This is a genomic window from Caulobacter sp. DWP3-1-3b2, assembly GCF_049896325.1.
Taxonomy (GTDB): Bacteria; Pseudomonadota; Alphaproteobacteria; order Caulobacterales; family Caulobacteraceae; genus Caulobacter.
The window spans coordinates 1-55,332 of the sequence record NZ_JAFCUB010000015.1 but is presented as its reverse complement, the minus strand read 5'-3'; the positions used below and the strand labels follow the sequence as shown (position 1 = coordinate 55,332).

55 protein-coding genes (1 of these 55 only partly in view) are annotated in these 55,332 nt (G+C 64.8%); 23 read left to right on the top strand and 32 right to left on the bottom strand.

What is annotated here, in order from left to right; genetic code table 11:
- The 5 genes from ACP7AG_RS11760 to ACP7AG_RS11740 form a co-directional block, all read right to left on the bottom strand.
- Positions 1-192: the start of a hypothetical protein gene (locus ACP7AG_RS11760; RefSeq protein ID WP_426030957.1), read on the bottom strand. 1,359 nt of this gene lie to the left of the window's left edge; only the first 192 of its 1,551 coding nucleotides appear in the window; the start codon lies at positions 190-192; its stop codon lies beyond the left edge, outside the window.
- The gene (locus ACP7AG_RS11755) at positions 189-911 is read right to left on the bottom strand and encodes an ABC transporter ATP-binding protein (protein WP_426030977.1); all 723 of its coding nucleotides are present in this window, start codon (positions 909-911) and stop codon (positions 189-191) included. The genes ACP7AG_RS11760 and ACP7AG_RS11755 overlap by 4 nt, the downstream gene beginning before the upstream one ends.
- A gap of 368 nt (positions 912-1,279) precedes the next feature.
- On the bottom strand, positions 1,280-1,756 hold the full coding sequence (locus ACP7AG_RS11750) for an SRPBCC family protein (protein ID WP_426030955.1): 477 nt from the start codon (positions 1,754-1,756) through the stop codon (positions 1,280-1,282).
- Entirely contained in the window at positions 1,749-2,099 is a 351-nt protein-coding gene (locus ACP7AG_RS11745) for an ArsR/SmtB family transcription factor (protein WP_426014780.1), read from the bottom strand. The genes ACP7AG_RS11750 and ACP7AG_RS11745 overlap by 8 nt, the downstream gene beginning before the upstream one ends.
- Positions 2,100-2,227: 128 nt before the next feature.
- Positions 2,228-4,105: an ATP-binding protein gene (locus tag ACP7AG_RS11740; RefSeq protein ID WP_426030953.1), complete on the bottom strand. Its 1,878-nt coding sequence runs from the start codon at positions 4,103-4,105 to the stop codon at positions 2,228-2,230.
- A gap of 184 nt (positions 4,106-4,289) precedes the next feature.
- On the opposite strand from ACP7AG_RS11740, the gene ACP7AG_RS11735 reads away from it, so the two are divergent.
- The 5 genes from ACP7AG_RS11735 (at position 4,290) to ACP7AG_RS11715 (ending at position 9,520) form a co-directional block, all read left to right on the top strand.
- On the top strand, positions 4,290-7,220 hold the full coding sequence (locus ACP7AG_RS11735; RefSeq protein WP_426030951.1) for a M16 family metallopeptidase: 2,931 nt from the start codon (positions 4,290-4,292) through the stop codon (positions 7,218-7,220).
- 356 nt (positions 7,221-7,576) lie between these two features.
- Complete coding sequence (locus ACP7AG_RS11730) at positions 7,577-7,936, top strand: LysR family transcriptional regulator (protein WP_426030949.1); 360 nt, start codon at positions 7,577-7,579, stop codon at positions 7,934-7,936.
- A 12-nt stretch (positions 7,937-7,948) separates the two neighbouring features.
- The gene (locus ACP7AG_RS11725) at positions 7,949-8,536 is read left to right on the top strand and encodes a LysR substrate-binding domain-containing protein (protein WP_426030948.1); all 588 of its coding nucleotides are present in this window, start codon (positions 7,949-7,951) and stop codon (positions 8,534-8,536) included.
- Positions 8,537-8,586: 50 nt separating this feature from the next.
- The gene (locus tag ACP7AG_RS11720) at positions 8,587-8,796 is read left to right on the top strand and encodes a DUF3126 family protein (RefSeq protein WP_426014792.1); all 210 of its coding nucleotides are present in this window, start codon (positions 8,587-8,589) and stop codon (positions 8,794-8,796) included.
- A gap of 40 nt (positions 8,797-8,836) precedes the next feature.
- The gene (locus ACP7AG_RS11715; protein WP_426030947.1) at positions 8,837-9,520 is read left to right on the top strand and encodes a GNAT family N-acetyltransferase; all 684 of its coding nucleotides are present in this window, start codon (positions 8,837-8,839) and stop codon (positions 9,518-9,520) included.
- A gap of 62 nt (positions 9,521-9,582) precedes the next feature.
- Here ACP7AG_RS11715 and ACP7AG_RS11710 read toward each other — a convergent pair whose 3' ends face one another.
- Both ACP7AG_RS11710 and ACP7AG_RS11705 read right to left on the bottom strand, forming a co-directional pair.
- Positions 9,583-11,571 (bottom strand): OPT family oligopeptide transporter, encoded by a 1,989-nt coding sequence (locus tag ACP7AG_RS11710; protein ID WP_426030946.1) that lies wholly within the window; start codon positions 11,569-11,571, stop codon positions 9,583-9,585.
- A gap of 127 nt (positions 11,572-11,698) precedes the next feature.
- Positions 11,699-12,481 (bottom strand): PhoH family protein, encoded by a 783-nt coding sequence (locus ACP7AG_RS11705; RefSeq protein WP_426014796.1) that lies wholly within the window; start codon positions 12,479-12,481, stop codon positions 11,699-11,701.
- A 316-nt stretch (positions 12,482-12,797) separates the two neighbouring features.
- On the opposite strand from ACP7AG_RS11705, the gene ACP7AG_RS11700 reads away from it, so the two are divergent.
- The 3 genes from ACP7AG_RS11700 (at position 12,798) to ACP7AG_RS11690 (ending at position 16,232) form a co-directional block, all read left to right on the top strand.
- The gene (locus tag ACP7AG_RS11700; RefSeq protein WP_426014798.1) at positions 12,798-13,328 is read left to right on the top strand and encodes a gamma carbonic anhydrase family protein; all 531 of its coding nucleotides are present in this window, start codon (positions 12,798-12,800) and stop codon (positions 13,326-13,328) included.
- Between the two features lie 239 nt (positions 13,329-13,567).
- Positions 13,568-15,232 (top strand): choline dehydrogenase, encoded by a 1,665-nt coding sequence (locus tag ACP7AG_RS11695; protein ID WP_426014800.1) that lies wholly within the window; start codon positions 13,568-13,570, stop codon positions 15,230-15,232.
- A gap of 58 nt (positions 15,233-15,290) precedes the next feature.
- Positions 15,291-16,232, top strand: a complete 942-nt coding sequence (locus tag ACP7AG_RS11690; protein ID WP_426030945.1) for an aldo/keto reductase — start codon at positions 15,291-15,293, stop codon at positions 16,230-16,232.
- 116 nt (positions 16,233-16,348) lie between these two features.
- Here ACP7AG_RS11690 and ACP7AG_RS11685 read toward each other — a convergent pair whose 3' ends face one another.
- Entirely contained in the window at positions 16,349-16,897 is a 549-nt protein-coding gene (locus tag ACP7AG_RS11685; protein WP_426014804.1) for a PAS domain-containing protein, read from the bottom strand.
- 184 nt (positions 16,898-17,081) lie between these two features.
- Here ACP7AG_RS11685 and ACP7AG_RS11680 point away from each other — a divergent pair, with 184 nt between their 5' ends.
- Positions 17,082-18,056 (top strand): hypothetical protein, encoded by a 975-nt coding sequence (locus ACP7AG_RS11680; RefSeq protein ID WP_426030944.1) that lies wholly within the window; start codon positions 17,082-17,084, stop codon positions 18,054-18,056.
- 184 nt (positions 18,057-18,240) lie between these two features.
- Here ACP7AG_RS11680 and cysE read toward each other — a convergent pair whose 3' ends face one another.
- Positions 18,241-19,071 (bottom strand): serine O-acetyltransferase, encoded by an 831-nt coding sequence (gene cysE, locus ACP7AG_RS11675; protein ID WP_426030943.1) that lies wholly within the window; start codon positions 19,069-19,071, stop codon positions 18,241-18,243.
- Positions 19,072-19,155: 84 nt separating this feature from the next.
- Positions 19,156-19,764: an NUDIX domain-containing protein gene (locus ACP7AG_RS11670; RefSeq protein ID WP_426030942.1), complete on the bottom strand. Its 609-nt coding sequence runs from the start codon at positions 19,762-19,764 to the stop codon at positions 19,156-19,158.
- A 73-nt stretch (positions 19,765-19,837) separates the two neighbouring features.
- On the opposite strand from ACP7AG_RS11670, the gene ACP7AG_RS11665 reads away from it, so the two are divergent.
- Positions 19,838-20,455, top strand: coding sequence for a nitroreductase family protein (locus ACP7AG_RS11665; protein WP_426030941.1), 618 nt, complete (start codon positions 19,838-19,840; stop codon positions 20,453-20,455).
- Positions 20,456-20,658: 203 nt separating this feature from the next.
- Entirely contained in the window at positions 20,659-23,472 is a 2,814-nt protein-coding gene (locus ACP7AG_RS11660; RefSeq protein WP_426030940.1) for a Plug domain-containing protein, read from the top strand.
- Between the two features lie 67 nt (positions 23,473-23,539).
- On the opposite strand, the gene queF is transcribed toward ACP7AG_RS11660, so the two are convergent.
- A complete protein-coding gene (gene queF, locus ACP7AG_RS11655) occupies positions 23,540-23,995 on the bottom strand; it encodes a preQ(1) synthase (RefSeq protein ID WP_426030939.1) in 456 nt (151 codons plus the stop codon).
- Positions 23,996-24,064: 69 nt separating this feature from the next.
- Here queF and ACP7AG_RS11650 point away from each other — a divergent pair, with 69 nt between their 5' ends.
- The gene (locus ACP7AG_RS11650) at positions 24,065-24,889 is read left to right on the top strand and encodes an SDR family NAD(P)-dependent oxidoreductase (RefSeq protein WP_426030938.1); all 825 of its coding nucleotides are present in this window, start codon (positions 24,065-24,067) and stop codon (positions 24,887-24,889) included.
- Between the two features lie 256 nt (positions 24,890-25,145).
- Entirely contained in the window at positions 25,146-25,862 is a 717-nt protein-coding gene (locus ACP7AG_RS11645; RefSeq protein ID WP_426014818.1) for a TorF family putative porin, read from the top strand.
- Between the two features lie 63 nt (positions 25,863-25,925).
- Here ACP7AG_RS11645 and ACP7AG_RS11640 read toward each other — a convergent pair whose 3' ends face one another.
- The 4 genes from ACP7AG_RS11640 to ACP7AG_RS11625 all read right to left on the bottom strand — a co-directional run bounded on the left by ACP7AG_RS11640 (position 25,926) and on the right by ACP7AG_RS11625 (position 31,534).
- A complete protein-coding gene (locus tag ACP7AG_RS11640; RefSeq protein ID WP_426030937.1) occupies positions 25,926-27,197 on the bottom strand; it encodes a CynX/NimT family MFS transporter in 1,272 nt (423 codons plus the stop codon).
- Positions 27,197-29,602 (bottom strand): TonB-dependent siderophore receptor, encoded by a 2,406-nt coding sequence (locus ACP7AG_RS11635; protein ID WP_426030936.1) that lies wholly within the window; start codon positions 29,600-29,602, stop codon positions 27,197-27,199. Before ACP7AG_RS11635 ends, ACP7AG_RS11640 begins: the two co-directional genes overlap by 1 nt.
- 145 nt (positions 29,603-29,747) lie before the next feature.
- Positions 29,748-30,479, bottom strand: coding sequence for a GntR family transcriptional regulator (locus ACP7AG_RS11630; protein WP_426014962.1), 732 nt, complete (start codon positions 30,477-30,479; stop codon positions 29,748-29,750).
- A 245-nt stretch (positions 30,480-30,724) separates the two neighbouring features.
- Positions 30,725-31,534, bottom strand: coding sequence for a MetQ/NlpA family ABC transporter substrate-binding protein (locus tag ACP7AG_RS11625; protein ID WP_426014825.1), 810 nt, complete (start codon positions 31,532-31,534; stop codon positions 30,725-30,727).
- A 162-nt stretch (positions 31,535-31,696) separates the two neighbouring features.
- On the opposite strand from ACP7AG_RS11625, the gene ACP7AG_RS11620 reads away from it, so the two are divergent.
- The gene (locus ACP7AG_RS11620) at positions 31,697-31,945 is read left to right on the top strand and encodes a hypothetical protein (RefSeq protein ID WP_426014828.1); all 249 of its coding nucleotides are present in this window, start codon (positions 31,697-31,699) and stop codon (positions 31,943-31,945) included.
- A 1-nt stretch (position 31,946) separates the two neighbouring features.
- Here ACP7AG_RS11620 and ACP7AG_RS11615 read toward each other — a convergent pair whose 3' ends face one another.
- The 3 genes from ACP7AG_RS11615 to ACP7AG_RS11605 are packed head-to-tail and all read right to left on the bottom strand — an operon-like array spanning position 31,947 to position 34,043.
- Positions 31,947-32,312, bottom strand: coding sequence for a hypothetical protein (locus tag ACP7AG_RS11615; RefSeq protein ID WP_426014830.1), 366 nt, complete (start codon positions 32,310-32,312; stop codon positions 31,947-31,949).
- A gap of 55 nt (positions 32,313-32,367) precedes the next feature.
- Positions 32,368-33,051 (bottom strand): methionine ABC transporter permease, encoded by a 684-nt coding sequence (locus tag ACP7AG_RS11610; RefSeq protein WP_426014832.1) that lies wholly within the window; start codon positions 33,049-33,051, stop codon positions 32,368-32,370.
- Positions 33,048-34,043 carry a methionine ABC transporter ATP-binding protein gene (locus ACP7AG_RS11605; protein ID WP_426030935.1) on the bottom strand — a complete coding sequence of 332 codons (996 nt, stop codon included), beginning with the start codon at positions 34,041-34,043 and terminating at the stop codon, positions 33,048-33,050. Before ACP7AG_RS11605 ends, ACP7AG_RS11610 begins: the two co-directional genes overlap by 4 nt.
- Before the next feature lie 359 nt (positions 34,044-34,402).
- Here ACP7AG_RS11605 and ACP7AG_RS11600 point away from each other — a divergent pair, with 359 nt between their 5' ends.
- Together ACP7AG_RS11600 and ACP7AG_RS11595 are read left to right on the top strand one after the other, a co-directional pair.
- Positions 34,403-35,716 (top strand): tyrosine-type recombinase/integrase, encoded by a 1,314-nt coding sequence (locus ACP7AG_RS11600; protein ID WP_426030934.1) that lies wholly within the window; start codon positions 34,403-34,405, stop codon positions 35,714-35,716.
- A gap of 339 nt (positions 35,717-36,055) precedes the next feature.
- The gene (locus ACP7AG_RS11595; protein ID WP_426030933.1) at positions 36,056-37,411 is read left to right on the top strand and encodes a hypothetical protein; all 1,356 of its coding nucleotides are present in this window, start codon (positions 36,056-36,058) and stop codon (positions 37,409-37,411) included.
- A 6-nt stretch (positions 37,412-37,417) separates the two neighbouring features.
- On the opposite strand, the gene ACP7AG_RS11590 is transcribed toward ACP7AG_RS11595, so the two are convergent.
- Positions 37,418-37,555, bottom strand: a complete 138-nt coding sequence (locus ACP7AG_RS11590; RefSeq protein WP_426030932.1) for a hypothetical protein — start codon at positions 37,553-37,555, stop codon at positions 37,418-37,420.
- Between the two features lie 573 nt (positions 37,556-38,128).
- On the opposite strand from ACP7AG_RS11590, the gene ACP7AG_RS11585 reads away from it, so the two are divergent.
- Positions 38,129-38,710 (top strand): hypothetical protein, encoded by a 582-nt coding sequence (locus ACP7AG_RS11585; RefSeq protein WP_426030931.1) that lies wholly within the window; start codon positions 38,129-38,131, stop codon positions 38,708-38,710.
- On the opposite strand, the gene ACP7AG_RS11580 is transcribed toward ACP7AG_RS11585, so the two are convergent.
- Complete coding sequence (locus tag ACP7AG_RS11580; protein WP_426030930.1) at positions 38,703-39,023, bottom strand: hypothetical protein; 321 nt, start codon at positions 39,021-39,023, stop codon at positions 38,703-38,705. The two genes, ACP7AG_RS11585 and ACP7AG_RS11580, sit on opposite strands and share 8 nt — an antisense overlap.
- A 258-nt stretch (positions 39,024-39,281) precedes the next feature.
- Between ACP7AG_RS11580 and ACP7AG_RS11575 the strand changes: the two genes are divergently transcribed.
- Positions 39,282-39,869 carry a tyrosine-type recombinase/integrase gene (locus ACP7AG_RS11575; RefSeq protein WP_426030929.1) on the top strand — a complete coding sequence of 196 codons (588 nt, stop codon included), beginning with the start codon at positions 39,282-39,284 and terminating at the stop codon, positions 39,867-39,869.
- A 68-nt stretch (positions 39,870-39,937) separates the two neighbouring features.
- Here the strand turns inward: ACP7AG_RS11575 and ACP7AG_RS11570 are convergent, their stop codons facing one another.
- The 9 genes from ACP7AG_RS11570 to mobQ all read right to left on the bottom strand — a co-directional run bounded on the left by ACP7AG_RS11570 (position 39,938) and on the right by mobQ (position 45,884).
- The gene (locus tag ACP7AG_RS11570; RefSeq protein ID WP_426030928.1) at positions 39,938-40,156 is read right to left on the bottom strand and encodes a hypothetical protein; all 219 of its coding nucleotides are present in this window, start codon (positions 40,154-40,156) and stop codon (positions 39,938-39,940) included.
- 68 nt (positions 40,157-40,224) lie between these two features.
- Positions 40,225-40,581, bottom strand: a complete 357-nt coding sequence (locus ACP7AG_RS11565) for a hypothetical protein (protein ID WP_426030927.1) — start codon at positions 40,579-40,581, stop codon at positions 40,225-40,227.
- Positions 40,574-41,131 (bottom strand): hypothetical protein, encoded by a 558-nt coding sequence (locus tag ACP7AG_RS11560; RefSeq protein WP_426030926.1) that lies wholly within the window; start codon positions 41,129-41,131, stop codon positions 40,574-40,576. Before ACP7AG_RS11560 ends, ACP7AG_RS11565 begins: the two co-directional genes overlap by 8 nt.
- Positions 41,128-42,723 carry a type IV secretory system conjugative DNA transfer family protein gene (locus ACP7AG_RS11555; RefSeq protein ID WP_426030925.1) on the bottom strand — a complete coding sequence of 532 codons (1,596 nt, stop codon included), beginning with the start codon at positions 42,721-42,723 and terminating at the stop codon, positions 41,128-41,130. Before ACP7AG_RS11555 ends, ACP7AG_RS11560 begins: the two co-directional genes overlap by 4 nt.
- A 133-nt stretch (positions 42,724-42,856) precedes the next feature.
- The gene (locus ACP7AG_RS11550; RefSeq protein WP_426030924.1) at positions 42,857-43,063 is read right to left on the bottom strand and encodes a hypothetical protein; all 207 of its coding nucleotides are present in this window, start codon (positions 43,061-43,063) and stop codon (positions 42,857-42,859) included.
- An 11-nt stretch (positions 43,064-43,074) separates the two neighbouring features.
- Positions 43,075-43,275, bottom strand: coding sequence for a hypothetical protein (locus tag ACP7AG_RS11545; protein ID WP_426030923.1), 201 nt, complete (start codon positions 43,273-43,275; stop codon positions 43,075-43,077).
- Between the two features lie 91 nt (positions 43,276-43,366).
- Positions 43,367-44,341 (bottom strand): hypothetical protein, encoded by a 975-nt coding sequence (locus tag ACP7AG_RS11540; protein ID WP_426030922.1) that lies wholly within the window; start codon positions 44,339-44,341, stop codon positions 43,367-43,369.
- Positions 44,342-44,425: 84 nt separating this feature from the next.
- Complete coding sequence (locus tag ACP7AG_RS11535; RefSeq protein ID WP_426030921.1) at positions 44,426-44,908, bottom strand: hypothetical protein; 483 nt, start codon at positions 44,906-44,908, stop codon at positions 44,426-44,428.
- Positions 44,898-45,884: a MobQ family relaxase gene (gene mobQ / locus ACP7AG_RS11530; protein ID WP_426030920.1), complete on the bottom strand. Its 987-nt coding sequence runs from the start codon at positions 45,882-45,884 to the stop codon at positions 44,898-44,900. Before mobQ ends, ACP7AG_RS11535 begins: the two co-directional genes overlap by 11 nt.
- A gap of 533 nt (positions 45,885-46,417) precedes the next feature.
- Between mobQ and ACP7AG_RS11525 the strand changes: the two genes are divergently transcribed.
- On the top strand, positions 46,418-46,747 hold the full coding sequence (locus tag ACP7AG_RS11525; RefSeq protein ID WP_426030919.1) for a hypothetical protein: 330 nt from the start codon (positions 46,418-46,420) through the stop codon (positions 46,745-46,747).
- A 64-nt stretch (positions 46,748-46,811) separates the two neighbouring features.
- Here ACP7AG_RS11525 and ACP7AG_RS11520 read toward each other — a convergent pair whose 3' ends face one another.
- Positions 46,812-48,590, bottom strand: coding sequence for an ATP-dependent helicase (locus ACP7AG_RS11520; protein ID WP_426030918.1), 1,779 nt, complete (start codon positions 48,588-48,590; stop codon positions 46,812-46,814).
- Complete coding sequence (locus tag ACP7AG_RS11515) at positions 48,572-50,356, bottom strand: ATP-dependent nuclease (RefSeq protein ID WP_426030917.1); 1,785 nt, start codon at positions 50,354-50,356, stop codon at positions 48,572-48,574. Before ACP7AG_RS11515 ends, ACP7AG_RS11520 begins: the two co-directional genes overlap by 19 nt.
- A 239-nt stretch (positions 50,357-50,595) precedes the next feature.
- Here ACP7AG_RS11515 and ACP7AG_RS11510 point away from each other — a divergent pair, with 239 nt between their 5' ends.
- Complete coding sequence (locus ACP7AG_RS11510; protein ID WP_426030916.1) at positions 50,596-51,207, top strand: hypothetical protein; 612 nt, start codon at positions 50,596-50,598, stop codon at positions 51,205-51,207.
- A gap of 610 nt (positions 51,208-51,817) precedes the next feature.
- On the opposite strand, the gene ACP7AG_RS11505 is transcribed toward ACP7AG_RS11510, so the two are convergent.
- On the bottom strand, positions 51,818-52,594 hold the full coding sequence (locus ACP7AG_RS11505; RefSeq protein ID WP_426014836.1) for a competence/damage-inducible protein A: 777 nt from the start codon (positions 52,592-52,594) through the stop codon (positions 51,818-51,820).
- 50 nt (positions 52,595-52,644) lie between these two features.
- On the opposite strand from ACP7AG_RS11505, the gene sfsA reads away from it, so the two are divergent.
- The 3 genes from sfsA (at position 52,645) to radC (ending at position 55,103) form a co-directional block, all read left to right on the top strand.
- Positions 52,645-53,358, top strand: coding sequence for a DNA/RNA nuclease SfsA (sfsA, locus tag ACP7AG_RS11500; RefSeq protein WP_426014838.1), 714 nt, complete (start codon positions 52,645-52,647; stop codon positions 53,356-53,358).
- Positions 53,359-53,370: 12 nt separating this feature from the next.
- Positions 53,371-54,201 (top strand): type I methionyl aminopeptidase, encoded by an 831-nt coding sequence (map, locus tag ACP7AG_RS11495; protein ID WP_426014840.1) that lies wholly within the window; start codon positions 53,371-53,373, stop codon positions 54,199-54,201.
- 167 nt (positions 54,202-54,368) lie between these two features.
- Positions 54,369-55,103: a RadC family protein gene (radC, locus tag ACP7AG_RS11490; protein WP_426014842.1), complete on the top strand. Its 735-nt coding sequence runs from the start codon at positions 54,369-54,371 to the stop codon at positions 55,101-55,103.
- The last annotated feature ends 229 nt before the right edge of the window (positions 55,104-55,332 follow it).

Here is a 55,332-nt window from a genome sequence, read left to right as displayed (position 1 = left end):
GATCGGGATGTCGTGGCCGTGCAGCCCCAGGGCGATGAGCACGCCGCCGGCGATCATCATGGCGCCGATGATCGTCAGGCCGATCAGGCCCCGCGCGCCCTTGCCGGCCCGCCCGCCCCGGAAACTTCGCCAGTAGAGACGCATCTCGTGGGCCAGCAGCCAGAGGATCGAACCCGGCGCCGCCAGGCTCACGCCACGGCCTCGCCAGATACGGGGGCGGGGGTCGCTGTAAGCTGCAGGAACACGTCCTCCAGGGTGGAGCCGTGCTTGCCGCCGCCCGCCCCCATCCCTCCGACCTGGGCGCGCAGGGCGTCCAGCGTGCCCTCGGCCAGCAGACGGCCGCCGGCGATGATGCCGATGCGGTCGGCCATGCGCTCGGCGACCTCGAGAATGTGGGTGGTGAGGATCACCGTGCCGCCGGCGTCGACGCGCTCCTGCAGCATGTCCTTGACCAGGCGGGCGGCGGCGGCGTCGAGGCCGGTCAGGGGCTCGTCGAGGATCAGCAGTTTGGGATCATGGATCAGGGCGCCGGCCAGGGCCACCTTCTGCTTCATGCCGCGCGAAAAGCCCTCGCAGCGCCGCCGCGCCTCGGACTCCAGGCCCAGCTTGGAGAGCAGCGCTTCGGCCCGAGCCTTGGCGGCCTTGGGTTCGACGTTCCACAGGCCGGCCACGAACTCCAGATATTCCAGCGGCGTCAGCTTGTCATAGATCATCGCCTCGTCGGGCGCCCAGGCGGTGATCGCCTTGGCGCCAGCCGGGTCGGCCTTGGCGTCGACGCCGAAGATGCTGATCTCGCCCTTGTCGGGCTTGGTCAGGCCCGCGACCATCCGCAGGGTGGTGGTCTTGCCCGCGCCGTTTGGCCCCAGCAGGGCGTAGAGCTCGCCGGCGTGGACCGTCAGGTCCAGGTCCATCACCGCCGGCTTGGCGAAGGTCTTGTCCAAGCCGCGGACGATCAAGGCTTCGGTCACGGACGGGTCCTTTGGGACGGTGGAGCTGGGGCATGTGAACGTGTTTGGGCCCCCTGTTCAAGGTCCTACCCCATGGGGTAGGACTTCATGCGGGTTGCCGCTGAAGGTGTGAAAAAGGGTCGCGGAGCGGCGGACATCGTCCGGCGTTTGTGAGTTCAACACCGTTTCGACGAAGCCGATCGCTCCGCGCCATTGTTTTCCGCTCGCGTCCGGTAGGCGGTCCTTTGAAGGCCTAGCCGGAAGCCGGTTCGCCCAGCCTGCCCTGTTCAACCGCTAAGGCGCGGCCAATCCAGCCGGAGAACTCCTGACCGTCACGCGCTCTCGCTCAAGGTGGCCAGCAACGTGTCCAACTGCTCGAACTGCTCGGGCATCCCGTCTGCCATCCCGACGAAGGCCTCGTCGAGCGCTTCCTTCGACGGATAGAGCTCGTGCAGGACCAACAGCGTCTGGCCCTCCCTTTCCTCGAAGGTCACCGTGGTGACGGCGGCGTCCTGGCTTTCGTCATTGGTCCAGACCAAGCGCGAGGGCGGCGTCACCTCAAGGTATTTGCCGAAGAACGCGAAGGACGATGCGGCGTCCTGGCCAAACTCGAGACGGTACTGACCCCCGACGCGGACATCCATTTCGCAGGACAGCAGAGGCGCGCCCGACGATTTGGGAGCCCACCACAGCTTCATCAACTCGGGCTTGGTCCACGCCTCGTACACGATGCGCGCCGGACCGTTGAATATACGCGTGACAACGAGCTCGCGCTCGGACTTCCGTTCGATCGTCGTGCGGTTACTCATCGCGTTTCTCCCTGACTTTCAAATCCTCGACAACCCTGTCCAACGTGTCGAAGCGTGAGGCCCAGACTTGACGGTAGCTTTCGATCCATGCCGCCTCAGCCTCGAGCCCGCGTAGGCCGAGCTTGCAGGTCCGCACGCGTCCGACCTTCTCCGTCGTGACGAACCCCGCATGCTCCAGGACGCCGACATGCTTCCTCATGCCCGTGAGGGTCATGTGGAACCTGTCGGCGAGCTCCGTGATCGAGGCGTCCGAACGGCCGAGCTGCTCGAGAACGCCACGTCGGGTGATGTCCGAGAGGGCGGCGAACGAGGCGTCGAGGCGAGATGTTGAATAGTGAACCATATGGTTCAGCGTATAGCGCTCGGATTTTTGGCATGCAAGGGGCGGTCGAACGCGCCGGAGTTATCAGCCCTCGCGCCCGCTGGGACCGCGCAAGGCTCGGCCGGGAAGGGGGCGCCGCGACGAGGACCCTACCCCCGTCTCGTCCCACCCCATCGCGCCACCTTCTCCAGTAACTCTCCCACCGCGATCGGCTTGCCGACATGGTCGTCCATGCCGGCGGCGCGGTAAGTCTCGATCTGCCCCGCCAGGACATTGGCGCTCAGCGCGATGATCGGCACACGGGCGGCGGAGCCCTGTAGGGCGCGGATGGCGCGGGTGGCGCTGACGCCGTCCTGGATCGGCATCTGCACGTCCATCAGCACGAGGTCGTAGCCGCCGCGCGCCGCCGCCGCGACCACCTCGACGCCATTGGTCGCCAGATCGACCTGATGGCCCACCGAACACAGGATCGCGCTGACCAATTCGCGATTGGCCTCATTGTCGTCGGCCAGCAGCACCCGCGCCCCAGCGGTCGGGACGGTGGCTGGCGAGATCGGCGCGGTTTCCGGCGCCGATGCCACGGGCAGCGGCAGGACGCACCAGAACCGCGAACCCGCTCCGAGGTCGCTCTTGACCCCGACCTCGCCGCCCATGGCCTCGGCCAGCCGTTTGGTGATCGACAGGCCGAGCCCCGTACCGCCGAACCGCCGGGTGACCGAGGCGTCGGCCTGGATGAAGCGATCGAACACGTGATCGATCATGTCGGGCGCCAGGCCGATGCCGGTGTCCGTGACCGAGAACTCGATCCGGGCCGCGCCATCCGCCTCTGGCCCGAGGCGGCGCGCCGACAGGGTTACGCCGCCGTCCCTCGTGAACTTGACAGCATTGCCCAGCAGGTTGAGCAGAATCTGGCGCAAGCGCTCGGGATCACCGACCACGAAGGCCGCCACGTCGGCGTCAATCCGCTTGGTCAGGCTCAGGCTCTTGGCCGAGGCCTGGGCCTCGATGATCCCCAGCGCCTGGTCCAGCAGCGGTTCCAAGGCGAACGGGCGCGAATCCAGCTCGACGCCGCCGGCCTCCAGCTTCGATAGGTCCAGCACGTCGTTCAGCGTCGACATCAACGCCTGGCCGGCGGCGTCGATGCGGTCGAGATGGCGGGTCTGGCCGGCGTCCAGCGGCGTGGCGCGCAGCAGGCCCGCGAAGCCGATGACGCTGGTCAGGGGCGTGCGCAACTCGTGACTCATATTGGCCAGGAATTCCTCCTGGGCGTGGGCGGCGGCCTCGGCGCGGCTTCGGGCCTGCGCCAGTTCGCGTGCGGTTTCGACCTGGTCGCTCGTGTCGATCTGGTTGACCAGCACCCCGACCGCGCCGGTCACCGGATCGACGGCCCGGCGCGCGGTCAGCCCGTGCCACTGCTCGCCGGCCGAGGTCACGACGCGACAGGCCGGCACGGTGATTTCACCGGCCAAGGCCTCGCCCCAGATGCGCTCGGCCTCGGCAGGATCGGCGAATGCCTGGTGGAAGACTTTTTGATCAGGAAAGCAGGCCATCCGGCTGGGATTGGCGAACAGGCGCCGGCCCTTGCCGTCGAACAGCCCGACCAGCACCGGCGTGTGTCGCAGCGCCTCGGCAGCGCGCTGCTCGTCCGGGCTGATCGCCAGCGAGGTCGCCTCGAACAGCATCGCCTCGCTGCCGTCGGCCAGGGTGATGGCCGAGATCGTGGCCGAGACCGAGGTCGGAACGCCCAGGGGATAGAAGGTCCAGTGCTCGGTGACCGCCTCGCCCCGGGCGATCTTCTGGTGGATGGTCTCCATCCGTGTGCGCACCGCCGGCGACTGGTCGGAAAAGTCACGCGCCAGCAGGGCGTCGAGGTCGACCGCCCCCCACAGGGTCACGGCGGCGGGGTTGGCGTAGACCTTGCGCTTGCGCAAGTCGTCGAACACCCAGACCGGCCGGCGCAGGCGCTCGAAGCTCGCTGTGTCGAACGGCAGGCAGGCGGGCGCGGACGGTCGGGGCGACGGCGACATCAAGGGGCTTCCAAACAGAGCACTCCATTAACGCATCAATTGCGGCATTCGGCGTGCATTCACACGGACCTAATGTCGCACGCGCGAAACGATGGAGGGAGACAGGGTGGCGCCGACGCCTTGCTTGCGCCACGGGCTGCGGCCAAGGTGCCGCTATGTCATCGCTCTACTTCCAAGGTCGCTCATGATCCGCGTTCCGCGCCTGGCGCTTGTTGTCTCCGCCGGGCTCAGCCTCGCCGCCTGCGCGACCCTTTTGCCTTCGAAGCCCCTCGGCGACCGCCCCGCCGATAGGGCGACGCCCGCCAAGTCATCCAAAACGCCGGTCGCGGCGCTAGGCGCCTCGACCGCTCCCACCCTGGCTTCGGTCAAGCCGGGCCAGTGGCCGCAGGCGGTGTCCGACGTCGCGCCCGACCCGCGCATCCGCTTTGGCGTGCTGAGCAACGGCATGCGCTACGCGATCCAGAAGAACGCCACCCCGCCCGGTCAGGCCGCCCTGCGCCTGTGGTTCGACGCCGGCTCGATCGACGAGACCGACGAGCAGCAGGGCCTGGCCCACTTCCTCGAACACATGGCGTTCAATGGCAGCAAGAACGTGCCGGAAGGCGACATGGTCAAGATCCTCGAGCGCCACGGCCTGTCGTTCGGCGCCGACACCAACGCCCAGACCGGCATCGGCGAGACCAGCTATCAGCTCGACCTGCCCAAAACCGACGACGATACGGTCGATAGCGCCATGATGCTGCTGCGCGAGGCGGCCGGCGCCCTGACTATCGCCCCCGACGCCGTCGATCGCGAGCGTGGCGTGGTGCTGTCGGAGGAACGCACCCGCGACAGCCCGTCCTATCGCGTCTTCACCAACGGCTTCTCGTTCCAGATGGAGGGCCAGCGGCCGCCGCTGCGTCTGCCGATCGGCAAGACCGAGATCCTGCGCGCCGCCCCTGCCCAGCGCATCCGCGACTTCTACGAGGCCTGGTACCGGCCCGAGAACGCGGTGGTCGTGGCGGTGGGCGACTTCGACGTCGACGCCATGGAGGCCAAGATCAAGGCCCGGTTCGGCGATTGGACGCCGCAAGGTCCGGCGGGCGTCCGGCCTGACGTCGGCCCCGTGGCAAAACGCGGCCTGACCGCCAAGGTGCTGGTCGAGCCCGGCGCGGCGCTGTCGGTGCAGTTGGCCTGGATCAATCCGCCCGACTTGGAGTTGGAAACCAGGGCCAAGGACGCCGATGAGCTGGTCAAGGCCCTGGGCTTCGCTGTGCTGAACCGGCGCCTGCAGGACCTCAGCCGCAATGACGCCCCGCCGTTCATTGTCGGGGTAGCGATGCAGAACGACCAGTACCAAGCCGCCCAGGTCACCAGCCTGGCCGCCACCGCCCAGCCGGGCCGCTGGAAGGAAGCGCTGGCCGCCCTCGACCAGGAACAGCGCCGCGTCGTGAAGTACGGCGTGCGCCAGGACGAGCTGGACCGCGAGATCGCCGCCATGCGCGCCGGCTTCGTGGCCGCCGCCGCTGGCCAAGCCACCCAGCGCACCACGGCCCTGGCCGGGGCGATCGTCAACAGCCTGGGCGACAAGGAAATCCCCACCAGCCCGTCGCAGAACCTGGTGGTGTTCGAAGAGGCCACCAAGGGCCTGACCGCCGACAAGGTCTCGGCCAAGCTGAAGGCCGCCTTCACCGGCTCCGGCCCGCTGATCACCATACCAACACCGACCGCCATCGACGGCGGCGAGGGAACGGTGACCGCCGCCTATGCCGACAGCCAGACGAGCGCCGTCGCAGCGCCCCCCGCGCCCAGCAACACCGTCTGGCCCTATGCCAGCTTTGGCGCCGTGGGCAAGGTCGCCGAGCAGAAGGACGTGACCGATCTCGACACCGTCTTCGTGCGCTTCGCCAACGGCGTGCGCCTGACTGTCAAACCGACCAAGTTCCGCGACGACCAGATCCTGGTGAAGGCCCGCATCGGCCACGGCCTGCTGGACCTGCCGACCACGGTCCAGAACCCGCTATGGGCCGGCTCGGCCTATATCGAGGGCGGTCTCAAGCAGATCTCGGCCCAGGACATGGACAGGGTGTTGAACGGCAAGGTGTGGAACGCCGGCCTGGGGGTCGAGGACGACGCCTTCAGCCTGTCGGGCCGCACCCGCCCCGAGGACCTGGACACCGAGCTGCAGGTGCTGGCCGCCTACGCCATCGACGGCGGCTGGCGTCCCGAGGCCTTCACCCGGATGAAGACCTATTACGGCACCATCCACGACCAGATGGAGGGCACGGCGGGCGGCGTAATGGGCCGAGACCTGGGCGGCCTGCTGCGCGGCGGCGACCGGCGCTGGACTTTCCCCTCGCGGGCCGAGATCGCCGGCAGCGCGATCGACCAACTGAAGACCGCCATCGCGGGGCCGCTGACCACCGACGCCATCGAGGTGGTGATCGTCGGTGACATCACGGTGGACAAGGCCGTCGCTGCGGTGGCCCAGACCTTCGGCGCCCTGCCGGCCCGCACCGACACGCAAGCCGCCGCCACGGCCGACCAGTCGCCCTTCCCCGCTCCCTCGGCTACGCCGATCGTCCGCACCCACAAGGGCCGCGCCGACCAGGCCCAGCTGTTCATGGCCTGGAAGACCGACGACCTGTTCGCCAACCTGCAGCGGGCCCGCAACACCCAGCTGCTGGCCCAGGTGATGCAACTACGGCTGACCGACGAACTGCGCGAGAAGCAGGGGGCCACCTACTCGCCCTCGGCCTCGGCCACCGCCAGCGTGGTCTTCGACCACTGGGGCTATCTGGCCGTCAGCGTCGAGGTTCCGCCCGAGAAGATCGACGGCGTCATCGCCAGCATCCGCCAGATCGCCGCCGACCTGCGCGACAAGGCGGTCACCGACGACGAGTTGGACCGGGCCAAGAAGCCGCGCATCGACCAGATCGAGAAGGCTCGCGAGACCAACGAATACTGGCTCGGCGTGCTGTCGGGCGCCCAGGCCGATCCGCGCCTGCTGGACTCCACCCGCTCGGTGATCTCCGGCCTGCAACGGGTGTCGGTGGCTGACGTGCAGAAGGCGGCCAAGGATTTCCTGGGCGACGACAAGTCGTGGACGATGGTGGTCAAGCCGGAGGGGAAGTAACTCCAAATCCGTTTTCCCGGCGAAGGCCATGACCCAGATCCCAAGGCGCGGGGCTGATTGGAGGCGCGCGGCATTCCCGGAACCCGCCTCAAAGTCATTCCATCTGGGCCCCGGCCTTCGCAGGGGAGACGGACTGTGAATTTACCGGCAGGCGATCAGGTGAACCCGATCAGCCTGTCCGCTCGCCGGCTTCCCCGCCAAAATCCCATAACCCGCCAAGCCCCAAACCGCCGCGACGGCCAACCATTGGGCGAGGGTGGCGCGGTGGGGAGCGGGCTTTGTCATGTCCGCCTTATCCGCGCGTTGCGCCGCGCCGAATAACGACTTATCAGCGGCCATCTGTGAGGTTTCGTCACATGACCGCCCGATCGCTGCCGCCGCTCAACGCCCTGCGCGCTTTCGAGGCCTTCGCGCGGTGTGGCCGCATGACCCTGGCCGCCGACGAGCTGTGCGTCACCCATGGCGCGATCAGCCGTCAGATCCGCCAGCTTGAGGACCATCTGGGCGCCGCCCTGACCGAAGGCCCGCGCACCAAGCTGGTGCTGACCTCGACCGGGGTGACCCTGGCCCAGGCCTTGACGGCGGCCTTCGACCAGATCGACGCGGCGATTCCCCGGCCGCCGCCAGCCGCCGACCGCGCCTTGGTGGTCTCCTGCCTGCCGACCTTCGCGATGAAGTGGTTGATCCCGCGCCTGCCAGGCTTCGTAGCCGCCTAACCCCACATCCCGGTGCGGATCGTGGAGTCCAACGGCCCCTTCGACTTCCGCGCCGACGGCGTCGACCTGGCCATCCGCATGCGGCTGCCCGAGGCCCCGCCTTCGCACGACGCCGACGTCACGCCGTTCCTCAAGCACTATGTCGGGCCGGTGGTTTCGCCCGCCCTGGCCGCCCAGGCGCCGGACCTGGCGTCCCTGGCCGCCCTGCCCCGCCTGCACACCCGCAGCTTCTTCGAAAGCTGGTCGGAATGGGAAGCCGCGTCGGGCATGACTTTGGGGCCGGCGGCGGTGAACCGCGAATTCGACCACTATTTCTACATGCTGGAAGCCGCCGCCGCCGGCCTTGGCGTGGCGATGGGGCCTTGGGCCTTCGCCGGGAGCGATCTGGCCAGTGGGCGGCTGGTGGCGCCGATCGGGCTGATCCCCGGCCGAGCCGAGGTGTGCGCCCTGACACCCAAGGGCAAGGCCACCAAGCCCGCCCGCCGCTTCCGCGACTGGCTGTCGGCCGAGGGCGCGGCGACCCCCGCGCCGCCGGGTTCTCAACAGGCCAGGCCAGCTAAAGGCGCAAACCCCCTTACACTTTGCCCTGGCGCCCTTTAGTTTCCGCCGATCCCCCGCGCCCCGGCGCCCCAACGAGACCAGGAGCCGTCATGGACGCCGCCACCATCGCCAAGCTCGAAGGCCATCTGAAGCGCACCTTCGGCAACCCCCACATCGCGCTCAAGGCTCGCCCCAAGCAGAAGGACTCCGCCGAGGTCGAAGTGGCCGGCGAATTCATTGGCGTCGTTTTCCAGGACGAGGACGAGGACGGCTCGTTCATGTTCGAGATGGCGATCCTGGCGGAAGACCTGGAAGGCTAGTATCCGTGACAGGCAGGGTCTGGTGTCGGCGGCGAAGGGCGTGAGGAGCCATCCCCTCGACCGCCCCGTCTGGTCGGCCTTCACCGGACGCCAGGCCGAGCACGCCATCGTCGATGGTCCCGCCCTGCGCGTCGACCCCGACTATGGCCTGTTCGCGGCGACGGCAGACAACAGGCCGGGCAGCCTGGCCGCCCTGCAGCGGCTGGTCCGCGCCCATGGCGAGGTCGGGCTGTTCGAACGGTTCGATCCGCCACCGGTCCCGGGCACGGCGGTCATCAAACGCGCCCTGTGCTGGCAGATGACCGCTGACAGCTTGGCCGCGCCAAAGCCTGTGACCTTCGCGATCGAGCCGCTGACCGAGGCCGACGGGCCGGAGATGCTGGCCCTGGCCACCCTGACCAAGCCGGGGCCGTTCTTCCGCCGCACCCACCAGTTGGGCGATTTCGTCGGGGTGAAGATCGACGGCCGCCTGGCGGCCATGGCCGGCGAGCGAATGCGCCCCGACGGCTTCACCGAGGTCAGCGGCGTCTGCACCCATCCGGACTTTCGCGGACGCGGCTATGCGGCGCGGCTGATGCTGCAGGTGGCTGGCGCGATCCAGGCGCGCGGCGAGACGCCGTTCCTGCACAGCTACGCCGACAACGCCGGCGCGATCGCCTTGTATCAGGCGCTGGGGTTTCGGTTTCGGTGCGAGCAGATCCTGACGGTGCTGGGTCCAGTCTGAACAAAAAGGGGCCCGGAAGGCGCTCGCCCTCCGGGTCCCTGTCTTCCACTCGGCGGCCGCGATCAGACGTCGGCGATCTTGTTGGCCGATCTGCGCGCCCAGCCATACAACCCGATGACGACCACCGCGGCGGCGACCAGGGCGAGGATCATGCCCACGTGCTCGGAGGGCGCGAAGGGGACTTCCAACGGGCCGGGCTTGTTGGTGGTGACGATCAGGCCGGCCAGGGCGACGTTGAACAGGCTCTCGCCGACGATGAAGCCCGAGGCGATCAGGATGCCCAGGCGCTTGGCGGGTGCGGCCATGCGGTCCTTGCCGACGATCTTGTCGTAGATCCAGCCGGCCAAGGCCCCGACCACGACCGGCGCGGTGACGGCGCTGGGCAGGTAGATGGCCAGGCCCACGCCCAGGGGCGGCAGGCTGAGGCGCTCCTGGCTAGACTTGCGCAGGATCAGGTCGACGGCCACCAGGGCCAGGCCGATCAGCGCCCCGACGCCCAGCAGGGTCCAGTTCAGATCCCCGCCGATCACGCCCTTGGCCAGGGTCGAGATCAGGGTGGCCTGGGGGGCGTCCAGCGGCTTGGCCCCAGCCACGGTGGCCAGGTTGGCCGCGCCGGAGAAGCCGTTCGAACGGTTCAGCAGTTCCAGCACGAAGGGGATGACGATCGCGCCGGCGACGACGCCGATGATCAGGGCCACCTGCTGTTTCCACGGCGTGGCGTCGACTAGCTGTCCGGTCTTCAGGTCCTGCAGGTTGTCGTTGGCCACCACGGCCACGGCCAGCACCATGGTGGTGACATAGAGGGCGTAGGCGACCAAGGCCTTGGCGACATCGGGACCGATGACGCCTCGGCCGACCACGCCGACCATCAGCGAGGCGCCCAGCACGGTCAAAATAGCTATGCCAGAGACCGGGCTGTTGGACGAGCCGATCAGGCCGGCCATGTAGCCGCAGACGGCGGCGGCCAGCAGGCCGGCGATCAGCACATAGCCGACGCCGATGGCGACCAGCGGGGTCGCAATGCTGGTGATCGGGCCGCCGGTCAGGAAGTGGGCCAGGAACCAGCCGGCAGGAGCCAGCAGGGCCAGAGACACCACGCCGACGATGCCGATCGGGATATCCTGCTCGGTCCGCGGGATCACGCCGCCGACCTTGCGGGCCTTGTTGGCCTCGAAGGCTGACATCAGGCCCGACCAGATCGGCACGGCCAGCTTGCCCAGGGTCCAGATGGCGGCGGCGCCGATGACGCCCGCGCCCATGAACCGCACCTCGGTCTTCCAGACCGTGAGGGCGTGCTTGGCGACCGAGACGTCCGGCATCGGGTGCAGGGCGGTCATGACCGGGACCAGAACGCCCCAGGCGATAGCGAGGCCGGCGAACATCGCCACGCCGACGGTGATGCCCATCAGGTGTCCCGCGCCCATCAGGGCCAGTGAGCTGGAAGCGCCCAGGCCGGTCGCGCCGGCCCCGGCCTTGAAGTAGCCTGCGACCTCGGCGGCGAAGATCTTGGCGGCGGCCAGGGCCGCGAACAGGGCCGAGGCGATGGTGCCCAGCACCACGGCGATCAGGCCAAACACCCCCTCGGCGGCGCCTTCGCGCGAGCCGGTGCCGACCTTCAGCACCTCGGCGGCGGCGACGCCCTCGGGGTAGGGCAGGTCGGAATTGGTCACCAGAGCCCGGCGCAGGGGTATGGTGTACATCACGCCCAGGATGCCGCCGACCAGGCAGGCGCCGAAGGTGGTCAGGAATGGCACGTGGCTCCACCAGCCGATCATCAGCAGGCCCGGCAACACGAAGATCACCGACGACAGTGTTCCCGCCGCCGAAGCGATGGTCTGGACGATGTTGTTTTCCTGGATCGTCGCGGTCTTGAAGGCCCGCAGCAGCGCCATCGAGATCACGGCCGCCGGGATCGAGGTGGCGAAGGTCAGCCCGACCTTCAGTCCCAGATAGACCTGGGCGGCGGTGAAGACGAGCGTGATCAGGATGCCGAGAAGGACCCCTCGAACGGTGAACTCCGACCGGGGCGTTACGATGGTGTCGGACGACATGCAGGGTCCTGAAAAGAGTTAAGGCGACCGGACCTTGCACGTCCGACCGCCCCAAACTCAAGTCTTGTTCCGCATTTTCCCGTTTCGCCGGTTGGCGTTGCCCTTGAATTCCCTTTCAAGGAACGGTTCAGAGAACGCCCAGCATCTCCGCGACCAGCGGATGGCGGACGATGTCGCGGTCGGCCAGGCGGACCACCGCGATGTTCTCCAGCGCCTCGAACTTCTCGGCCACGTCGCCCAGGCCCGAGATGCCCGGCAGCAGGTCCGACTGGTTCGGGTCGCCCGTCACCACCATGGTCGAGTTCCAGCCTAGGCGGGTCAGCAGCATCTTCAGCTGCATGTAGGTGCAGTTCTGGGCCTCGTCGATCACCACGAAGGCGTTGTTCAGGGTACGACCGCGCATGAAGCCGACTGGCGCGATCTCGATCGCCCCCTCGGCCATCAGCGACCGCATCCGCTTGACCGAAAGCCGGTCGCTCATGGCGTCGTAGAGCGGGCGCAGATAGGGTGCCAGCTTCTCTTCCATGTCGCCCGGCAAGTAGCCCAGCGACTCGCCGGCCTCAACGGCGGGGCGCGACAGCACGATGCGGCCGACCTTGCCGGCTTCCAGCGCTTCGACGGCCTTGGCGATGGCGATATAGGTCTTGCCGGTGCCGGCCGGACCGAGGGCCATGATCAAATTCTTGTCATCGATCGCCTCCATCAGGCTGGCTTGGCCCGGCGATTTGGGTTTGATCGTTTTGAGATAACTTTGGTCGCGCTCCTCCTGATCTGGGCCGCTCAAGGGCGACCAGCCGCCGCGATGCTCCACCGGCAGGCGGCGCACCTTGCCGTCATCGTAGTGGCCAGCGTCGTTAGCGCCTTCGCGCACGGTCCGCTTGAGAGCTCGCTTGGTCATGAAAGCCTCCATTCAGGCATGAAAAAAGGACGAAGCCGAATGGCGTCGTCCTTAGGGCAGATGGGGAGGAGATAGACGGAGGCGCGAGCGCGGCCGGACGGTTCGGAGCTGGGCCCCGAAGGCGGATCTGTACGCCCAAACCCCAAAACCGACACTCAAGGTCTCCGTCGTCGGGATGCCATGATCGATGATCGAACCACGACCGGTTACGAAGAAGAATGATTCCCGATGTAGGAGTGTTCCCCTTCGAATCGCACAAATACAATGGGGCTCACATGGTTTATGAGCCGTTAAGGCCTTGCTCGCTTTTAAAACACGGGGTGTACGGATGACTGTCTATTCCTTGGGCGCCGCAGTTCCCCAGCTTCCCCCGGAAGGCGAATATTGGATCGCGCCCAATGCCGCCGTGATGGGAAACGTCATCCTGCACAGGAATTCGAGCGTCTGGTGGGGGGCAATAGTTCGCGGCGACAATGATCCGATCACGATCGGTGAGAACAGCAATGTTCAAGACGGCTCAGTACTGCATACCGACAGCGGCGCTCCGCTGACCATCGGCGCCAATGTGACCATCGGCCACATGGTGATGTTGCACGGCTGCACGATCGGCGATGGCTCGCTGATCGGCATCGGCTCGATCATCCTCAACGGCGCCAGGATCGGCAGGAACTGCCTGATCGGGGCCGGCGCCCTGATCACCGAAGGCAAGGAGATCCCGGACAACGCTGTCGTGATGGGCGCGCCCGGCAAGGTGGTGCGCGAGGTCTCCGAGCATCAGGCGATGATCCTGCAGGCCTCGGCGCTGCACTATGTGGAGAATTGGAAGCGGTATCGCGCGGGGTTGAGGGTGGTGGCCTAAATCCTCCGCCTGTGGGGAGGCGATCGCAAAGCGATCGGTGGGGGAAGTTTTAGGGTTGCGAATCGAGGGTACGGCAGTCTGCCGATCATTCCCCCCTCCGTCGGCTTCGCCGACACCTCCCCCACAGGAGGAGGACATGATGCCGCTACGACACCCGCCAAACCCTCTTGCCCGCCGCCAAAACCCGGATCACTCTCTGGCTTAACAACGATAACAAACCAGGGAGGCGATGTCGGGCCATGACCAGCACGCGCTACGACTACGTCATCATCGGCGCCGGCTCGGCCGGCTGCGTCCTGGCCGCGCGGTTGACGGAAGACCCCAATATCAAGGTCCTGTTGCTGGAAGCCGGCGGCAAGAACACATCGCTCCTGGTCAAGATGCCGGCCGGGGTGGGCGAGCTGATCAAGGCCAAGGGCGACCAGAACTGGGGCTTCTGGACCGAGGAAGAGCCACACCTTAATGACCGCAAGCTGTGGTGGCCCCGCGGTAAGGGCCTGGGCGGCAGCTCGGCGATCAACGGCATGGTCTATATTCGCGGCCATGCGCGCGACTATGACCAGTGGCGGCAGATGGGCCTGGCCGGCTGGTCCTATGCCGAGGTCCTGCCCTATTTCAAGCGAAGCGAAACCCACCACGGCGGCGGCGACGCCTATCACGGCGAGGCCGGTCCCCTGCACGTGTCGCGCGGCGAGTCCAAGAGCCCGTTCTACACCGCCCTGGTCGAGGCCGGTCGCCAGGCGGGCCATGCGGTGACCAAGGACTTCAACGGCTACCGGCAGGAGGGTTTCGGCCCCTACGACCTGACCATCCGCGACGGCCAACGCTGGAGCGCGGCGGCCGCCTATCTGACCCCGGTCATGACCCGTCCAAACCTGACCTGCGTGACCGAGGCCCGCACGACGCGGATTTTGGTCGAGAAGGGTCGGGCGATCGGGGTGGAATATGTCGTCGGAGCCAGCGGCGATAAGGTCACGGCCCATGCCGAAGCCGAGGTGCTGCTCAGCGCCGGCGCCGTGCAGTCGCCGCACATCCTGCAACTGTCGGGCATCGGCGATCCGGAGGACCTCAAGGCCCACGGGATCGCGGTCGTCCAGGAGAGCAAGGGGGTCGGCGCCAACCTGCAGGACCATCTGGACGTCTGCCTGTCCTGGACCACAAAGAACCTGACCACCGCCTATTCGGCCAACAAGGGCTTGAGGAAGCTGGGCACCGGCCTGTCCTACATGCTGCTGGGCAAGGGACTGGGCCGTCAGCAGTTCCTGGAGAGCGGCGCCTTCCTGAAGTCGCGGCCCGACCTGGACCGGCCCGACCTGCAAATCCACGGCGTGCTGGCCATCATGCAAGACCACGGCAAGACCCAGGTCGAGAAGGACGGCTTCACCCTGCACGTCTGCCAGCTGCGCCCGGAAAGCCGAGGCAAGGTGGGCCTGCGCTCGGCCGACCCGTTCGACGATCCGACCATCCTGGGCAATTACCTGGCGACCGAGGAAGACCGCCGGGCCATCCGCGAGGGCGTCAGGATCGCCCGCGACGTGGTCGCCCAGGCGGCTTTCGACCCCTATCGCGAAAGCGAGTATTCGCCGGGCGCAGACATCAAGACCGACGCCGACCTCGACGCCTGGATCCGCGCCAAGTCCGAGACCATCTACCATCCTGTCGGCACCTGCCGGATGGGCGCGGCGGGCGATCCGCTGGCCGTGGTCGATGATCAGCTGCGGGTGCAAGGGATCGCCGGCCTGCGGGTCATCGACGCCTCGGTCATGCCGACCCTGATCGGCGGCAACACCAACGCCCCTACCATCATGATCGCCGAGCGGGCGTCGGACTTGCTGCGCGGCAAGGCTCTGGCGGCGCCGGTGGACGTGCCGGTGTTTGAGGATGGGCGGGCGGTGGCGGCCTAGGCGCGTCGGGCCGCGCTCTGTGCTTCTCTCAGCCAATCCAAGCGAAGGACCCCGCCCCATGAACCACCGCCCCCTCGGCCGCTCCGGCCTGTCCATCGCGCCGCTGGTGTTCGGCGGCAATGTCTTCGGTTGGACGGCGGACGAGGCGACCTCGCACCGCCTGCTGGACGCCTTCATCGACGGCGGCTTCAACGCGGTCGACACCGCCGATGTCTATTCGGCCTGGGTCCCCGGCCACACGGGCGGCGAGTCCGAAAGCGTGATCGGTCGCTGGCTGAAGGGCCGGAGCAAGCGCGACGACGTGCTGATCCTAACCAAGGTGGCCATGTGGCCAGCCCAGCCGGGCCTGTCTGCGGCCAATATCGTCTCGGCAGTCGAGGGTTCGCTGACGCGCCTGCAGACCGACCATATCGACCTCTACCAATCGCATCAGGACGATCAGGCCACGCCGATCGACGAGACGTTGGAGGCCTACGACCGGCTGATCCAGGCCGGCAAGGTCCGGGCCATCGGCGCCTCGAACTTCACGCCCGAGCGCTTGGCGCAGTCGTTGAAGGTCTCGGCCGACCAAGGCGTGGCGCGCTACGAGACCATCCAGCCGAAGTTCAACCTCTATGACCGCAGCGAGGTCCAGGGCGCGCTGGAGGCTCTGACTGGCCAGGAAGGGATTGGCGTTATCCCCTATTACGGCCTAGCCGCCGGATTCCTGACTGGAAAATACCGCAGCGAGGCCGATCTGGAAGGCAAGGCGCGGGGGCGGACGGTCAGGCAATACCTCAACGACAAGGGCCAGCGCGTGCTTGCCGCCCTCGACCAGGCCGCCAAGACGGTGGGCGCCTCCCAGGCTCAGGTCGCCCTGGCCTGGATCATGGCCCACCCGTCGATCACCGCCCCGATCGCCAGCGCCACCAGCGTGGAGCAACTGACCGAACTGATGGGCGCGGCGCGGCTCGTGCTGCCGGCAGAGGTGATTGAGGGGTTGAACGCGGCGGGGGCCTAGAAACCCTGATGAGGAGAGGTCGCCCCCCCTGGCGCCCCCTCCCCACCGTCCGACGCGTCCCCTGCGGCGCGTCGTCCTTTCCGCCCCCCCGGACGGAAAAGCTCTGTTGAATGTCGTCAGGCGATCCGACGCCCGTGCAGCGTCGCCAGCCGCAAACGCGGCGCTTCCTCATTGGCTGGACCGAGGCTGCGAATTTCGCGCACGCCCAGCTCCGAGGCAGGCCGGCCCATCAGGCGCTGGATCATGGCGATGGGCTGGTAAAGTCCCAGAAACCGGTCGACCTGGCCGTCGACCCCGGTCATCGGCGCGAACAGAACCTCCATCCCGACCGACGGAACCCCGACAGCCCGGATGTCCGCTGTGACCACCATCGGCTCGCCCCGACGGCGCGCGACCTCCAAGGCTGACTTGATTTCCAACCGATGTGACAGAGCCCAGAAGCCCAGAGCGTCCTCGCCGCGCAGGTCGCGGGCGTGCAGGTCGGTGACGAAGCCCCCCGCCAGCCGCACCGGAAAACGACCTTTGCCGTCGCGGCCCAAGATGAACACCTGTGGCAGCAGATCGAGGAAATCACCGGGATGTACGCTGGCGCGGGTCGGCACGGCCTCGTTAACGGCCTTGCTACGCCAATAGTCTATCAATCGTTCCGTGCTTGGATGGAACATCGTCGTTCCCCTCGCGGCTCGCTCGCGGTCCTTTTCGACCGCATCGGGCTTGCAGGGAAAATCGGGCCAGCCCTCGGACCGTATCGTCCTGGGACAGTTTGCCGATGGAATGACGACCATGGCGTGGTTCTTGCATGGCTAATGGCCGTGCACGACGCTGATGAGTTGTGAAGGGAAGAGGCCTATGCGGGCGCCGAAAATGACCTTGCCCAAGCTGTGGATCAGCCTGGCCGCTGCTCTTGCCGGCGGCTTGGGAGCGCTCTTGCTCAGCGGCCCCGCCTCCGCTCAGTGCGGCGGCTGTGCGCCGCCGCCGCCGCCTTGCTGCGCCCCGCCGCCGGCCCCGCCACGTCCGCCCACCCCGCCCTCGAACTGCAACACCTGCGGCAATAACGGGCACAATGTATATGTGCCGGGCGTCAATATCCACGTCAGCGGCTCGGTGGTGGTCAACGCCAACGCCTCGGCGACCAGCAGCGCCACGTCCACCTCGAACGCCGGCTCTGGCGCCGGCGCTAGCGCCGGGGCCTCGGCCGGCTCGACCGTCTATTACGGCGGCGGCACGCACGGCGGCTACTATTCTGGCCCGGTCTCCACCGGCTACATCCAGGGCTTGAATGTCGAAGGCGGCGAAGCCCGTCGTCGCGCCTCGTATGAGGCCACCCGCACCAAGTTCAAGCGCGTGGTCATCCGCGCCGTCTGCCTGGACGACAAGGACATCCCCCACCCCGCCTCGCAGGTCACCCCTGATCGCGACATCGACAGCGGCTATGAGGGCGAGCTTTACCGCTGTATCGCCGGCTCGCGCATGCAGTACGTGATCGGGGCCTATGAAGGCTTCAGCCAGAGCAATTTCGGCGGCGAGACCTTTGTCTGCGGCAAGAGCGAAGCGCTCTATTACGGCGGCGGCGGCGCTGGTGGCGGCTCCGGCCTGGCCGGCGGCCCCGATGGCCGTGGGGGCGCCATGAGCTGCCGTCCGCAACGCCCGGCCCGCGACTGCAACGAGCGCTCGCTGTTGCGCCGCTACGGCGCCGGGGTGAAGGTGCTGAGCATCCTGACCACCGAGAAATACACCGCCTACCGCGAAGAAACCGTGCGCGAACAGTCGAGCCAGGGCTTGAGCCTCAGCCTCGATGGCGGCGTCGGCGGAGTGGTCTATTAGAGCATTTCCCGACCTGACTGCGTCATGCCGTGAGCTCTAATCTTCTGTTTTGACGCATTTTTCTTCACGCGAACCGGAACCACTTCGCTCGAAAAATGCTCTAGGCGCTCGGCCGTGCACATTGGAAAACAAAAAGGGCCGCTCCCGTAGGAGCGGCCCTTTCGTTTTGGCTTTGGCGTGACCTCTAGATCACGTAGTCGTAGACCATGTCGGCCAGGGTGTGATCCATCGTCCGGGCTGGCTCTTCGCAGGTCGGGCAGTTGACGATGCGGGCCGGGACGCCGGCGGCCGTGCAGTGCGGCGGCACGGGCTTGAGCACCACAGAACCCGAGGCGATCTTGGCGTAGTCGCCGATTGTGATGTTGCCCAGCACCTTGGCGCCCGCGCCCAGCAGCACGCCCTTGCCGATCTTGGGGTGGCGGTCGCCGCGGTCGGCGCCGGTGCCGCCCAGGGTCACCCCGTGCAGCATCGAGACGTCGTCGCCGACCACTGCGGTCTCGCCGATGACGATGCCAGTGCCGTGGTCGATGAACACGCCCTGGCCGATGCGGGCGGCGGGATTGATATCGACCTGAAAGACCTCGCTGGCCCGGCTCTGCAGATAGAAGGCCAGGGTCTCGCGCCCCTCGCTCCACAGCCAGTGCGACACGCGGTGGGTCTGGAGGGCCAGGAAGCCCTTGAAGAACAGGAAAGGCTGGACATAGCCCTTGCAGGCCGGGTCGCGCTCGAACACGGCGACGAGGTCGGCCTCGGCGGCCGTCACCAGCGCCGGGTCACTGTGGAACGCCTCGGCGGCGAATTCGCGGGCGGTCATGGCCCGCATCTCCTGATCGCCCAGTTTGCGCGCCAGTTGGAAGGTCAGGGCGTCGGCCAGGTTATCGTGGCTGAGGATCACCGCGTTGAGCAGCGAGGCCAGGGCCGGCTCGGCCTTGGCGGCGTGTTCGGCCTGGTTGCGCAGCGCCGCCCAGACGGGGGGCGCCGTGTCGCGCCCGACGACTTCAAGATGCTTGGCCACCGGGTTCTCCCTCTCGCCTCGCGGCTTTTAGAGCATCTTTTTAGGAAATGCTTTAGTCCGCACGCCGTCCTTGTAAGAACGTCGCTATCCCAAGACAAGCTGCGTCAGCTTGGCGGGAAGTTCGCCCTTCACCGCCATATGGTGCACGCGAAGCAGTAAAGCCACCGTCAAGGCGTCCGGCATGTGTCCCGCGACCGCAGCATCGAGGGCTTCGGGGAAAGGCACGCGGGCGACGGCCAGATCCTCGGTCTCGTCCGGCGCGGCGGCCGTGGGGCTCAGATCCATGGCGAGATAGCCATAGCCGTGCTCGTCGGTGATCGAGTTGGACAGTTCCAGCGACAGGATGAGCCGCCAGTCGGCCGCCACCAGCCCCACCTCCTCGGCCAGTTCGCGCTTGGCGCCGTCCAGCGGATTCTCGTCCAGCGGCGCGCCGCCCTCGGGGATCTCCCAACTGTAGTTGGCGCGCGGGAAGCGGTTCTGGCCCACCAGGGTGACTGTGCCGTCGGCGTGCAGCGGCACGATCCCGATCGCCCGGTTCTTGAACGACACCTTGCCGTACAGCGCCGGCCGCCCGGTGGGGGCGACAGCCTGATATTCGGTCAGGGTGAGCCACGGATTGTCATAGACGATCTGCTGGCTGCTTACGCCCCACGGTTCGCCGTGCGTTTTCAGCCAGGACGGTTTGTCGGCCATCGGGGTCTCGCGACTTGTGGTGGCCGGGGCTCGGCCATAGGTGTGCCACCTATAACGCATCGTGGAGACCGTCTTGGTTGGTTCCGTTCCCCCCGCGCCGGAATTTGGCGCCGTGCTGCCGATCGAGGCCAATCCGGCCGTGGTGGGCTTCCTCGCCAAGCGCCGCTCGGCCTCGGCCATGACCCTGGCCGCGCCCGGCCCCGATGGCGCCCAGTTGATGGACCTGCTGCGCCTGGCCGCGCGAGTGCCCGACCACGGCAAGCTGGCGCCCTGGCGGTTCGTGATCCTGAGCGGCGAGGCCAAGAACGCCTTCGCGGCCAAGATCACCGCCTTGGCCGGCCGCCAGGCCAATCCGGTCAAGGCCAACGCCGCCCTGCGCAAGCTGACCCGGCCGCCCGTCGCCGTGGCGGTAGTCTCGCGCTACATCCCTGGCGACATCGCCGAATGGGAGCAGCGCCAGAGCGCCTCGGCCGTCTGTCATCAGATGCTGTTGGCCGCCGAGGCCCTGGGCTGGGGCGCCAACTGGATTACCGACTGGTACTCTTACGATCCCGAGGCTCGCGACATTCTCGGCCTGGGCCAGGGCGAGTTGGTGGCGGGCTACCTTTATCTTGGCACCGTCACCGAGCCGCCACAGGAGCGCGCGCGACCTGACGTCGCGAGGATCACCACCCACTGGACGGCCGACTGAGGCGAAAAGCCGGCGACGGCCCACCCAACGGGCGGCCCTCTTCGCGGCCATGCGTCAACTCAGACACTTTGGCGTAACAGTTCTGCATTGAAGGGATTTTAAACGCGCTTGAGTTGCCGTCCGACACGGCCTTGCCCTATGGCCAGGCTTGAAGACGACAGCGCGTTTTATCGCCGACCCTCCAATTCCGGCCGACGGGGCTCATGACACTTTCCTTGATGATACTGGGCCTGGCGGCCGCGCTGGACGCCGCGCAAGACCCCGCGCCCGCGCCCAAGGGCGCGCCCACCGCGCAGACCGCGCCCCCGCGCGCCGTGCCGGCCGATCCCGATGAGTACGAGGTCGAGGCCGTCCAGGTCACCGCCGAGAAGCGCGGCCAGGTCGAGGGCAAGATCCAGCCGGAGCTGGTGCTCAATCCGGCGCAGATCCGCGCCTATGGCGCGGGGAGCATCTCGGAACTGTTCGCGGCGCTGGAGCCTCAGCTGCGCACCAGCCAGGGCCGCGGCGACGGCCAACCCATCACTTTGATCAACGGCCGGCGCATCTCGGGCTTCCAGGAGGTCCGCGACATTCCGCCCGAAGCCATCGAGCGCTTCGAGATCCTGCCCGAGGAAGTGTCGCTGACCTATGGCTACCGCGCCGACCAGCGGGTGGTGAACATTGTGCTGCGCCGGCGTTTCCGCGCCATCACCAACGAAGGCGGCGTGAAGCTTCCGACGGCGGGCGGCCGCACCAGCACCGACGTTCAGAGCACGTTCTTCCGCGTTCAGGGCGACCAGCGCTGGCTGTTCAACGGCAAGCTCACCCACGACACCCCGCTGTTCGAGACCGAGCGCGACATCGTGCGCACGCCGTCGGGTTCGCCGTATGACTTAACCGGCAACATCACCGGCCTCGACCGCCAGGTCGTGGATCCGGTGACAGGCGCCGTCACCGTCGTGCGCCAGCCCATCGATCCGGCTTTGACCGCCCTGGTTGGCGGGCCGATCACCGTCGCCCAGGTCCCTGCCTTGGCCGCCGCCGGCGCGCCCAGCGTGGCCGATTTCGCCGCCAAGGCCGGCTTTCCCGCCACCGACGACCTGACCGCCTGGCGCACCCTGTCGCCCCGAAGCACCACGGCGTCGCTTAGCGGCTCCCTGACCCGGCCGCTGGGCAAGACGTCGCTGGTGACGTTCACGGGCGGCTTCGACGATTCCAGCACGCTCAGCTATCTGGGCCTGCCGGGCATCCGGGTGCTGGCGCCGGGCGACAACCCCTACTCGCCCTTCACCGAGACCGTTCAGCTCTACCGGTTCGTCGACGACTACGTCTCCCTGACCCGCAAGGTCGACACCCAGAAGGCGACGTTGGGCGCGGCGGCCAATGGCCGGCTCAAGGACTGGCGCTGGAGCACCACCGCCGGCTACGGCTATTCGACCAGCGAGACCCAGAACGGCCGCGGCGTGGACGCGGCGCTGTTCGCGGCCGGCGTCGCGGCCAACGACCCCAACCTCAATCCGTTCGGCAACATCCCCTATCAGCTGCTGTCGCGGGTCTCGCCCGACACGGCGCGCTCGACCTCCAACACCGCCAATGCCGAAGGCGTGTTGATCGGCAATTTGCTGCAGCTTCCAGCGGGCGGCGTGCAGACCACCTTCAAGGTCGGGGCGGACACCCAGACCCTGGATTCGCGCAGCACCCTCGGCGGCGTCGCGGTGCAGCGCGACATCTCGCGCACCACCGGCAATGTGCAGGCCAGCCTGACCCTGCCGATCGCCGATCGCCTGCGCGACGTCCTGCCCATGCTGGGCAGCCTGTCGGCCAATCTCAACGTTCAATATGAGCAGTTGTCGGACTTCGGCGGCCTGTCGACGCTAGGCGCGGGCACGAATTGGACCCCGTTCGATCCGATCAGCTTCATCGTCAGCTACACCAACGAGCACGGCGCACCGACCGCCTCACAGCTGAACGACCCGATCCTGTCGACCGCCAACGTCTCGATCTACGACTTCAGCACCGGCCAGACCGTGCTGGCGACCCGCATCGAAGGCGGCAATCCCAATCTCGACGCCGACAACCGCCAGGTGTTGAAGCTGGGCGTGAACCTCAAGCCGCTGAAGAAGACGGCCAAGACCCAGCTGACGGTGAGCGTCAACTACACGGCCACAAAGATCGAGGACTCGATCAACAACTTCCCATCGATCACCGCCGACATAGGGTCGGCCTTCCCTGAGCGCGTGATCCGCGACGCCAGCGGCAAGCTGATCGCGGTCGATGCGCGGCCGGTGAATTATGCCCGCTCCGAGCGCGGAGACCTGCGCTGGGGCTTCAACCTGTCGCGGCCTATCGGCAAGCCGCGGCCAGGCGTCGGCGGACCGTTGGGCGGAGCCGGCGGGCCTCCTCCAGGCGGCGGGGAAGGCGGCAGCGGACGCGTCCCAGGGGGCGGAGCCTTTGGGGGTCCCGGCGGCGGAGGCGGCAGCGGGCGTTTCGGCGGGCGTCCGGGCCAGGGCCGACTGCCGGTCTCGCTCTACCACACCTGGAAACTGAAGGACGAGATCGAGATCCGCGATGGCCTGCCGATCATCGATCGCCTGAACGGCGGTTCGGGCTCAGGGCCCGAGCACGAAGTGCAACTTCAGGTCGGCTATTTCCAGAACGGCATGGGCGCGTTCCTGAACGGCAGCTGGCGCAGCGGCTATCGCCTGAACGGCGCGACCGCCAACCAGGACCTGTACTTCTCCGACCAGGCCAATTTCAGCCTCAACCTGTTCGCCGACCTGTCGTCGCAACCCCAGCTGCTGCGGGCCCATCCGTGGCTGCGGGGCACGCGGGTGCAACTGCAGGCCCAGAACCTGTTCGACACCCGCCAGAGCGTGCGCGACGCCCTGGGCTTCACGCCGCAGGCCTATCAGGACGATTTCCGCGATCCGCTGGGCCGCACGGTCAGGATCAGCGTCCGCAAGTTGTTCGGACCGCAGCGCCCGCCGCAGCAGCCGGGACAGTCGAACCCGCCGCTCGTCCCGCCGCCGGCGCGTTAGGCCAGAAACAACAAGAGGGGCGCGTCCAGCCGGACGCGCCCCTCTTTCGCCAATTCAGGCGGTGCGATCAGCCCCGGCCGCGATAGGGCGCCACGCCCTGGTCGGGCAGCCACAGGCCTTCCGGCGCCGGGCCCGTCTGCCAGAACACGTCGATGGGGATGCCGCCGCGCGGATACCAGTAGCCTCCGATGCGCAACCAGCGCGGAGCGGCGATCTCGACGATCTTGCGGCCGATCTTGACCGTACAGTCCTCGTGGAACGACCCGTGATTTCGGAAGCTGGTCAGATACAGCTTCAGCGACTTGCTCTCGATCAACCAGTCACCCGGCGCATAGTCGATCACCAGATGGGCGAAGTCGGGCTGGCCGGTCACCGGACATAGTGAGGTGAATTCCGGAACCACGAAACGCGCCAGATAGGTCACGTCGCTCTGCGGATTGGGTACGCGCTCGAGGACGGCCTGGTCGGGGCTGGCGGCGGGCTCGACCACTTGGCCAAGCTGGGTCACATGAAGTTCGGTCATGGCCGGCATTTAGGCCCGACGCCCGCGCGAGACAAGCGCGCGCGCTGTCGCTATCACTGAGCCAAACAGGTGTTGGGAAGAGGACGAGCCATGAGCGGACGCGATTTCGACGGCTTCACGGTGGTGGTGACCGGCGCCTCCACGGGCCTGGGCCGGGCCATCGCGGTCGAAACGGCGCGACGCGGCGCGGCTTTGGTCGTCGTCAATTTCGCCCGTAGCGCGCAGGAAGCCGAGGAGACCGCGCGGCTGATCACGGCTGAGGGCGGCAGGGCCGTGCTGGTTCAAGGTGACGTGGCGCAGGACACCGACTGCCGCAAGATCGCCGAGGCGGCGGCCAGCACGGGCCGCATCGACGCCCTGTTCAACAACGCCGGGATCACCAAGTTCGCGCCCAACCACGCCGACCTCGACGCGGTGAACGCCGAGGACTTCCTGAATCTCTACGCCGTCAACGTGGTGGGCGCCTTCCAGATGGTGCGCGCGGCTCGCTCGTTGCTGGAGGCCGCGCCGCAGCCGGGCGCGGTGGTCAACACGGCCTCGATCGCCGGCGTGGTCGGCAACGGATCCTCGGTGCCCTATGCCGCCTCCAAGGGCGCGCTGACGACCATGACCCTGTCGCTGGCTCGGGCGCTGGCGCCCCGCATCCGGGTCAATGCGATCTGCCCTGGCTTCATCGACACGCCATGGTTTGGAAAGGTCATGGACGACGACCGAGTCGATCGGCTGCGAGAGCGATCTGCGGCCGCCACGCCTTTGAAAGTGGCCTCGACCGCCGAGGACATCGCGGGCGCTGCGGTGTTCCTGGCCTCGCCCGCCTCGCGCCATGTCACCGGCGAAACCCTGCTGGTCGACGCCGGCCTGCACCTGGGCGGCGCGAGCCTAGCGATGCGTTAATGCCGCAGGTAAAGCGCAAACAAACAAATTCCCGACACTGTGGCGCCCGAAGGCGTTTCTGAAGCAAAAGCGTCACACTGCGCCCAAACTTTGCACCATGCGCATCGTTTGTGCTGGCGATTTAGCCAGCGTGATTGCAACAAGGGCGTTGCCGACAACAACTCTCGTTGTGCTCAAATACGCTTGCAGGCGTCGAAGAACGACGAAGGCTCCAAAAAACCCTTCGTACGGCAAAACAGATAAGGGGATAGAACACATGAAATTTCTGAAAATCGCGCTGGTCGCCGCCGCCGCCTCCGTCGCCATGAGCGGCGCCGCCATGGCCGAAGAGCTGAAGCTGTCCGCCAACGTCGGCGTGGCCAGCGATTACATCTTCCGCGGCATCAGCAACACCAACAACAAGGGCCAAGTCTTTGGCGGCGTCGACGCCACCTACGGCATTGGCTACGCTGGCGTCTGGGCCTCGAACGTCGATTTCGGCACGCCGAACCCGGACGCGGAAATCGATGTCTACGCTGGCGTGAAGCCGGTGGTCGGCCCAGTCAGCCTGGACCTCGGCGTGATCTACTACGGCTATAGCAAGGACAAGAACGGCATCCCGGGTTCGTACAGCTACATCGAAACCAAGGCCGCCGCCTCGATCGCCGCCGGTCCCGCAACCCTCGGCGCCGCCTTCTACTACTCGCCGGAATTCCCGTCTAAGGGCGGCGAATCCTACTACGTCGAAGCCAACGGCTCCGCCCCGATCGGCGAAAAGCTGACCCTCAGCGGCGCCCTGGGCTACCAGACGGTTGACGCAAAGGGATACTTTTCGGGGGTCGACAACAACTACGTCACCTGGAACCTGGGCGTCTCGGCCGCGATCACCGATCACCTGACCGCCGACATCCGTTATTCGGACACCGACAGCCACGACTTCGGCAAGAGCCTGTACGGCTCGGCCCTGACCGTCGCCTTGAAGGCCGCGTTCTAAATCACGCTTCAAGCCTGACGAACGAGGCCGCCTCGACCTAGTCGAGGCGGCCTTTTTCATGCGTCAGGCCTGGGGCATTACCTTGGGCGGCCGCATGAACAGCGCCGCCACGAACACCACCGCCGTCACCGCCGCGAATAGCTGGAAGGTCGGGGCGAAGGTTCCCAGACGGTCGCGCATATGGCCGCCGATCACCGGTCCTGCCGCCGACAGCGCACCCACCAGGCACGTCAGGGAGAACAGCTCGACATTGTTGCGCCGGCCAAAATAGTTGAGCAGCAACAGGCTGACGGCCAGGACGGTCAGGCCAAACCCCACCCCGACGCCCACCGCATAGAGCAGCAGCAGTGGCGGCGTCGCGGCTCGGGACAGGGCGAGCAGGCCGACCACCAGCAGACCCTGGGCGAACACCAGCAGCCACTTCGGGTCGACCCGGTCGCCAATGGTCCCGCCGCCCAGCCGCGCGCCGACCTGCATCAGGCCCTCAAGACTCAGCATGCCCGCCGCCACGCCCCCCGCCACGCCCAGCCCTGTGAGGTGGGCCTGGGTCAGGCTGGCGGCGGTGATCCCGGCCAGCAAATGGCTGAAATAGGCCGCCAGCAGCACCAGGAACTGGGGCGTGCGCACGGCGTCGCGGACGCTCCATTCGTGGCCGGTGTGGTAGACCTTGCCCGGAAGGGTCCCGGCCCTGGCCTCGGCGTCCAGCACCGTGTCCAGCGCCGCGCCGGCTTGCTCCAGCCAGCGGGGCCCTCCCACGGCGACGGCGCAGACCAGCCCGACCACCCCGACCAGCGCCGCCTGCAGAGCCCAGTAGAGCCGCCAGTCGTCATGGGTCGCGCGCAGGATGGCGACCACCATCAGCGGCCCGGCCACCCCGCCCAGGGCGCCGAAGGTGAAGTAGATCCCGAACGGCAGGGCCCGCTGCTTGAAGATCGCCGACAGCACGTGAGTGCCGGGAATCAGGGCGGCCATCTGGAAGCCGATCCCACACAGCGCCGTCCCGAGGAAATAGATCGGCAGGGCATGGACCCTCGCCAGGCAGGCCAGGCCTCCGGCCATCACCGCCACGCCGGCCAGCACCGTTCCCCGCACCCCGATCCTGCGGATCAGCAGGGCAGGCAGCCAGGACGACAGACCCGTGAACACGCCCAGGATCGAGAAGCCCGCGAAGGCCAGCTCCCAGCTCCAGCCCAGCTCCTGGACCATGGCCGGGATGACGATCCCCAGCGACGAATAGGTGGCCGCGGTAATCAGGAACAGCAGCAGGCTAAACGCCGCGACCAGCAGCCAGGGACGGAAGTGGGAGGAGAGCCGCGAGAAGGTGAGCTCGGTCATCAGAACGTCCGCTTCAAGGTCACGCGCCATTCCCGCCCCTTGCCGGGCAGGGCTCCAAGATTGGCATAGGTGTCGGCGTCGGGGGTGAAATAGAGCGTGTCGAAGAGGTTCTCGACATTGAGTTCGGCCGTGTAGGGCCCATGCGACAGATAGGCCGAGGCGTTCACAACGGCGTAGGCGGGATAGGTCACCGCGTCCTGCACCGTGCCGGAGGTCTTGCTCACGTGGGTGACGCCCAGGGTGGCGCCTGCCGAGCCCCAGTCGTGAACGTCGCTGGTATAGGCGGCGTAGAGGCTGACCACCGAGTTTGGGATCAGGCTGTAGTCATAGTCCCCTGCCCGGCCCGGCAAGCCACTTGGCCCGCCGAACGACCAGATCACGTAGGAGCCGCCATAGGCCTGCGCCGCGGGCACGCCCGCCGTATAGGCCGGGATATATTGGAACGAGGTGTCGGGTCCCTCGACCGTCGTGTGCTGGGCGTTGCCGGTCGCCGTGAAGCTGAGATGGTTCGAGGCCAGCCAGCGCACCTCCACCTCGACGCCCTTGGCCCGTGTGCTCTGGACGATCGGCGTCAGGCCCGACAGCTGGGTGCGGTTTTGGCGATAGCCGGCCAGGGAACCGACCAGGGTTCCGTGCAGAAGTTGGACCTTCACCCCAGCCTCGGCCAGGTCGCCGCTCGACAGCCACGACCCATCGGCGACCAGGCCCGGGGCGAGGTCTCCGGCCTGGCTGACCTCCAGGGCCGAGGCCTTGGCGTAGCTGACATAGGGCATCAGGCCGATGGGAGTCTGATAGGTCAGGCTGGCGCTGTAGGTCGCCTTGCCCCGGCTGTCGGTCTGGCGGCCAGGCACGGTGAAGGGCAGGAAGCCGGTATCGTTGGCTGCGACGTCATAGTCGTCATAGCGGCCGCCCAGGGTCAGGGTCAGGTGATCCAGCTTGACGTCGCTGGTGAAGAACAGGCCCGCCTGGCGCCACGTGCTGCTGTTGTCATTCTCCCATTGAAGGCCCTGGACGTCCGCCGGTTCGGTGCTGAAGGGGCTGTCGATGATGTCGGTGGGCGTCGCGCCGAAGGCGATGTCGCGGCGGTCGATGGCGATCATGCCGCTGTTGAAGCTCTCGCGCCGCCGTCCTTCGAACCGGCGAAAGCTGGCGCCGACGATCGACTGGGTGCTCACCGCTCCGAAGTCGCGCTCGAACGCGTAGCTGGCCCGCGCCTCCCACACCGCGCTGTCGAACCAGGCCGGGTAGCCGTACGAGACAAAGCGCCTGTTCTCCTGGTCGTCATAGAACAGCTGCAGCTTCAGCACGCCGCCGTCGTCGAACCGCTTGGCCAGATCGAGATAGAGGGTGTTGGTGCGGGTCGTGGAGAAGTCTGCGGGGCTGATGTGCACGGTGCGCGGCGACAGCCTGGTCGTGCCCACCCCTGTGTCCAGAGTATGGTTGGGGTCACTCTTGGGGACGGCGCCATAAGCGATGTAGAGCGCGCTGCCGAACGGATAGAAGCCCACCTCGCCCGGGGTTAGCCGGCCGTTGCCGTCAGCGTCGACCAAGGTGGTGTCGCGGCCGGTGACATAGGTCTGGTGGTCGATCAGGTCCTGGGTCAGGCGGTTCCAGCCGGGCGTCTGCACGTCGCCGGTCGAATGATAGACCATGCCGCCGAACGCCGTGCTCCACCCGCCGCCCAAGTCGAAGTCGGCCGACACCTCGGCCAACTGCCGCTTGGGATGCAGTCCCCGGTAGAAGCTTTTTGAATCGTCGACCTCGCCATAGGCGTAGACCCCGCCATCGGCCGCGCCCAGCTTGACCGGCAGGGCGATCTGGCCCGTGAGGTTCTTCTTGTCGTAGGCTCCAACAGTGGCCGTGAGCTCGCCCCTGGGATCGGTCAGGAACCGGCCCTCGTCACGCGCCGACTTGGGGATGAAGTTCAGCATGCCGCCAACCTTGCCCGCGCCGTAGAGCGGCGTGGGCGGGCCGCGCACGATCTCGATCTGTGCCGCGCCACCGATCGGGGTGGCATAGGTCCCGCGGTTCTCCACCCGCTTGAAGCCGCGGAAATAGTTCTCGGCCAAGGTGCCGCGAATATTGAGCGCGCCGGGCACGCCATAGAAGCTGGCGGTGTAGGTCCCGGGCGAGACGGCGGTCAGGCCGTCCAGCGTCTCGACGCCGAACCGCTGGAGCATGGTGTCGCTGACGAAGCTGGCCGAGCGAGGCGTTTCCAGCAACGGCTTTTCAAGGCCGAAAACGGTGGTGCTGGGCTGCTTTTCCAGCAGGCCGGCCCGGTCGCGGGCCAGGACCAGCACCTCATCGACGGCGTTCTGGGGGTTCGCGTCCTGGGCCTTGCCCAGGCTCGCCGCCATCAGGCCCATGGCCATGGCGGTAACGAACAGGCGAACGCGGCTTGGCATCGAGTGGGCTCCACGGCGCCGGAATGGCGGTGAAGCCAGGAGATGGGAGGTTACGCAACGTTCGTCAAAACATTATCTAACATTTCAGACGATCCTGTCTGATGGCGCTACTGGCCAATGCAAAGGCGTCCGCGCCTGGACGCCGCTATCCCGCCAACATCGGCCGAGCGGCCTCGGGCATGATGTTGAGCACGCGCATCATCGCCAACCGGGCGCCGTCGATATTGCCCAGGGCGATAACGTCGGCGACGTCGCGGTGCTGCTGGACGTCGGCGATCAGCTCGGCCTCGGTCGCCGCGCCGAACGAAAATACCCAGTAACGCGCGGCCTTGTGCTGCAAGGGGATCAGGATGCGGGCCAGGGCCATGTTGCCGCCGGCCCGGGCGACGGCGGCGTGGAAGCGTTGGTCCATGGCCACCAGGGTCGGCAGGTCGCGGGCGCGGGCCGCGTCTTCGCCGCCGTCGAAGGCCGCGCGGATGGCGGCGGCTTCGGCCTTGCTGGCGTATTTGGCCGCCAGGCCAGCGCAGTGCGGCTCGATCAGGGCCCTGGCCTCATAGCCCTGGCGCAGCTCAACCAGGTCAAGCGGCGCCACCGTGGTGCCCGAGCGAGCCCGGCGGATCACCAGCCCCTCCAGCGCCAGCCGGCCCAGGGCGTCGCGCACACCGGCGAGGCCCGCATCGTAGCGTGCGGCCAGCGACTGCTCGTCCAGCCGACCGCCGGGCGCCAGACGACCCAGGATCAGGTCCAGCAGGATGCGTTCATAGACCTTGGCCTTCTGCAGGTCGGGCGACCAGTCCTCAAGGCCGGAGGATGAACAGACATCCAGCACCAGGATCCGGTCGCGGGCGCCGCCGGCCAGAGCATCGTCGGGAGCCATCAGTTGTCGCAAGGGATCGGCTCCGCAAAGAGTGAGCCTGATATGTACGGTGAAATTTTAGCTGGCGCTAGCGAGCGATCTACTTAGGGACGTAGGATCGGCTGAATCGAGGACGTGAGGATACGCATCCGCCATCGGCGCCTAGAGCATTTCCCGACCTGACTGCGTCAGGCCGTGAGCTCTAATCTTCTGTTTTGACGCATTTTTCTTCACGCGAACCGGAACCACTTCGCTCGAACAATGCCCTAGAACGCTGGCACCACCGCGCCGTGATAGTGCTGCTCCATGAACGCCGCGACCTCGGGCGTGGTCAGGGCCTTGGCCAGCTTCTGGACGCGCGGGTCGTCCTTGTTGTCCGGACGGGCGACCAGATAGTTCACATAGGGACTTTTCTTGTCCTCGATCAGCAGGGCGTCCTTGGACGGGTCCAGCTTGGCGTCGAGAGCGAAGTTAGTGTTGATCACCGCCAGATCGACCTCGCTGAGCGTGCGGGGCAGTGTCGCGCCTTCCAGTTCCTTGAACTTCAGGCCTTTGGGGTTGCTGTCGATGTCCTTCAGGCTCAGCCCCTTCTTGCCGAGGTCCAGCCCGATGACGTTGTTGCGGGCCAGCAGCCGCAGCGCCCGATCCTCGGTGCTGGCGTCATTGGGGATCGCCACGGTGGCGCCCTGCGGCAGGTCGGCGATGGTCTTGTGCTTGCGCGAATAGGCGCCGATCGGCTCGATGTGCACGCCGATCACCGGGACGAGGTTGGTGCCCTTGTCGGCGTTGAAGGTCTCCAGATAGGGCAGGGTCTCGAAATAGCTGACGTCCATGCGCTTCTCGGCGACCTGGGTGTTGGGCTGGACATAGTCGTTGAAGACCTTGATCTCGATCTTCAGGCCCTGGGCCGCCAGCTTGGGCTTGATGAATTCCAGCACCTCGGCGTGGGGCACGGCCGTGGCGGCCACCGTCAGAGTATCGCCGGCGCTCGGCGCGGGCTGCCGCGAGCAGGCCGCGATCATGAGAGCGGCGAGGCTGAGAAGGGCGGCGCGGCGGGCGACCATGAACGGCTCCATTAAGGCGATTGGACGGGTAGGCTATTGCCCGGTTGCAGGCGGATGGCGAAATCAGTTTTCCTGAACCAGGGCCTAGAGTCTCGGTTCTTGTTGGGGATCATTGTCGGGGATCGTTGAGGTCGCCGCCTTGACCTCGCCGCCAAACAGGGCGCCTGAAGAGCCATGGCCAAAGAAACCGTCTACATCGTCCAAGCCTACAAGGCCGGCCGCGGCAAGGGCCTGAAAGCCGAGCAGCAGGTGGGCTGCAAGGACGCGGAGGAAGCCCGCCGCAAGGCCGAGCGCCTGGCTCCGATCCGCGAAGGCGTGGTGGCCTTCGCCGCCTCGGCCGACGTCGAACTCGGGGACTACGATGAAAACCCGGTGATCATCTTCAAGGCGGGCCGGCTGCCGTTCCCGTTCGACCAGGCCTGACCTATTCCTCGTTCGCCGGCTCTTCGGGCCCGGCGATCGTCCAGCTTGACAGGAAGTCGGGGTTTTCCACCGTCTCGCCGTCGGCCAGCGGATAGAGCCCCGGCGCGGCGGCGGTGATGTTCGAGGTCTGGGGCGGCAGGGTCGTGGTGTCGCCGTCCTGCCGGCCCAGCAGGTCGAGCAACAGACCCTCGTCGGCGTCGGCGGTGATCACCACGCCATGGAAGGCCTCGCGGCCCTGAAGCTCGCCTTCGGCGTCGAGGAGGGTCAGATTCACCAGCATGATCTTGCCGACCAGGGTCTGGGCGAAGGCCTCGTCCCAGTGCTCGGGCGGCGGGGCGGTGAGGATGGGCATGTCGTCTTCGGTCATCGTCTCTTTCAATCCACGGGACGGGGACAGGCCCGTGGGCCTGTCCCCAATCGTATCAGCGGTGCGAAACCCGGCGCACCACCGCGTCGCCGACCATCTGCAGCGCCTGGACCAGCACCAGCAGCAGCACCACGGTCACCACCATCACGTCGGTCTGGAAGCGCTGATAGCCGAAGCGAATGGCCAGGTCGCCCAAGCCGCCCGCCCCGACCACGCCGGCCATGGCGGTGTAGGACACCAGGGCGATGGCCGTCACCGTCGCCGCAGCGATCAGGCCCGGCATGGCCTCGGGCAACAAGGCCCCCAGCACGACCTGCCGACGCTTGGCGCCCATGGCGAAGCTGGCCTCGATGACGCCCTTGTCCACTTCGCGCAGGGCGGTCTCGACCAAGCGCGCGAAGAACGGCGCGGCGCCGACCACCAGCGGCGGGATCGCCCCAGCCACGCCCAGCGATGTGCCGACCAGGGCGACGGTCAGCGGGATCATCACGATCAGCAGGATCACGAACGGCACCGAGCGCAGGATGTTGATCACCAGCGACAGCACGCCGTTAGCCGCGCGGTTGCGCAGCATCTGGCCCGGTCCCGTCAGGAACAGGATCACCCCCAGGGGCAGACCCAGGATCACGGTCAGCCCCATCGACCCGCCCAGCATCGCCAGGGTGTCGAGCGTGGCCTGGCCGATCTCGGACCAATCCACGTTCTGGAAGAGGGCGATATTCTGGAGGAAGGCGTTCATTGGCCGGCCTCCGTCAGCAGATCGACCCGGACGCCGTCGGCCTGGAACCGGGCAATGGCCGCCTCGACGTCGCCCCCGGTCAGGGCCAAGGTCAGCTGACCATAGGGCGTGTCGCGCAGGCGGTGGATGCGGCCGCCAAGGATCGAATAGTCGACGCCGGTCTCGCGGGCCACCAGGCCCAGGATCGGCTTGTAGGTCGCCTCGCCGCGGAAGGTCAGCCGCACCACGCGGCCACCGACGAGGGCGCCGTGGGCCGCAACTCCATCGGCCTCGTTCACGAAACGCCGCGCCGTGGGACTGGCCGGATGCAGGAACACCGCCTCGACGGAGCCGCTTTCCACTACCGCTCCGCCTTCAAGCACCGCCACCCGATCACAGACGCGGCGCACGACGTCCATCTCGTGGGTGATCAGCACGATGGTGAGACCGAGCTCGCGATTGAGGTTGGAGACCAGGTCCAGGATCTGCTCGGTGGTTTCGGGATCCAGCGCGCTGGTGGCCTCGTCGCACAGCAGCACCTTCGGGTCTGTCGCCAGGGCCCTGGCGATGCCGACCCGCTGCTTCTGGCCGCCCGACAGCTGGGCGGGATACTTGTTGGCGAACTCCGACAGCCCCACCCGCGCCAGCAATTCGGCGGTGCGCGCCTTGACTTCGGCGCCCGGCCGTCCGGCCAGCTTCAGCGGAAAGGCGACATTGCCGGCCACGGTCTTGGACGACAGCAGGTTGAAATGCTGGAAGATCATGCCGACCCGGCGACGCAGGGCGCGCAGGCCCTCGACGCCCAAGGCCGCCACGTCGTCGCCGTCGACCAGGATCTGGCCGCTCGACGGCGTTTCCAGGCCATTGATCAGCCGGATCAGGGTCGATTTGCCCGCCCCCGAAGCGCCGATCACGCCGAACACCTCGCCAGGGGCGACCGACAGAGACACGCCGCTGAGCGCGGCGCGGCCGTTGCCGGCATAGGTTTTGGAAACGTTGTCGAAGGTGATCACGGGCTGGCTCGAAGATTGTGGAGCGGCAGCATTTAGGCGCTGACGCTCCTCTTGGCGAGGGGCGGGCCCTACTGCCCCGCGCCGCCACGCTCCCCTGTGCCGCCGCAGGCGCCTTTCCAACGTGATGACGGCGGCGGCGCCGCGATAGGGTCGCCCCCTTGGCGGCGCGGCCCCCTCCCCCTATACGGGCTCAGGCGAGACCGTGCGGGCGTGGCGAAACTGGTAGACGCTACGGACTTAAAATCCGAAAGAAACCAAAAACTAAGACGAAAAACCTTGCAAAATCAATGCAAAACTGTTAAGTTGGCTTTAGTTGGAGCTGACACATTGCTGGCACACTCCGACACACGGAGGTGCTCATGGCCACAACGGCTCACGAAATTCTCGGCGGCAAAGTTCAAGTTTTCCAAAGGGACAAAAGCCCCTTCTGGTGGTGCTCGGCGTCAGTCGCTGGTCAGCGGTTTCGCGCGAGCACGAAGGAGGAAGGCCTTCAACAGGCGAAGGCATTTGCAGAAGACTGGTTTCTCGAACTCAAGGGTAAGAACCGTTGGGGCGGCGGCGTCCCCACGAAGAAGCCTAAGGGCGTTCTTTTCACGGTCGCGGCCGATCGCTTCCTTACAGAATTCGAGGTTATCACTCAGGGTCGGCGAAGCCCCATTTATGTTCAGGGCCACAGGGACCGCGTGAACAATCACCTCATTCCGTTCTTCGGCAAAATAGGCGTTGAGGAAATCACTTCCGGCATCCTCCTCGACTATCGCGTCCATCGCCTTCGCGAAGGGCGAAAGCCTCGTTGGACCGAGGTGAAGAGTGACGAGCTTGCGAGAGCGCGCGGCGAAGAGCCGCCCGCACGGCAGCACGTCCCGCTATCGCGAAGCGCCCTGCATCAGGAGATCGTCTGCCTTCGGCAAATCCTGAAAACAGCCCACCGGCACGGCTGGCTGCCGATGCTTCCGGACATGTCTCTTCCCTTCAAGGAAAAGACGAAGATTACCCATCGAGCATGGTTCTCACCCGACGAATACAAACGGCTCCGCGATCTGACGCGAGACCTCGCGCGCGAGCCGACTGCCGAGCGGTACCGTTCGGACTACCAGAATTTGCACGATACCGTGCTCTTCCTCGTCAACACCGGGCTACGCCCAGACGAGGCCCTCCGCCTCGAATATCGAGACGTCGATGTCGTTACCGACAATTCGACGGGCGAACGCATTCTCGAAATCGAGGTCCGTGGGAAACGTGGCATTGGCTACTGCAAAAGCATGCCTGGCGCGGTCATGCCTTTTCAGCGGCTGCTCAAACGCGCGGACGGACAACCCACAGATAACGTCTTCCCCGTGCTCCAGCGAAACCTCTTCAACCTCGTGCTAGACCGGCTCGACCTCAAGCGAGATCGAGAGGGCCAAGTACGCACATTCTACAGCCTTCGTCATACTTACATCTGCCTTCGACTCATGGAGGGAGCTGACATCTATCAAATAGCGAAGAACTGCCGAACAAGCGTGGAGATGATCGAGGAATATTACGCTTCACACATCAAAAACGTAATTGATGCTTCGGCTGTAAACGTAAGGAAAGGCCGCCTGTTTCCTAAGAATGCTAAGGCGGAGAAAGTCAAAGCACCCCTGCCGACCGTGAAGCGGTCGAAATCCCGCTCGACGGCTAAGCCTTAGCCGACTATAGCTGAGCGCGGTTTAAGCGGGCGTGGCGGAATTGGTAGACGCAACGGACTTAAGTCAACATTGAGTGCCCCGGCGGAAACGCCGGGTGCAGAACTGCTCAAATTCGGGGAACCCTGTGAAATGGCGATCCCGAGCCAAGCCCCATCGGGGAAGGTGTAGAGACTAGACGGGCAGCACCTAACCGCCGGCTTTGCCGGCGCACGGTGAAGGGATAGTCCAGACCACGAACGCGCCTTCGGCGCGGCGGCGAAAGTCGAAGTGGTAAGAAAATCCGTCGGGAGTAATCCCTTACCGGTTCGATTCCGGTCGCCCGCACCACCATGGAGGCGCATGACCCTACGGGACCAGTTGGCGAGCGCGATCGCTTCACGCCTTCATTCCTCTACGCATGATCGTATGGGGGAGCTTGGCGATAGCCTCGGGCTGACTGTGCCTGAGCAAGGCGATGGCGTTACCAAATGGCATCGCGCCCATGGCGCGGTCGAGGGAAAGACGGTCGAGGAACTGACCAAGGCCGCGTTCGCCGCCGTGAGCATCCAGCATGACTATGATCTCGAAGAGCTTGCGCTGACGGCTCAGGAGCTGAACCAGTCTCCTATACGCGAACTGACCCGGCGGGATGTGGCAAAAGTCTTTGGTCACGACCTATCAGGTGAGCGCCCATTGGTCCCCATGCTCAAGGGCTGGTTTCCCTTGGGCGGCGTAGATTTTTCCGCCATTTTCGGCGGCGTCGACACGACAAGCCTATCGGCGCAGATCGAGCGCCACATGGTACGAAACGATGATTGGTCGGTCGAATATCTCTTCGACCAGATTGGCGCGTATCACTGCTCTCGCGCCCGTTTCGCAGCGCTAATCGGCGCTGCCGTCCATCCTCTTGCGCGGAGGGGACCTGAACAGATCGCGTTGGCGAAACAGTTGTCAGAAGTGCTGCGTCGGGAAGGCTACGAGCTTGTCGTCGTCGGCGAAGAGGCGTCGCATCCCATCTACCAGGTCGAGCCTGTCGCTCAGGGCGTACAGGGCAAGGCTAAGAACCTGATCTTCGCCTCTAACGGACCAAAGCCCGAGATTGCGATGAAGGACGCTATCAATAACGACATCGCGGTCATGACAAACGAGGCGAGTTGTTTGATCTACGAGCGCCCGCTCACGAGCAAGGGGCTGCTTTGGAGTGAGCTAGTCGATTGGTGGGCGTCGCGCCCTGGTACTGATCGCGCCGAGGCGGCGAAGGGTTTGGGCGAGCGGCTGAAACAGTCGCTCGACTCCGACGCAGAGAAGAATCTGTTCGGAACCTACTTTAAGGCTTTCCGAAACGAGCTAGGCGATGCGCTGCCGGCACTCATTCCGCAGGTATACCTTCACTACGACCCTGCAATCTCCAAGAACCTTCGCCATCGCCTTCCGCTTCCCCGGCAGCGGATGGACTTTCTGCTGCTGCTGCCATTGCGGCAGCGCATCGTTATCGAAGTGGATGGGAAACACCACTTCGCAGAGGGCGAGAAGGCATCCTTGAAGGTCTATGCGGAGATGGCTGCAGCCGATCGGGAACTACGTCTCGCCGGCTACGAGATCTACCGCTTCGGTGCCAATGAACTGGTCGGATCTGGAGCGGTTGAACGCATCGAGGCGTTCTTCCGCCAACTCTTTGAGAAGCATTCGATCGGCTCCGCCCGACCGGTAAGGTAAGGCCCATCAAGACCCCTCCCGGATCGCCAGAACCAGGTTGGCGATAGCCGTGATGAACGCTGCGATAGCGCTGATGATCGGTGCGATAGCGCTGATGATCGGTGCGATAGCGCTGATGATCGGTGCGACGGTGTTCCATTTCATAAGTCCTCCTTGGTTGCCGCACGCGGGATGCGTGTCGGATGAGGACCTTCCGCCGAGCCTCTAGACCGGGCCGGAACAGGTCGCAGTAGCGCCGCGAAGCGGGGCGGAGCTGCACAAACAAAAGGTGCGGAAGCGAGCCACCTTGCAGGGCCGGCCGAGCCGACGATCCTTCTCATCCCGACCGTTATCCTGCTGTGGTGACATAGGACTTCGTGACGCTGGAATGCCGCCCGTTCATAAGTCTTAACGAATTCCTAACCACTTCCCGCGTAGAATAGCAGGGTAGAGGTACGTATCGAGCCCGAACTAACAGGCACCATCGAAGGCCCAAGCGCGCGGCAAGCTTCGCCGGCGGAGGCGGAAGCCAGCCTCAGGGCTAACCTTCTCTCGCACCTGAACGCCGCCCAAGCCGATATTGAAGCCGCCATCTCAGCGCTCCGCCAATCTGGCGGTTCGGCACTGTTAGCGGCCGAGAGTCAGCTTCAGGCACTCGGAGCGTTGCAACGACGCGTAGGTCATGCGGGTCTTGTCTTCCTTGCGAGCCTTAGGGCCGAGGTGACGGCGCAGGCTTCTATGGCTTCGTCAGTCGCAGGCGCTGCACAGGCGGCGGCTACGGACGCCGGGCAGATCACCCTCGCTGAGGCGAGCCAAAATGCCCGCGCTGCCGTGACGGATTTCACGAACGACTATTTCCGTGACCGGAAATTCGACGCCTACCTGACCTTCAAGTCAGAGGAAGACGAGCGCGAGTTCCGCAAGCGAGAGGCCGAACGGCAGCGTGCGATTGAGGAGGCCTCTGCTCTGCACACGCCTGCGGGTGACGCACGGGCGCTTGAACTTTCAAGGGCGCAGTTGGAAGACGCTGGCGCGCACGGTGCAAACCGAAGCCCCGACTACGCACCTAATCTCGCAGCGCTGGAAAAGGCTTCGCAGGATTTGGAAGCAGCGCAGACAAAATCTGCAAATGTATCGAAATCGGCCGATCAGTTGGCGGCTCTAGGCGATCTCGATGTGCCCTCAAAGGCACCGCTTGTTCCGCGCGAGGAAATCGAGCGCCTGAAGCTAGCGGGCGTCACCTACTCTGAAACCACACGTGCCGATCACGGGGTGCCGGAGCAGCAGCGCATTTCGGGCCAGTCGCCCTCCATCACATAAGGTCGGCAGCCTTGCAGGCTGCGACCGATGATTTGAGGTAGGCGGTGTCCTGGGCGAAGCGCGGCAACTGCGTGTCCTTCGTCGCGTCGAGATCCCGCTTCACTTCGTCCTGGCTGATGCCAATCGCCTTGCCAAGGATAAACGACACGCCCCAGGCCTGCTTTGCCCGCTCTTCGAGAGCGTCGGCAGCAGCGGTGTTGCCCACGTTGGTCTGTAAGTGCCGCACGTAAGCGGCGGCGGCAAAGCAGCGAACCGCCGTATTGTACGGGCCTCGGTTCACCTCAGCCTGAGCGGCGCTTGCGGTCAGCACCACGACAGATACGACGATGCAAACCCGCCACATAATTCCCTCGCCAAATCTGAATTTCGGCAAGGAAATTGTAACACTATGAGCAATTCTGTTGCCCGATGCGGTGGCTTACATACAGTTGTTGGCGTCTATGGAACGCCGAAAACTCAACTGTCCCTACGTCACTGGTCGAACGACTAAACTACCGTGCGCGCGAGATTTATCACCTCGCGACTCTTGCAACTCTATTGCTCATTTTGTTGCAGGTTGTGGCGGAGCGGCATGAGCGTCGGTGCAGAGCAGCTTTTTGATGCGCTCGGCGCGAGGAAATATGTCTCAGCAGCAGAGCGACTTCGCTTCCTCGATGCTGCGGAGAGTGCACCTCCGACGCAGCGCGCATTCTGTTTGCTCGTAGCGTATTCCGGTTGCCGCCTTAGCGAAGCACTCGCCATCACGCCCGCACGGCTTGATGCCGGTATTGGCAGCGTCGTTTTCCGCACGCTGAAGCGTCGCAAAACGGTCTACCGCTCCGTGCCGATCCCGACCGTATTGCTGGATGAACTGCTCAAACTCTCATCAGGCCGAGTTGCGGACGAAAGACTTTGGGATTGTTGCCGTCAGACTGGCTGGCGCTGGATCAAAGAAACGATGGAGCGAGCAAGTATTTCGGGCGTCCAGGCGACGACAAAAGGCCTTCGTCATGGGTATGGAATCGCGAATGCACAGGAAAATGTGCCGCCCGGCCTCACACAGCGCTGGATGGGGCACGCGCGGCTAGAAACTACGGTGCTCTATCAGCACGCTACCGGCGCAGAAGAGCGCGCCTTCGCGGAGCGGCTGTGGCGACGCACCCAGCGCGGGCGAGACTAAACCACCAAGAAAATGGCGGCGCTCCCTGAGGAACGCCGCCACTCAATCACAGGCGCGTCGGCTGCCCGCTAGCGGATCATTCCCTCCATCGCGGTACGCGGCCCGTTGCGCCGCCAGAGCCACTGACCCACGATCCAGGTCGCCCAACCGCCCCCGCCCAACACGATCGCGCCGATGGGCGAGTCCAGTGCTTCAATGCCGCTGACCATCCTCGTGAGGCACAGGCAAAGAAGGATCGCGAGCGCGAAAACACTGGGGTGGGGTTTCTTCGTTTCTTCGTAGTTCACAGCTTACCTCCTTGGTGGTGCGGCATCTCAGGGGGAGATGGCGCGGTGATGACCGTTGGGCGTGGGGCTTACCGGTCGAAATCGAGTTCGTGCTCCGCCTCCGGCGCGTCGCGCATGCGGGCGTCATCGAGAGCCGACCAGCGGTCGGAAAAGGGATCGAGGGGGGGCTCCGAAGCCTCATGCCGCTCCGGCAGGACCCAGTTGAGCGACTGGCCATCTTGAGGGTCCGGCGAGTGCTCGCGGCGACCAGTCCAGCCTTCCAAGACGACCACGTCGCGAAAATCGGTGACGACATCGAGCGCCAATTCGAAGAAGGCCTCATGAAGTTCCGACCGGTGCGGCGGCATCTTCGCGCCAAGCTCGGTGTCGGGTTCGCGCGTGAAGTCGAACAAATGGTCGTCAAATTCGGATGGATGCTTAGGCATGGGGTTCCTTCAGGCCGGGGGGGGAGAGAAGCCGAGCGCAGTGCTCGGGGAGCGAGGTGAAGGCCTCCGCTGCGGAAGGCGCACGCATCGGGCGCGGCACGCATTGGCTGACGGTCCAATCGCTGCTCGCAGCGACACGCACGCGGGCTCTCCGGCGTCGGGCGATCCATCCGAGCGCGATGACCCCAGTCGCGGCGGCGGTGATCCATCGCGCGGGAGAGCTGGGGTCGAGGATCGCCGGCAAGGCGTAGAACCAGCCGAGCGCTAAGCCGGCGAGAAACATCAAGAACACGATGGCGCGCCGTGGGGAGCGACCAGCCCGAGGCGTCGCGCTGGGGTCCATTGCCTCCCATTCGCGGTTCCAGGCGCGGTAGTCGCCAGCCACCTTGATGGTGTGACCCACCGCGCCCCCGAGCAGGAGGCAGAAGAAGACGACCCCACTCTCGCCGCTGACGAGGGCGACGTAGCCAACGAAGACCGCGAGCAGGACCAGCGCCGTGCCGATGACGGGATGGCCGATGATGAGGGTGGATGTTTGGGGGCGTTTCATTGGCGGAAACTCACCGGCAACCACGGACGCTGCGTGGCATTGAAGCGCCGCCCCGCCTGAAACCAGATGGCCGAGACGACACCGCCATTCGCCGGGCCGCCGGCCTTGAGCGACCTGCTGAACTCGGCCGGCTCAATCTCCCAGTCCATCGTCTCGCTGTAGCCAGAGGTGACCGACTGACCGTAATTGCGGCCACGGTTGCGACCGATGTTTTCGCTGTAGCCGCTGGTGGTGCCGGAACTCGAAGAGCTGCTGGATTGACCTTGGCCGTCGGTCGAACTGCTAAAGCTCGAGCTCGTCCCGAAGTTCGAGCCCTCGCCCATGCTCATGCCGTAGGACGTGCCGGAATTCTCACCCTCGTTGTACGAGCCGCGCCGCTGCAACGATCGGCCGATTGTCTCGGCCGCCCAACGGTTGGTCTCCGGGCATGAATTGTTGTGGAAGATCTTCGTACCGAAGTTCGCCAGCAGCATGTCGGCGCGGTGCTTGGCGTTCTCGCCGCCGATCTTGGCGTAGATCGTGGGGAGCGACTGGGTCAGGTAGACCGTCGAGCACCGCGACGAGCGCGACATTGACTGGAACTCGGGATCGAAGGTCGTGACGAAGTACTGGGCTTCATCGGCCCACAGGAAGACCGGCAGTTCGCGGTGCTTAGGCGCAAGACTGTTGCGCCCCAACACAGCGCGCTGGAAGGCGAGCTTCAACACGAGCTGTGCGATGATGCCGTCCTCGTTCCAGACGGAACTCGACATATCGAGAATGATGACCGCGCCGTGGAAGGTCAGTTCTGGGACGACCGTCGTCCCCTGGCAGAAGACGCGGTTAAGGCGGCCATGCATGAAACGGTCGAGCGCGGTCGACAGCGAGATCGAGATATTGCCGCGCGTCTTGGCGTCGAGGCGCGAGAACTCGTACGCCCAGTAGGAGGCGATGCGGTTGAAGGCGTCGAGCGCGAGGGGCACGGCCGGCTCGCGTCGAGCGCGGACCATGGTCGCAAACATGAAGGAGTCCTGCCGCCAGGCTTCGTCGTCAAACTGCGCCGCGCTGATCGCGGCAGAGGTGATGAAGCGCAGGATGTCTTCGATCCGCACGTAGCCGTGCGCCGCGTAGAGCACGGGCACGGTCATCCGCAGCAGTTGGCGGATCGCGTTCTCGAAGAAGGCTTCGCCGACATGGCCGGCGTTCGGCATGGCGAGGCGGATCGCCTCAAGCACGCGCATCAGGAGTTCGATGACGCTGCCGATACCCTCAAGGCCCTGTCGGGCAAGTTCGTTGGCGATGAAATTGAAGGCGTGATGCTCGTTGAAGACGATGACCGAGCGCTCGCGGCCACAGGCGCGGGCTTCAGCGCGCCAGAGTTCGACCTCATCGGGCTTCGCTGCCAGCACCAGGCCGCCGAAACCGGCGCGAAGGTAGGCGCGGCGCAGCGCAGCGCCGCTGCCGCTGGTCTTGCCGCTGCCGATGCCGCCCTCGATGAAGACGTTTTCGCAGGCGTCGCGGACGGTGAAACGGTCGGTTGGCGATAACTTTAGAAGGGGCAGGTCGAGCGATCCCGACCAGACTCTATGGGCGCGCGAAACCAGTTGGGCCACAGGGAGCCCTCCATTGCGGAGCAGGTTTTCAGGGAGGCGCAACGCAGCGCCATTCGAAACGCGGGCCTCGGAAGCGTGAGGCAGAACTAGAGGAGGTCCCGTCGCGCGCCGGGATCTCAGTCGTCAATCAACGTCAGGCCTGACGCAGATCAACGTTCGTCGGATTGGAGAAATCCAAACCGAGAGCACCCAGGATGAAGGCGGAAGCCGCCGTCGCCAGGGTGATGCCCGTACCAGGAGCTTCACAGGTGAAGCCGCAGGTAAGGCAGAACAGAGCGTCTCGCCTGAACCCGCGTTCGCGAGTCCACAGCACGCCGGAGCAGTTGGGGCATCCCATCATGGAGCCCTCCCTCAGCCGTCGTATTCATTGAAGCCGGAAACGGCTCCAGCGACGGCACCGCCGAACAAAACGGCGACACCGAGCACGTGCCCGACATACGGCACGCGCGCAGCGATGCGGGCCGGGCCGTGAGCGCTTTTGAAGCCGTGCAGGGCTTTAAGCCCCACGAACGCGGCGTGCTTCACACCCGCCTGAATTTGCTTGTCAGTCATATGTCTTCCTCCACCCGACCTACGGGCATGGAGGAGAGGTTGGCGCCGGCGCAGGAGCACGTCAACATTAAACTTCGGAAGTTTTTTGTATTTAATCCTTGGTTCGCTTTTGGCGCATTCGCAGCGCCGCGTTGACCCTCAAGACTTGCTCCGCATCTGCCGCCAAGTCGCCTCCCGGTAAGACACGCTCGGCCCACCGATCGTTTTTCTCTTTGAGCGTCGGCAGATCCAAATCAGCTGGCATCTCGTTGTTTCGTAGCCAGTTGTTCAGAGCGACGTAGAGCTGCGGGTCGAGACGCTTGATGTCAGGCCGCGCGAGCCCCTTGCCTAACCAAGGCGCGTAGTGGCGTTTGATAAAAGCGGGAGGGCTATCCCCCGGTTTCTTTTCCGAAATCCAGAGTGCAGGCGCGTTGCTTGGTAATGCCTCCACACCCTCAGGATGCCCTTCAACTCTCAGGTTATCCTCGGCGTATATCTCATGTTCGGGGAATAATTTTCTTACGTATGCTGAAATCGGGAGGCCGGGATAACTCGCGGTAAACCTGTCGAGCAATTGATATCTTTCATCAAGAGATTTTCTCCCGTTATCAAATGTATAATCATTATTTATAACGGCCTCGATCGCGCTTTCATTTATAGAGATGCAGTCTTCAAGTTTATTGTAGAGCTTATTTAACAAATCATCAAGCTCTTCAGCTTCTGTACCGTCAAATTTCTTAGAGGAAATGCTGCGAAGTGTGACGTCTAGCGAGAGTTGCTCGAACTCTTTGAGCAATGCTCCGCCATAACTGCCTTTTGCAGATACCATTTCTGCCGGATTTTTATTCGACAGCAGATCCGCAGTCGTCGACGCCACCAGGTTGGACGCTTCGGAATAGATGGAGTGCAAGCGCTGTCTGGCCTGAACCGGCCCATACCCAATCACGTCCTCAGGAAGAGAGCTAAGTACGTTGGTGGTGCCTCGTGTGTACTTCTTGATGTCTTCGTTAATAGCTCGAAGAGACTCGTCACTAAAAATTTCGTGATCATCTCTCGGGCCAAGCTCAACTTTAGGAGTGCGTGCCATCTTAGCCGTCGTGCTGGTTTGCGTGCCCCGGAAGAGGGGAGTTTTGCATTAAGTGGTTTTGCTGATCTGAACGTCCTGCGGGGGCTAGGGACGCACGATCTCAATTCGCTCAATTAGGATTTCACCTTGTGGTACCTGTAGTGGCCACACAAGGCGGCTGTGCTGCTGGACGTACGTGGCATGCTGGCGAGTAAGCGCGAGCCGGAGCGGTTCAAGATTCTGGCCCGTCAGGACGATGATGGTGTCCGGGAGCATCAGGCGGAGTTCGGTCGTGCTGGTGAACGCGATCTGCATCAGCAGCCGGTAGAAGAACACCACCCCGTCGGGAACGTCAGTCCCGTCCACCCAGGTGCGGACCTCGCAGCTCTGGTTGACCGTCCCCGCCGGAATGAAGCCGAAGGCCTTGTAGACACCGAGCTCCGGCTTCTCGCTGGCCGCCTCGATCGCCATGCCGGCGATCGGATCAAGCCGGCCGCCAAACGCTTGGCCCTGAGTAACGCGCGTTGCGAAGCTTGGGCGCGGGTCAGGTCGGCCGCCGAACACCTTGTCAAAGTCACTATCGGTCATAGTCGGCCTCCGGCGTGGTGATGTCTTTGCGGAACTGCGCAGCGAAGCTCTCTGCCATGTCAGATAGGCGCATCACGAAATCCGCCAACTTCGCGGGGTCGCGCTGCTTGAGGTGTTCGGCGTCTTCCAGGAGCGAAGCGCGCTTCTTGATCGAGACCCACTGCGTCACGCGCTCGCGGATGTGCTCGTAAGCCCGCTCGATATGGCGAGCGATCCCGAGGCTGATTTGCGGGATGCGGAGGATGCCCTGCGCCTCAAGGGTGCGGTGATCGATACGGGCTTCCGAGCCAGCTTTAGCGAGCGACCTGTTCGCGTGCTCTGCCCACTCCCGCCGCCAGACATTCACGTTGCGAAGCGCCTCGGCCGCGTCGAGCGCCGCCTTGTCTTCGGGTCGGTCGGTGTCGTTGAACCGCTTGCGCGCCTCGGCCACGAGGCGCGCGATATTTTCCGGCTCGTTCCAGTCGCGCTCCTTGGTGGCAGAAAAGCCGGTCGCCGTGGTGGGGTCGAGCCGCCGAAGGGTCAGAAGGACATGGGCATGAGGTTGCTCGCGTCCGTCCGCCGCGTCGGGCGCATGGATGGCAAAGTCCGCTACCATGCCCTTGCTGACGAACTGCTCCCGGACAAACTCGCGCACCAGGCTGGACCGCTCGTCGGGGGAAAGCTCCCTGGGAAGCGTGAGTTCGATCTCGCGGCATAGCTGGGCATCCTGCCGCTTCTCCGCCTTCTCGACCATGTTCCAGAGGATCTGGCGATTGAAGATCCAGGCCGACGCATCCGCGCTCGGGGCCAGGATCTCAGTATGGATGACGTCTGGCTTGTCGAAGCTGAACCATCGGCCCTGGGAATCGTCGTAAAGGCGTTCTCCTGATCGGTACGCGGCGGCGGCGACGGCGGAACGACGGGTAGCTCCGCCCTCCCTGGCAGCGCGGCCAAGGGAACGTGAATGCACCTTGAGTCGAAGGTGGTAGATCGCCAATCGTGACCGTGCCTTTCACCAGCAGAGGTGTGAACTCCAAGCAAGAAAATCCAGTATGTGTGCACTTATACATCGCTATCGCGACGTGCTCACCAGAATTTCACGTCATGGTTGAGTTGCGGCGCAACAAACGCAACCATTGAGTCTTGCTGGCAACAGTTCGGCCACTTGGCGAAGGGCTCTATCGCCGCCCCCAACCCCCGCGATCCACCGCTTAGGCAAAGCTCCCAGCGGCGGAACGGGACCAGTCCCGTAAGCCCAGGTAAGGGCGCTTAAGCACCCCCGACACCCCTGCATAATCGCGCCCGTTTCGTTGACGGACGCGAGCCGGCGATGCGCCGGCACAGGAGCGATCCCGCACGTCGGTCAGGGGAGGGCACCCCCGACACCTGCCATACATTGCGATGTATGGGCGTTGGCGCACACTCTGACGCGTGCATCGCCGGATCACGGGCTTCCGCCGTCTTAGCATGGAGCTTTTCGTTTCTGGGTTCTGAGTTAATCTCACTGCGGTTCATACAGCGAGGCAGCGGATGCCTGAGAAACCAAGAACGCCACGCCAGATCACCGCCGAGGCAAAGGCCTGGTTCAAGCTGTTGAGCAACACCAGCGTCAGCAATAAGGACATTTGGGCCTATGCGGCCTGGACACGCGATCCGGCGAATTCGGCGGCTTACAACCGTGTGGAGGCGCGGAGCCGCGACGCCCCCGCCAATGGGCTTTTCACCGAGGTAGAGATACTCGCTGCACTAAAGCGCCGCCCTGATTTGGCATGCGCGTATGAAGCGGCGTTCAAATCGGCTAAACGGCCGTCCGAGCTAGAGGACATTGCTAGAGAACTGGCTATTCGGGTCGCTCCCTAACACGGTTCGCACCGCCCAGTGCGCTGGCCACGCTCGCGGTAATATCTCTCCTCCGCATCGCCACCTAGATTACACCAACACCCGCGCCGCCAAGAAAGGGACTTGGTGGATTGTTCCATTGATCCCGCTCCGCGACGTACATAAGCAGGCGCTCCGCCCGCGTGACCCCGACATAGAAGAGACGCTTCTCAGCGGCGATGGCGTCGCCACTTCTTGCTCGAAAGTGCGGAAACGTTCCCTCTCGCAGACCGATCATCGCGACCGCTGCATACTCGCGGCCCTTTGCGTAGTGGATAGTAGATAGGCGGAGCGCCCTCGTGGGGCTCGCAAATAGGCCAAGATCGTTGATGGTGAGGTTAGCTGTATCAACGCCCTGACGGGCCATATCGGCCTTCATCTCTTGAACTGAAGCATAAAACCGCCCCGCTTGCGCAAGATCGACATAGCCTGCATCGAACAGGATTTCTCCCGTGCGTGCTGACATCTCGTCCAGCCATCGCACCGCAGCGCCATGCGCAGCCAGACGCAACGCTTCACGGAGCAGCCGAATGATAACGACGCGACCGGCATGACTGAACACGTCAAAGCCAGCGTGACCCGTAATGTCTTGGATAGCGTGGAAAACAGCGCGCTCTAGCTGGCGCATCGTATCTGGCCCGGTCTCTTCCACGGCAGCGCATAATTGCTCGGCCAAGCCTGCGAACAACCGCGACCGTCGATAGGGACGCGCACCGGGACCGACGACGGGTGTGCCAAAATCACGAAGCTGGCGTGAGAGCGCGATAAGCGAGGCCCAGTCCTTGCCCAGGATAGTGGCATCTCCAAGCGCTATGCCGAGCTCTTGCAGCTTCGGGAGAAAGTGTTCCGTAATCGCTTGAAACGAAGTGCCACCACGCACGAGGATCGGATCGGTCGCGAAGGTGCGGTACTGGCCGTCGGCGGTCATCGCGGGCGCTCTCGGGAAAAGCCGCTCTGCGTGAATGATAATACGCTCGCTGGACCGAAAATTCTGGCTAAGCGAAAGATCGGTGCGCGCTCCGATGAATGCCCCAAATGGCGCAACCAGCCTCGGATCAGCTCCGGTGAAACCGAAAATCGATTGAGCGAGATCGCCAACGATAAAGAAGCGCGACCGGCCCGTCCTGTGGATCAGTTTCAGCAGTTCAATCTGAAGATCAGTAGTGTCTTGAAACTCATCGATGAGGAACCAAGGAAACTTCGCGGACAGCGACATCGCGATCTGTGGATTGTCGCGAAGGATGCGGTACGAGCCGTAAATGATGGTCCCAAAATCGACGTAGCCGAGTTCCGCGCAACGCGCCCACCAATAGGGTGCAGCGCGGACGATCGCGTCATTTTCAGCGGCTTGACCGACGATCTCGCCAGCCGCGTTCACGCCTAACGATTCGAATGCCTCATAATCGGCAGGTGTCAGCCTCAGAAGATTGATCTGAGCGGCTGCGTGGACAGCGATATGCTCGAAATCTGGGTTTTCTCGGGTTATCACGCGCGCCGCGCCCCGAAATCCCGGAAGTAGCCATCCATACGGCCGGTAGATTTCAGTCAGACAGAAAGCATGAATGGTCGAAACGGCGAGATGTTCGTCGTCGCCTGGCTGCATCTCCAGGTTCGCCCTTTGCTCGATCTCCTGAGCCGCCGTGTTTGTGTAGGTGATGCAGCATATCTTGCGCGGCGTATTTCGGAGGGGCTCAATTTCGCGGACAGCCTTAGCGATGAGCGTACGAGTCTTGCCGCTGCCGGGGCATGCGGTGAGTAGCAGGTTCTCAGGGTAGTCGACCGCCTGACGCTGTTGCCCCGTAAGCATCATGGCTGGCGAAGCCATTCAATCGCATTGGCGATATAGATGGGTAACTCCCCAGCGTGCTGGGCGTGGCCGGCCGCGACCTGCGCGAAACGGGCCTTGCCAAACCGTTTCGCGGTTCGAAGGACCTGCGCTTTCAAGGCTTCGGGTATGACTCCTCCGAGAGGGATCTGCGCGCCGAGCGAGGCTTGCAGGCTGGGGGCGTGAAGTTCCTGCGCAGCGTACCAAAGCATTGTTAGGTTGCCTGGCAGCGTAATTTCTCGCTCGAATGTGGTCGCGCCGACAAACGCTCGAACGAACGGTCCTTCAAGCGTCGCCAAATTCTCCTGTACCGGCACGTCATCGCCGGGGACCACATCCGCCGGAGGGATGTCCGCATCTCCAACGATGGCGCACTTCTTCGGTAGGCATGTCGCGCTGAACAGGCGGCTGAAAGCCCCGAAATGTGTCCCATGAATTGCGATGACCGAAATGCCTTCGCGCTCAAGGTCGATCCCCAACACCCGCTTCGCGAGCGCAGGGATAAGCAACAATTCAGCAGGCCCTTCGACGAGCATTACCTTCCTCGCGAACAGCAAATTTGCCTTCGTCGCGTCGAGAAAGCGATTTAGGTCGCGCTGCTGTCCCGGAGTTAGTGGTGCGGATAGGCCTGGGGTTGAGACAAACGGAACTCCATCGGCACCGGTCGTTAAGGTGACGAAGGAACTAACTGGTGCCTTGCCAGTGACCTGTGTGCTGTGAGTTGACACCATTGATTGGAACGGGAGAGCCCTCAGGGCCTCAACGAGCGTCGCCTGCAATTGAGGATGCAGGTGTGCTTCGGGCTCCTCGATGAGGATCAGCTCACCCGCCGTTTTTCCGAGCGCCGCGCGCTTTCGGAAATATTCTACAAGCATCGCAATATAAAGAATATTGTTGAGCCCGAGGCCATTACGCCGCGCCTCGAACTGATTGACCAAACCGCTGGATAGCAGCACCACCAAATTACGGACAATCGACTGGAAGGTTGGTGCTGACAGGCCGAGATCGACATCAAGGCTGAACGCTGGGCCCGTGATCTCTTTCAACGCGTTGTCGATTGAATTCGAGATCCCTTGGATCGTCGGCGAAGCTTCAATCTGGGTGTTGGCCGCCTGGACAGCAGCGATTAAGGTGGCTTGTTCCGCTGGATCGATGGCGCATGCTTCGACCAGCCTTGTCAGCGCCGAGGTGCGACTTTGCTGAAGTTCAGCTTCAACATTGCGCAAGGCAGGTAGAAACACAACTAGATAGGACTGCAAATACTGGAGGCCAACACTGGCCGCGCCGAGATCCCCATTCTCATGGTTCCACTCAATAGCAGTGAGATCGACTGCCGGATTTCCGCCGCCGAATAACTCCCATCCGTAATCTTCTAACGTTAGTGGTTCGATCTGCTCGGCGCGAGCAATAGCCTCGCGCACGGCTCTCTTTGGCCGGAATCTGTAGAAGATGCGCGCTCGATCTGGCCCGATCTGTGTCCCATGAAGAAGAGCCTCCTCATTTTCGTGACCTTCGAAGCCCGTAAATTCGACACCAACTAATACTTGAAATGGCTGCGCCTGATCGACATGACAGTGAATGTCATCTTTCTGAAGAGAACGGAATGATGAGGAGAGCTGACTATCCAGACAAAGCCTGATGGCATTAAAGAAATTCGATTTTCCTGTGTTGTTCTCGCCAATAACCATTGTCGCAGATTCAACAATTTGCACGTCGGCCCATTTAAGTGACCTATAGTTTTTTACGACGACGCGGCTGATCCGCATTTCTCTCTCCCAAGCGCAAAGGTTATTTTTGCGCACACTGTCATGTTATGGTTGAGCTTGAAACTCAAACTTAGCTTTAGACAGCACTTAGGGCTCCGCCCTCGGCGCGCTTCGAGCAGCTTTCGCCCAGCCTCGCTTCGCTGCGGCCGGTTCCCCGCAAAGCTGCTACTCCGCTTGCACACCGCTGTTCGCCACGAGGCAGAGGTGTATCCCCCCTACTTCTATTGAAGGGTCAGGACATGGCCGGTGATGCTGCGGAAAAGCTGCTTACGGTGCTGCGGGGCGGGCTTTGGCATGTCACCCATCCACGCAGATTTGAGCAGATCATGGCCAGCGGCGGGTTGTTGGCCGAGCCTTCGGATTCGAACGAGGGGCGGGTGGGGACGGCTAAAGGGCCTGAGGGATATCCCTTCATCCGCAGCCGTGGCGGCATTAGCCTCTTCGAGCTGTTTGAGTTTGATGCTGACGCCTACACCGAGCGGTGCCCGTCGAGCACCTGGCGCACCTTCATTCCTTGCCCGCCCACCTGGGGCGGCGGCGTCTGGATCGAGATCGATCAGCCTTCGATTGCTGCGTTCTACATATCCGGCGCAGATGCGTGGCAGAGCTATTCGAGCGCGCCGGATCGCGCGCGCCTCATCATGCCGTTCATCGAAGCAGGCGCGATGCAGCCCGTTCCAGTCAGCAGCTTCCGGCGCGCGCTCTTCGTCAATTCGAGCAAGGGTGACTGGGTCCCCGTTCCACTCAATCGGTTTGACGCCGAAGCTTTCGCAGCGAAGGTCGCCGCGTGGGAAAGTGACGTTGCGGCGCGGTCTGCGGAGACGCTTCATTCAGCATTGGGAATTCGTTAGGTGTTTCGCGAGCACCCTGGCAAAACAGGGTGCGGCGCGGCCAAAAATCAGCGGCTTGGTAAGTCCGATTGTCACATTTTCTGGCACACTAATTTTAGCGACATCAAATAAGCGACATAAAATCAGGTACTTATAGTGCCTGCAATCAGACTTAAAATCCGTCGGGAGCAATCCCATGCCGGTTCGACCCCGGCCGCCCGCACCAGTCAGCGCCGCGCGCCGTCTTCCCTGGCCGCCTCGAACGCCCGCCCCATCCCGAACGGTGCAAGAATGCATTGCGGCCCCCGAGGGCCACGCCGATGGTTGAGCCTCACGTTCCCGTATCGGACACGGCCTTGAATAGGTCCCCTGGTCCCGACCCCATCGATGTCGCTGTCGCAACCCGGATCCGGGTTCAGCGCCGCCACCTGAGGATCAGCCGGGACGACCTGGCCCAGACCCTGGGCCTCACCTTCCAGCAGGTTCAGAAATACGAGCGCGGAACCAATCGGGGTCAGCCCCTCGATGCTGGTGCGGACCGCCGCCGCGATTGCAGACAACGGTCGCCAGCCTGCTGGGCGAGGACAAGGCCGTCGTGGAGCCGGAGTGGGAATAGGCCTCCCGAGCGCCCTTACGAACCCGCGACACGTTCGATCCCCGTCGCGCCCACGCCCTCCAGCGCGGCAACCAGGTCTTCCACCGCCGCATCAACCAGCGCTTCGTCGCGCCCCCGGATCACCAGGTTGGCGCCATAGACATCGGGCGGCGCGAAAAACGGATAACTGCCGATCGACAGGTCCGGATGGGCCTTGGCCACCGCCTCCAGCGGCGCGGCGATCGCGCCCTCGCCGGTGCCGGTGACCCGGACGGTCTTGCTGATCACCACCGCCCCGGTGCGCAGACGCGGGCCAACGTCGTTCAGCATGCCGCGCATGATGGCCGGCACACCGGCCAGCACGAAGACATTGCCGATCTGGAAGCCCGGCGGACCCTGCACGGGGTTCTTCACCAGGGTCCCGCCCTCGGGCACATGGGCCATGCGCCGGCGGGCGGCGTTAGGCTCGCCCCAGCGCTCGCGCAGCAGGGCCATGATCTCGGGATGCTCGGGCGCGGTGACACCGAATGCCTTGGCCACCGAATCGGCGGTGATGTCGTCATGCGTGGGGCCGATGCCGCCGGTGGTGACCACATAGTCGTAGCGGGTCCGCAGGGCGTTGACCGCGTCGATGATCTCCTGCTCGATATCGGGCACCACCCGCACCTCGCAGACATCGACGCCGTAGGTCGCCAGATATTTGGCGATGGCGTTGAGGTTCACGTCTTGCGTTCGACCCGACAGGATCTCATCGCCGATGATCAGAACCGCCGCCGTCACGCGCTCGCCAGTCTTGGCTTGGGTGGTGGTCATGGTCTCGATCCCTTACATCCGAATGTTTCACCGACCGACTTAAGGCTCCCATGCTTCTCCCGCAACCGATGGCGCGCGGCGTGATCGTCGAGCGCTACAAGCGCTTCTTCGTCGACTTGGTGCTGGACGACGGCCGCGAGATCACCGCGCACGTGCCCAACCCGGGCGCGATGCTGGGACTGAAGGATCCCGGCCTGGCCGGCTGGGTGTCGTGGTCAGGCGACCCAAAGCGCAAGCTGGCCTGGACGCTGCAGCTGGTCGAGGCCGATCGCGGCCTGGTGGGCGTCAACACCATGAACCCCAACAAGCTGGTCGCCGAAGCGCTGGCGGCCGACACCATCCCGGAGCTGGCCGGCTATTCCGTGATCCGCCCAGAAGTCAAATACAGCGAGGCCAGCCGTGTTGATTTCCTGCTGACCCATCCGGATCGCCCGTCGTGCTGGCTGGAGGTCAAGAACTGCCACTTCCGTCGTGGTGGGACCCTGGCAGAGTTCCCCGACTGCGTGGCGGCCCGCAGCGCCAGGCACCTGAAGGATCTGGCCGCCGAGGTCGCCAAGGGCGGGCGGGCCGTGCAGCTGTTCGTCATCCAGCGCACCGACTGCGACAGCTTCGCCGCCTGCGCGGACCTGGATCCGGTCTATGCCAAGGGTCTGAACGACGCGGCGGCAGCGGGCGTTGAAGTTCTGTGCTATGGTTGCGACATAAGCCCGACGCAGATCCGCATTTCCCGGCGCATCCCCTGGCGGGACGCACCGGCCGTTTGAGACGAAGCCGCCATGACCCTAGACGACACGGCCGAGATCGAAGCCGAGACCCGCACCGGCGCCATCAAGCTGCACAAGCCTTCCGACTTCGAGGGCATGCGCAAGGCCGGCAAGCTGGCGGCCGAGTGCCTGGACATGCTGATCCCGCACGTCGCGCCAGGCGTGTCGTCGGACTATCTGGACACCTTGGCCCGGGAATTCATCCTCGACCAGGGCGCCCTGCCCGCCTGCCTGTTCTATCGCGGCTATCCCAAGACGGTCTGCATCTCGCGCAACCATGTGGTCTGCCACGGCATCCCCGGCGAATGGGCGCTGCGCGAAGGCGACATCGTCAATATTGACGTTACGGTCATCGTCGATGGCTGGCACGGCGACACCTCGCGGATGTACGGGGTGGGCGAAGTGGGCCCGCGCGCCCGCCGCCTGGTCGAGATCACCTATGAGGGCATGGCCCGTGGCCTGGCCGCCGTGAAGCCGGGCGCGACCCTGGGCGACATCGGCTACGCCATCCAGTCCTATGTCGAGGCGCAGCGCTGCTCGGTGGTGCGCGACTTCTGCGGCCATGGCCTGGGCAAGGTGTTCCACGACGCGCCCAACATCCTGCACTTTGGCCGTCCGGGCCAGGGCGCGGTGCTGAAGCCGGGCATGTTCTTCACCGTCGAGCCGATGGTCAATCTGGGCAAGAGCGCAGTCAAGGTGCTGGGCGACGGCTGGACGGCCGTGACCCGCGACAAGTCGCTGTCGGCCCAATGCGAGCACTCGATCGGCGTGACCAAGGATGGCTACGAGGTGTTCACCGGCTCGCCGACCGGGCTGTTCCAGCCGCCGATCCTGGGCGGGTAAGCCCCTAGAGCAAGCCGCGCGATGTAGGAATCGCACGGCTTGCTCCAGACTTTTGTTTTCGCATCGCTTTTGCGGAAAACCGGTGGCCACTTTTCCGCGCGATGCTCTAGCCACTCGACAACCGATAATTGATCTGCCCTACTCGCTGCTCGCATGACGAGGGCGAGATGGTCAGTGGCAGATCACTGAAGGCGACCGGGGTCGAAGACACCGCGCCCAGCAGGCCGGAGCCCAGCCACGCTCTTGGCCACCGCGAGCGCCTGCGCGAACGCACCAAGGCCGGCGGCCTTGGTGCCCTGCCTGACTACGAACTGCTGGAACTCTACCTCTTCCGCACCTTCGCGCGCGGCGACGTCAAGCCGATGGCCAAGGCGCTATTGGCCCGGTTCGGCTCGTTCGGGGCGACGATCAGCGCCTCGATCGAGGACTTGAAGACCGTGCCGGGGATCGCCGAGAACGCGGCGATCGACATCAAGCTCTTGCATGAGGCCGCCTTGCGAGCCGGGCGCGACAAGATCGCAAAGCGGCCGGTGATCTCGTCCTGGACGGCGCTGCTAAGCTATGTCCGCGTCGCCCTGGCCAATGAGCCGCGCGAACAGTTTCGGGTGCTGTTCCTGGACAACAAGAACCAACTGATCGCCGACGAGATTCTCAACCATGGCACGGTCGATCACGCCCCAGTCTATCCGCGTGAGGTGATGCGCCGGGCGCTGGAGCTTTCCAGCTCCAACATCATCCTGCTGCACAACCACCCCTCGGGCGACCCCACGCCGTCGCGGCCTGACATCGAGATGACCAAGCAGATCGTCGAGGCCGGGCGAGCACTGAAGATCAATGTCCACGACCACCTGGTCGTGGGGCGTGATGGCGTGGCCAGCTTCAAGGCGTTGGGGCTGTTTTAAAAATCCTCCCCCTGTGGGGGAGGTGTCGGCGCAGCCGACGGTGGGGGGAGTGATCGGATGGTCGCATCCTGGACCAATCCCAAAACTCCCCCCACCGATCGCTGCGCGATCACCTCCCCCACAGGGCTAGCAGGTTCACACATCTCGATTGAGCGAGTGGACGAGCTCTGATTCATTGGGTTCATCTGACGGGAGATGGCGATGGATCTGCTGCTGGGGCGGTTTGGCG

Bases quoted from the DNA above. Each gene is read 5' to 3' on its own strand.
- ACP7AG_RS11755 (WP_426030977.1), bottom strand. From the start codon at position 911: ATGGACCTGGACCTGACGGTCCACGCCGGCGAGCTCTACGCCCTGCTG.
- ACP7AG_RS11750 (WP_426030955.1), bottom strand. From the start codon at position 1,756: ATGAGTAACCGCACGACGATCGAACGGAAGTCCGAGCGCGAGCTCGTT.
- ACP7AG_RS11745 (WP_426014780.1), bottom strand. From the start codon at position 2,099: ATGGTTCACTATTCAACATCTCGCCTCGACGCCTCGTTCGCCGCCCTC.
- ACP7AG_RS11740 (WP_426030953.1), bottom strand. From the start codon at position 4,105: ATGTCGCCGTCGCCCCGACCGTCCGCGCCCGCCTGCCTGCCGTTCGAC.
- ACP7AG_RS11735 (WP_426030951.1), top strand. From the start codon at position 4,290: ATGATCCGCGTTCCGCGCCTGGCGCTTGTTGTCTCCGCCGGGCTCAGC.
- ACP7AG_RS11730 (WP_426030949.1), top strand. From the start codon at position 7,577: ATGACCGCCCGATCGCTGCCGCCGCTCAACGCCCTGCGCGCTTTCGAG.
- ACP7AG_RS11720 (WP_426014792.1), top strand. From the start codon at position 8,587: ATGGACGCCGCCACCATCGCCAAGCTCGAAGGCCATCTGAAGCGCACC.
- ACP7AG_RS11710 (WP_426030946.1), bottom strand. From the start codon at position 11,571: ATGTCGTCCGACACCATCGTAACGCCCCGGTCGGAGTTCACCGTTCGA.
- ACP7AG_RS11705 (WP_426014796.1), bottom strand. From the start codon at position 12,481: ATGGAGGCTTTCATGACCAAGCGAGCTCTCAAGCGGACCGTGCGCGAA.
- ACP7AG_RS11700 (WP_426014798.1), top strand. From the start codon at position 12,798: ATGACTGTCTATTCCTTGGGCGCCGCAGTTCCCCAGCTTCCCCCGGAA.
- ACP7AG_RS11695 (WP_426014800.1), top strand. From the start codon at position 13,568: ATGACCAGCACGCGCTACGACTACGTCATCATCGGCGCCGGCTCGGCC.
- ACP7AG_RS11690 (WP_426030945.1), top strand. From the start codon at position 15,291: ATGAACCACCGCCCCCTCGGCCGCTCCGGCCTGTCCATCGCGCCGCTG.
- ACP7AG_RS11685 (WP_426014804.1), bottom strand. From the start codon at position 16,897: ATGTTCCATCCAAGCACGGAACGATTGATAGACTATTGGCGTAGCAAG.
- ACP7AG_RS11680 (WP_426030944.1), top strand. From the start codon at position 17,082: ATGCGGGCGCCGAAAATGACCTTGCCCAAGCTGTGGATCAGCCTGGCC.
- ACP7AG_RS11670 (WP_426030942.1), bottom strand. From the start codon at position 19,764: ATGGCCGACAAACCGTCCTGGCTGAAAACGCACGGCGAACCGTGGGGC.
- ACP7AG_RS11660 (WP_426030940.1), top strand. From the start codon at position 20,659: ATGACACTTTCCTTGATGATACTGGGCCTGGCGGCCGCGCTGGACGCC.
- queF (WP_426030939.1), bottom strand. From the start codon at position 23,995: ATGACCGAACTTCATGTGACCCAGCTTGGCCAAGTGGTCGAGCCCGCC.
- ACP7AG_RS11645 (WP_426014818.1), top strand. From the start codon at position 25,146: ATGAAATTTCTGAAAATCGCGCTGGTCGCCGCCGCCGCCTCCGTCGCC.
- ACP7AG_RS11640 (WP_426030937.1), bottom strand. From the start codon at position 27,197: ATGACCGAGCTCACCTTCTCGCGGCTCTCCTCCCACTTCCGTCCCTGG.
- ACP7AG_RS11635 (WP_426030936.1), bottom strand. From the start codon at position 29,602: ATGCCAAGCCGCGTTCGCCTGTTCGTTACCGCCATGGCCATGGGCCTG.
- ACP7AG_RS11630 (WP_426014962.1), bottom strand. From the start codon at position 30,479: ATGGCTCCCGACGATGCTCTGGCCGGCGGCGCCCGCGACCGGATCCTG.
- ACP7AG_RS11625 (WP_426014825.1), bottom strand. From the start codon at position 31,534: ATGGAGCCGTTCATGGTCGCCCGCCGCGCCGCCCTTCTCAGCCTCGCC.
- ACP7AG_RS11620 (WP_426014828.1), top strand. From the start codon at position 31,697: ATGGCCAAAGAAACCGTCTACATCGTCCAAGCCTACAAGGCCGGCCGC.
- ACP7AG_RS11615 (WP_426014830.1), bottom strand. From the start codon at position 32,312: ATGACCGAAGACGACATGCCCATCCTCACCGCCCCGCCGCCCGAGCAC.
- ACP7AG_RS11610 (WP_426014832.1), bottom strand. From the start codon at position 33,051: ATGAACGCCTTCCTCCAGAATATCGCCCTCTTCCAGAACGTGGATTGG.
- ACP7AG_RS11600 (WP_426030934.1), top strand. From the start codon at position 34,403: ATGGCCACAACGGCTCACGAAATTCTCGGCGGCAAAGTTCAAGTTTTC.
- ACP7AG_RS11595 (WP_426030933.1), top strand. From the start codon at position 36,056: ATGACCCTACGGGACCAGTTGGCGAGCGCGATCGCTTCACGCCTTCAT.
- ACP7AG_RS11590 (WP_426030932.1), bottom strand. From the start codon at position 37,555: ATGAAATGGAACACCGTCGCACCGATCATCAGCGCTATCGCACCGATC.
- ACP7AG_RS11585 (WP_426030931.1), top strand. From the start codon at position 38,129: ATGGCTTCGTCAGTCGCAGGCGCTGCACAGGCGGCGGCTACGGACGCC.
- ACP7AG_RS11575 (WP_426030929.1), top strand. From the start codon at position 39,282: ATGAGCGTCGGTGCAGAGCAGCTTTTTGATGCGCTCGGCGCGAGGAAA.
- ACP7AG_RS11565 (WP_426030927.1), bottom strand. From the start codon at position 40,581: ATGCCTAAGCATCCATCCGAATTTGACGACCATTTGTTCGACTTCACG.
- ACP7AG_RS11560 (WP_426030926.1), bottom strand. From the start codon at position 41,131: ATGAAACGCCCCCAAACATCCACCCTCATCATCGGCCATCCCGTCATC.
- ACP7AG_RS11550 (WP_426030924.1), bottom strand. From the start codon at position 43,063: ATGATGGGATGCCCCAACTGCTCCGGCGTGCTGTGGACTCGCGAACGC.
- ACP7AG_RS11545 (WP_426030923.1), bottom strand. From the start codon at position 43,275: ATGACTGACAAGCAAATTCAGGCGGGTGTGAAGCACGCCGCGTTCGTG.
- ACP7AG_RS11540 (WP_426030922.1), bottom strand. From the start codon at position 44,341: ATGGCACGCACTCCTAAAGTTGAGCTTGGCCCGAGAGATGATCACGAA.
- ACP7AG_RS11535 (WP_426030921.1), bottom strand. From the start codon at position 44,908: ATGACCGATAGTGACTTTGACAAGGTGTTCGGCGGCCGACCTGACCCG.
- ACP7AG_RS11525 (WP_426030919.1), top strand. From the start codon at position 46,418: ATGCCTGAGAAACCAAGAACGCCACGCCAGATCACCGCCGAGGCAAAG.
- ACP7AG_RS11520 (WP_426030918.1), bottom strand. From the start codon at position 48,590: ATGGCTTCGCCAGCCATGATGCTTACGGGGCAACAGCGTCAGGCGGTC.
- ACP7AG_RS11515 (WP_426030917.1), bottom strand. From the start codon at position 50,356: ATGCGGATCAGCCGCGTCGTCGTAAAAAACTATAGGTCACTTAAATGG.
- ACP7AG_RS11510 (WP_426030916.1), top strand. From the start codon at position 50,596: ATGGCCGGTGATGCTGCGGAAAAGCTGCTTACGGTGCTGCGGGGCGGG.
- ACP7AG_RS11505 (WP_426014836.1), bottom strand. From the start codon at position 52,594: ATGACCACCACCCAAGCCAAGACTGGCGAGCGCGTGACGGCGGCGGTT.
- sfsA (WP_426014838.1), top strand. From the start codon at position 52,645: ATGCTTCTCCCGCAACCGATGGCGCGCGGCGTGATCGTCGAGCGCTAC.
- map (WP_426014840.1), top strand. From the start codon at position 53,371: ATGACCCTAGACGACACGGCCGAGATCGAAGCCGAGACCCGCACCGGC.
- radC (WP_426014842.1), top strand. From the start codon at position 54,369: ATGGTCAGTGGCAGATCACTGAAGGCGACCGGGGTCGAAGACACCGCG.